Consider the following 57,428-nt stretch of genomic DNA (forward strand, 5'->3'; position numbering starts at 1 on the left):
AGCAACGCACTTTCTCACGAAAAAGCTGCCAAAGGTGGCCGCCGAGATGGCGCTCAACGTGCTCGCCTACAACATGAAGCGCGTGATGATGATCGTTGGCCTAGGCGGATTGCTGGAGGCGATGCAGGCGTGAGGGCGGCCTCTGCGCGACCAAATCAGCGCCTACACGAAGCTCCTGGTTGCCACTGAGATGACAAGAGGTCGATTCCACCGAATGAGAAGCGCGGCGGCCACGAAATGCGCCGGAGCGCCCCAAGTCGCCGGATTTTCACACGGCCTGGACCCAGAGCAGACCATGCGGACGCGGACGGGCCCGCCGAATGCCTTAATGGTGCAGTGCCGCGACGATCAATCTTGAGCTGCAGCTACCGATTGCAGTTAAATTCTGCCGATCTGTGATTTTCACCGATCAAGGAAACTGGGGATTGTCATGAAAGCAATAACGGGACTGCTTTTTGCACTTCTTTTGTCCGCGCCCGCCAACGGGCAGGATTCTCCGTTTCGCAAGGAGCTAAAGCGAGCGGATCTCTCAGGCACCAACATGGAGGTCATTACAAGCATCTCCGAGATTAAGCCGGGCGACACCTCGGCCCTTCACATCCATCATGGTGAGGAGTCGTTCTACGTCTTAGAGGGCGGCACAATCGAACTTCCCGATGGAAAACAAGTGCCGTTCCCGACCGGCATCGCTGCGATCAACGTCCGCGATGTGCCGCATGGCGCATTTAAGGTGGTCGGCGATAAAACAGTAAAGCTGCTCACGGTGCACATCGTGGACAAGGGCAAGCCGCTCTACGACAAGCCTGCTGCGAAATAGAATGGCTGCAAGAGAGAGATCATCTCCGTTTGGCGGTCTGTCAACTATCCGAGACGAAAGTGATCGGGAGCAATCTCCGGTTCTGGCCCATCTGCGAAGTTGCGCCGCGTCTGTCGGAGGTCCGCTCAACGCGGTGGAGCGGACCAGATTTGCTCAACCTGAGTTCTTCGCATTTTGACCCGGAGCGGCCCTGGCAAGTGCGTGCCTGTCACAGTAGCGGATTGCGACCGCGCCCGGTATAAAGCGGGCTCCCCAAAATTGGAGGAGCTTCTTGAATGACCGTTACGCACGGCTGGTTGACGGTTGCATGCTGCTTCATTGGCACAGCTGCATTGGCCGCAGAGCCCATGAGGACGTTTACGTTCGAGACACCGTCAAGGCACTGCAGGAGGTCGATCCCACTTACGTGGTTCCGCTGCATTGTACGGGCGAACCTTTTTACGAAGCCGCCCGGGCTGCGATGCCGACAAAGCTCTTGCGCTCATACACGGGAACGCGATTGGTTTTCGACGCGTGAGCATAGCCTAACAAGCGTGAACGTCCGTTCGCGGCACCTTTGAGACATGCCGACGAACGCTGAAATGGTCCGCTTATCGGGGTAGATCGGGAGTGATCGGCAGACGGTCAAAACGACCCTTTTGACCCACTTCAGACTAAAGCCTCGTCGCGATATGGTTCGAGAGAAAACGCCGAACGCCTCCGTTCGGCGGCCGCGGCATAGGAGGTTTGCGTGGAGACAAAGAGAGCCTACAAATCTTTTCGCTATAAGGCCAACACAGCCTGGAGTTCCGCGCGACGGGGTACGCTTTCTGCGTCGGGAAAGCCAAACATCGTGGTTGGCAGCCCACCTGAGTTTAAAGGCGAGCCGGATATCTGGGCGCCTGAAGAGCTACTCGTAGGCTCGGTCAATACATGCATGATGCTGACTTTTCTCACACTCGCCCAATCAAAAGGTCTGACGCCGATGCGATATGAAAGTGACGCCGAAGGCCTGCTCGAAAATACCGAAGGCAAGTACCGCATCACGGAAGTCATGGTTCGACCTCGCGTAACCCTCAAAGACAAAACCGAATTCGAGCGAGCCCGCGAAATCATGGAAAGTGTCGAAGCACAGTGCTTCATCTCGAATTCCATAAGATCTAGGGTCACCATCACTGCGGAATTTGCCGTTGCTCTCTCGCCAAAGTGAAAACGAATTGCCTCGGTTGCACGAGTCCGGAATTGGCCCGAATGCGAAGTCTAAGCGGGCCGCCAAAAGTCTCCTTATCGGGGGTAACCCGAAACGGCGATGCGCCCGCGAGCAATAGCCTCTGCGCTCGCGGCCGGTTGTTCAAGGACGTCCGACGAGCAATGGCAGCACGTCTGCACCGCCCGCCATGAGCGGATTCGACGGCTCGAAATGTTCCCGCAATTCTCGCTTTCGGACGAGTGAGCGCGCATCGAGAAACGCATCCTTCAGGCTGACGGCTTTCCGGAGCGCGACGTTGAAAAAAGCGTCGCCAAAATAGGTCCACTTGGCCTTGTCCTGGCAGCCGAACGACGGATGCCTCTCATCGGCCGCGGTGATGACCAGCACATCGGGAGTCGCCAACCGCGGGATAAAAACCCCGGAATAACAAGCCGAGATGACCACCACCTTGTGTCGCACACCCGTCTTTGCGAGCATGTCGCGGAGACGAGATGGTGTAAGCGTTTCTGTGAGCCGCCCCGCCTTGATTGCAAGGCCATCAGGAGAGCCATGCGAGGTGAGAATCAAAAAGAGAACATCTTTCTCGGCATCCAAGCGGTTGGCTGTCGTCTGCAACGACTTGGCCAGAGCTTCGATCGTTGCACTTCCCCCTTTCTTGGAATTGTACTCCACGCTGATCGGTCCAGTCTCGAAACGGCCGGCCACGACCTGAGCCGCGCCGGTCGCCTCGGATCTAAACACGCCTTGATCCCCGTACAGGCCAAAGGACACCACGCCAACCTTTCCAGCGTCCGCAACAGCATGTACCGGAGGCCAGATGGTCAGAAAAAAAGCGACGAGCGGCGCGCCGAGCCGCCTGATCGAGGACCTGGAGGTCATCGCGAACCTCGTTTCGAGATCGCCGCTACAGAACTGCGGCTCAACACAAAATAGCGGAAAGCCAGTGAATTTCCATCCATCCTTCGGAATGGCACGTGCAAGGGTCCCGATATAGCCCATCGGCGACCTTCAACGATGTTTGCTGGTTGTGCCGCTGTTGAAGGATGAGCGGACATCTAGAGCACCCAAGCTAAGCGTGTGATCTAGGGGTACACGCGCTGGTCCGTGTACCCAAGCTCGGCCGCGCGATGCCATGAAAGCTCAGTCCGCATTGCCCACATGGCGACCAAGTTGGTGCGGCAGTCGCGATGCGCCAAGAGCGGATGGGCGCATCAGAGCTGTTTGGTGAAATGATAACGCCGAATACCACCGCCCAGAGATTTGTTGCTGGCTGCCACGGCCACCTCTTCGCCAACCAATTGATATCCGGAAGCCCTGTAAAGTAATAGTGCGTCACGCTGCAGTTCGGATGTGCTGAGATCCATCCGAGGACGATTGCGTTTGCGGCACTCGTCTTCCGCAAAACTCAACATCTGTCGTGCGATGCCGCGGCGTCGAGCATCCGGATGGACGTACATGCGGCGCAATTCCATCGCCCCCGGCGATGAAGGTTCAAGTCCAAACATCCCAATGACTTTTTCGCCGTCGACCGCGACCCAAAAACCGCCTTGCCGACTTTGGTAGTACTGGCTGATCTGACCAATTTCCTCATTCAATGACGTTGCAATGTAGGCTTCAAACGCTTCCACCATGTGAGCAGGCGCGAGTAGTCGATTGACCCTGATGAATAGGACGCGGACCTGCTCTGCGTCCTCTTCAGTGAATGGGCGAATGATGATCGAAGGCTCCAGCTGATTACCCCTCGTCGTATCCGCGGGCAGGATCGGACCGCCGCTCGACACCATCAATTCAGCCAACCCGCCGGCAATTCTGCAGCGTCGTTCAAACAAGGACGAACGACTGGTGAAGGCGGCGAGCTCCTTGCCGAGCCTGACATCCGTATCATTGGACGTTGGCATAATACCCCTGTTTTGCCCGACGGGTCAAAGGCGATTTCGAAAAATAAGAAGTTACTTTGCGCCCAAGGAGTTAGCTACTGTGCATGGGGTTGTTTTTCAGTTTTTTAGTTGGTGCCTGTCATTGCACGGCGTTCACAAGCAAAAGGGCCGCCCCAAGGGCGGCCCTTTCGTCTTGATCGATGCGTGCCCGCTTACTCCGCGGCCTGCTTCTGCGGTGGATCGAGAGCGCCGGACTTGTGGATGTCGGCGACCTGGTGATCGCTGAAGCCGAGCACCGAGCGCAGGACCTCGTCGGTGTGCTCGCCGAGCAGCGGCGAGCGGGTCACTTCGGCCGGGCTATCCGACAGCTTGATCGGGTTGCCGACCGAGATGTACTTGCCGCGGGTGGGGTGGTCGACCTCGACCACGGTGCCGGTCGCGCGCAGCGACTGGTCTTCCGCGATCTCCTTCATCGACAGGATCGGGCCGCAGGGGATGTCGTCCTTGTTGAGGATCTCCATCGCCTCGAACTTGGTCTTGGTCATCGTCCACTGCTCGATGCGGGCGAAGATCTCGTTGAGGCGCGGCAGGCGGGCCCCCGGTTTGGCGTAGTTCGGATCGGTCTTCCACGAGGGCTCACCGATCACGTCGCAGATCTTCTCCCAGACCGGAGCCTGCGTGATGAAGTAGATGTAGGCGTTGGGATCGGTCTCCCAGCCCTTGCACTTCAGGATGCGGCCGGGCTGGCCGCCGCCGGAATCGTTGCCGGCACGCGGCACGGCATCGCCGAACGGCACGCCTTCGCCGAACTGGCTGTATTCCTTCAGCGGGCCGTGGGCGAGGCGCTGCTGGTCGCGCAGCTTGACGCGGCAGAGGTTGAGCACGCCGTCCTGCATCGCCGCCGTGACGCGCTGGCCCTTGCCGGTGTGGGTGCGCTGATAGAGCGCGGTGACGATGCCGAGCGCCAGGTGCAGGCCGGTGCCGCTATCGCCGATCTGCGCGCCGGTGACGAGCGGCAGCCCGTCGCGGAAGCCGGTGGTGGAGGCGGCACCGCCGGTGCACTGCGCGACGTTCTCATAGACCTTGCAGTCTTCGTACGGCCCGGGGCCGAAGCCCTTGATCGAGGCGACGATCATCTTCGGGTTGATCTGTTGGATCTTCTCCCAGGGGAAGCCCATGCGGTCGAGCACGCCGGGGCCGAAGTTCTCGACCAGCACGTCGCACTTCTTGATCAGCTCGGTGAGGACTTCCTTGCCCTTGGGGTTCTTGGTGTCGAGCGTGATCGAGCGCTTGTTGTGGTTGAGCATGGTGAAATACAGGCTGTCCACGTTCGGGATGTCCTGCAGCTGGCCGCGGGTGATGTCACCCACGCCCGGGCGTTCCACCTTGATCACGTCGGCGCCGAACCAGGCCAGCAGCTGCGTGCAGGTCGGCCCTGACTGGACGTGGGTGAAGTCGAGAATGCGAACGCCCGTGAGCGCTTTGGTCATCGTGTTGCTCCGTACTCTGCCTGCCCCTGCTAACCACAGGGAATAAGGGTTGAAGGGGTGGACTTACTTCTTCTTCTGCAGAACGCTCTGCGGATTGAGATTGCCGATGCGGCCGCTCTCCGAGCCCGCGGCCGGATCGATCACCGCGTTGATGAGCGTCGGCTTGCCGGACTTCATCGCCTCGTTGACGGCGCGCTTGAGCTCGTCGGGCGAAGTCGCGTTGACGCCGACGCCGCCGAAGGCTTCCATCATCTTGTCGTAACGCGCGCCCTTGACGAACACGGTGGTCGCCGGATCGGAGTTGGCGCCGTTGACGTCGGTGCCGCGATAGATGCCGTCATTGTTGAAGATGACGACGCAGATCGGCAGGTTGTAGCGGCAGATGGTCTCGACCTCCATGCCGGAGAAGCCGAACGCCGAGTCGCCTTCCACCGCGAGCACGGGATGGCCGGTCTCGAGCGCGGCTGCGATCGCCTGGCCCATGCCGATGCCCATCACGCCCCAGGTGCCGACGTCGAGACGCTTGCGCGGGCGGTACATGTCGATCACGCCGCGGGCGAGGTCGAGCGTGTTGGCGCCTTCGTTGACGAGGATCGCCTCGGGGTGCTCCTTGATCACGTTCTTCAAGACGCCGAGCGCGCCATGATAGTCCATCGGCGATTTGTTGTTCATGAGCTTCGGCGCCATCTTGGCGACGTTCTCTTCGCGCTTGGTCGACACGGCCTTGGTCCATTCGGCGGGCGGGGCGGTCCAGCCGGAGCCCATCGCCTGGTTGAAGGCCGAGACGACCGAGCCGATGTCACCGACGACGGGCGCGACGATCTCGACGTTGGAGTCCATCTCCTTGGGCTCGATGTCGACCTGGATGAACTTCTTCGGCGTTTCGCCCCAGCTCTTGCCCTTGCCGTGCGAGAGCAGCCAATTCAGCCGCGCGCCGATCAGCATGACGACGTCGGACTCCTTCAGCACGGTCGAGCGGGCCGCACCGGCGCACTGCGGGTGCGTGTCGGGGAGGAGACCCTTGGCCATGCTCATCGGCAGGAACGGCACGCCGCTCTTCTCGACGAAGCTCTTGATCTCTTCATCCGCCTGCGCGTAAGCCGCGCCCTTGCCGAGGATGATGAGCGGACGCTTCGCGCTCTTGAGCACGTCGAGCGCGCGCTTCACCGAAGCGGGCGAGGGGATCTGCGCCGGCGCCGCGTCGATCACCTTGACCAGCGACTTCTGGCCAGCCTCGGCGTTCATGACCTGGCCGAACAGCTTTGCCGGCAGATCGAGATAGACGCCGCCCGGACGGCCCGAGACCGCGGCGCGGATGGCGCGGGCAAAGCCGATGCCGATGTCCTGGGCGTGCAGCACGCGATAGGCCGCCTTGCACAGCGGCTTTGCGATCGCGAGCTGGTCCATTTCCTCGTAGTCGCCCTGCTGCAGGTCGACGATCTCGCGCTCGGAGGAGCCCGAGACCAGGATCATCGGGTAGCAGTTGGTTGTGGCGTGGGCGAGCGCGGTGAGACCGTTGAGGAAGCCGGGCGCCGACACCGTGAGGCAGACGCCGGGCTTCTTGGTGAGGTAGCCGGCGATGCCTGCGGCGTAACCGGCGTTCTGCTCGTGGCGGAAGGAGATCACGCGAATGCCGGCGGCCTGCGCCATGCGGCCCAAATCCGTGATCGGGATGCCCGGCACATTATAGATGGTGTTGATGCCGTTCAGCTTGAGCGCGTCGATGACGAGATGGAAGCCATCCGTCAGTTCCTGCTCGGTGCCCGGTGCTTCGGACTTGGTCGCGGTATTCAGCATGGGCCTTGTCTCCCTGGTCTCTCATAGTGGGGCGAGTGTTTCGCCCTTCTGGTGAACGTTGCTTAGGTAAAGAGTTCCTGGCCGTGCGCTTCGACGTAAGCGGCAAGGCCGAGGGTGTGATCGCGGGCGCGTTTCTCGGCGAGCTCGGTGTCGCGCGCTTCCAGCGCCTCGATGATGCCGAGATGCTCGGGCAGCGAGGTCGCGGTGCGGTCCTTGCGTCCGATGGTCAGCTGGCGATAACCGCGCACGTGCAGCAGCAGGTCGTTGGTGAGATCGACCAGCACCGGTGATTCCGACAGCGAGATCAGCGCCTGGTGGAAGGCGATGTTGGCCTTGGAGTATTCCTCCACATGATCCTCGGGCAGGCGGTCCTTGCCGAAATCCTTGAAGAAGTCGCGCAGCGCCGTGATGTCCTTCTTGCGCGCGGTGGTGGTGATGAGGCGGGCGGCCATGCTCTCCAGCGCCGCCCAGGCGCGGATCATGTCGACGATCTCGCTTTTGGTCCTGCGCACCACCATGATGCCGCGGCGCGGCACCGTCTTCACGAAACCGTCCTGCTCGAGCATCGCAATGGCTTCGCGGATCGGCGTGCGGCTGACACCCAAGCGTTCGGACAGCGCGCGCTCGTCGAGCATCACCGGCTCGGGCGTCGAGTAGATGTCCATCTTGAGGATGGCTTCCTTCAAGGCGTCATACGCCTTGTTCTTGAAGCTGCTCTCCGGGGCAATACGAACGATTGCGATGTCTGCCTCGGCCATGTTCGGCAACGCCTTGGTTGGTTTCCGTAGTGACACGACGAATCTCCTCCAGGTGGGAGTCGTCTTTTACAGGATTATTAACGGGAAAGTTTTTGGCATACCACATGCCAGAATGTCAAGCTGGCTATTTTTTGCGGCGTTCTAGGGTATGCACCAGCTTGACAAGTTGGCTTCTGGCATACCAAATGCCATCGCCAGCCATTTTTGATCCAAGCCGGCGGAGTAGTCTTAGGTCTTATGCCACTCCGTTCCGCCGCATGGAACAGAGCGCGGCGAATGGCAAGCATCACGGGCAGCCGCTAATCACGCGCGCGCTTTGCAAAGAACGAACTGAGGTCAAGGGAGAAGCCACATGTCCAATTCCAAAGATGCCGTCCGCAAGGTGCTTGACCAGGTCAAGGCGGACAACCGCACCAGCCTGACGGCCCCGGAAGGCAAGCTGGTCTGCGACGCCTACGGCATTCCGGTGCCGAAGGAGGGCGTGGCCAAATCGGCGGGCGAGGCCGGCAAGATGGCCTCGTCCATGGGCTTCCCGGTGGTGATGAAGATCGTCTCGCCGGACATTCTCCACAAGACCGAAGCCGGCGGTGTCATCGTCGGCCTCAAGACGGCCGAGGAAGCCGAGAAGGCCTACGAGACGATTCTCGGGAACGCGAAGAAATATAAGTCCGATGCCAAGATCGAGGGCGTGCAGGTGCAGCAGATGCTGGCCGGCGGCACCGAGGTCATCGTCGGCTCGATCACCGATGGCTCGTTCGGCAAGCTGGTCGCCTTCGGCCTTGGTGGCGTGCTGGTCGAAGTCTTGAAAGACATCACCTTCCGCCTCGCGCCTGCCACAAAGGAAGACGCGCTCTCGATGCTCGATGGCATCCAGGCGCATGAGATCCTGAAGGGCGTACGCGGCGGCGAGCCGGTGAACCGCAACGCTCTCGCCGACATCATCGTCAAGGTCTCCCAGCTCGTCACCGATTTCCCTGAGATCGTCGAGCTCGACCTCAACCCTGTGTTCGCGACCCCGAAGGGCGCGACCGCCGCCGACGTTCGCATCGTCGTCGATTTCGCCTACAAGCCGAAGCCGAAGCCGCGTCCGACCGAAGAGATCGTCGCGGCGATGAACCGCATCATGCAGCCGAAGGCGGTCGCCGTGATCGGCGCCTCCGCTGAGGACGGCAAGATCGGTAATTCCGTGATGAAGAACCTCATCAACGGCGGTTACAAGGGCGAGATCATTCCGATCCATCCCAAGGCCGCCGAGATTCTCGGCTACAAGGCCTATAAGAGCGTCAAGGACGTGCCCGGCGTGATCGACGTCGCGGTGTTCGCGATCCCGGCAAAATTCGTCGCCGGCGCGCTGACCGAATGCGGCGAGAAGAAGATCCCGGGCGCGGTGCTGATCCCGTCGGGCTTCGCTGAAGCCGGCGCGCCGGAGCTGCAGGCCGAGATCGTCGAGGTCGGCAAGAAGTACGACATTCGCCTGATGGGGCCGAACATCTATGGCTTCTACTACACGCCCGCCAACCTCTGCGCGACCTTCTGCACCGCCTATGACGTCAAGGGCCACGCCGCGCTGTCGTCGCAGTCGGGCGGCATCGGCATGGCCATCATCGGCTTCTCGCGCTCGGCGAAGATGGGCGTGTCCGCCATCGTCGGCCTCGGCAACAAGTCCGACATCGATGAGGACGATCTGCTCGCCTTCTTCGAGCAGGACCCGAACACCAATCTGATCGCGCAGCACTGCGAAGACCTCAAGGACGGCCGTGCCTTCGCTGAAGCGGCAAAACGCGTCTCCAAGAAGAAGCCGGTCGTCGTGCTCAAGGCCGGCCGCACTTCGGCCGGTGCGAAGGCCGCGTCCTCGCACACCGGCGCGCTCGCCGGCAACGACCGTATCTATGAAGACGTGTTCAAGCAGTCCGGTGTGATTCGTGCGCGCTCCCTGCGCCAGCTGCTCGAATTCGCCCGTGGCGTGCCGGTGCTGCCGACGCCGAAGGGCGAGAACGTCCTCGTCATCACCGGTGCCGGCGGCTCAGGCGTGCTGCTCTCGGACTCCTGCGTCGACAACGGCCTGTCGCTGATGTCGATGCCGCCGGATCTCGATGCGGCCTTCCGCAAGTTCATCCCGCCGTTCGGTGCAGCCGGAAATCCTGTGGATATCACCGGCGGCGAGCCGCCGATCACCTACGTCAACACCGTGAAGCTCGGCCTGTCGGATGAGCGCATCCACGCGCTGATCCTCGGCTACTGGCACACCATCGTCACCCCGCCGATGGTGTTCGCCCGCAACATGGTCGAGGTGAAGAAGGAGATGGAGGCAAAGGGCTTCGTCAAGCCGATGGTCGCCTCGCTCGCCGGCGACGTCGAGGTCGAGGAAGCCGCCGAATATCTCTACCAGAACGGCATCCCGGCCTACGCCTACTCGACCGAGCTGCCGGTCGAGGTCTTGGGCGCCAAGTACAAATGGGCGCGCGGGGCAGGGCTGCTCTGAGCTTGCGTTCGCCTCTCCCCGCTTGCGGGGAGAGGCCGGAATTTGCGCAGCAAATTCCGGGTGAGGGGGACTCTCCACGAGTCCGTCTCTCACCGTCTTTGCGGAGATAGCCCCTCACCCCAATCCTCTCCCCGTAAGAATGGGGAGAGGGAGAAGAGGCGGCGCGCGTCTTGTCTGATGGCAAATGCAGGTCGCGATGAGCAAGAACGTGATCCGGCGCAAATCGCTCGAACCCAGATCTCCGGCGGAGGCTGATCAAGAGGGCCGCGACGGCGGCGTGCAGTCCGTCGACCGCGCGCTGTCGATCATCGAGACGCTGGCCGAGGACGACGAGGGTTATCGCCTCAGCGATCTCGCGATCCGCACCGGCCTGTCTGCCTCCACCGTGCACCGACTGCTCGCAACGCTCGAAAGCCGCCGCTTCGTGCAGTTCGACCGTGGCGAATCCAAATGGCATGTCGGCGTGCGCAGCTTCACGGTCGGCGCCAGCTTTGCGCGGAGGCGCAATTTCTCCGCGCAGGCGATTCCATACTTGCGCAAGCTGCGCGATCTCACCCGCGAGACCGCCAATCTCGCTGTGGTCGACGATGAGTTCATCATCGTGCTGACCCGCATGGAAAGCCGCGAGATCATGCGCTCGCTGACCAAGGTCGGCGGCCGCGTCCCCATGGTGACCTCCGGCGTCGGCAAAGCGGTGCTCGCAACCTATTCGGACGAGGACGTCGGCGCCGTCATCCGCCATCACGGCATGCCCCGCCTGACCGAGAAGTCGATCGTGCGGCCGAGTGACCTGTTCAAGGAGCTCGAAAAAATCCGCAAGCAGGGCTTTGCCGTTGACGATGAGGAGGCACAGATCGGCCTGCGGTGCGTAGCCGCGGTGGTATACAACGCCTTGGCCGAACCGCTTGCCGCGATTTCCGTATCCGGCATGACCAGCCGCGTCACTGACGAACGGTTGCCGGAGATTGGCCAGATCGTTCGGGATGTCGCTGCCGAATTGACGGCCGCGCTTGACGGGGTGATCCCGGCGCCCCGCTGACCAAGCCCTGGGGGATGTCACTGGACAGCATCGGCCGTTTTGGTTGATATGCGACCAAACGACACAATGCGGCAAACGTCCGCATGAGCCTGGAGATGCCCCCATGTTTCGATTTCCCGTGCGCCTTGTCGGCGCAGCCGTCGCGCTGACCCTGGCGGCAGCCGATCCGGCCTTTGCCCAGCAGCTCGAGCTCAAGCTGATGGCGCCGGCGGCTCCGGGCGGGGGATGGGACCAGACGGCACGCTCGATGCAGCAGGCGCTGGTGGCTTCGGGCGTCGCGCGCAGCGTGCAGGTCACCAACGTTCCCGGCGCCGGCGGCAGCGTCGGCATCGCGCAGTTCGTCAACGGCGCCAAGGGCGACGGCAACCAGATGATGGTCAACGGCTTCGTCATGGTGGGTGCGCTGGCCATGAACAAGTCGCCGGTGACGCTGGAGCAGGTGACGCCGATCGCGCGCCTCACCGAGGAAATCCAGGTGATCGTGGTGCCCGCGAACTCGCCGATCAAGAGTGCGCAGGATCTCGCAGCCGCGGTGAAGGCCGATGTCGCCAAGGTGACCTTTGCCGGCGGCTCGGCCGGCGGCGTCGACCATGTGATGGCCGCGCTGTTCGCCGGCGCGGTCGGCGCCGACGCCAAGAAGATCAACTACATCCCGTTCTCCGGCGGCGGCGAGTCGCTCGCTGCGATCCTCGGCGGCAAGGTCACCGCGGGCATTTCGGGCCTCAGCGAATATGAAGGGCAGATCAAGTCCGGCAAGCTGCGCGCGATCGGCGTGACCTCGGAGAAGCGCATCGCCGGCAGCGACATCCCGACTTTCAAGGAGCAGGGCATCGACCTCGTGATCGCGAACTGGCGCTCGGTGGTCGCGCCTCCTGGCATCACGCCGGAGCAGCGCAAGACCTTGAGCGATGCGGTCGAGAAGATGGTGAAGTCGGACGCCTGGAAGGAAATCCTCAAGCAGAAGGGCTGGGAGGACGCCTATCTCGGCGGCGACGCTTTCGCCGACTTCCTGAAGAAGGAAACGGCCCGTGTCACCGACGTGCTGAAATCGGTCGGCCTGGTCAAGTCATGACCTCAGGCGATCCCATCCAGCCGCCGCGGCGCGTCGACCGCGCCGGCCTCGTCATCGCGGCACTGCTTGCGGTCCTCGCCGTCGTGCTGGTCTGGGACGCGCGCGGCCTGCAATCCGCCGCGATGTACGGGATGGGACCGGAGGCGATGCCGGTCGTGGTTGCCAGCGGCCTTGCGCTGCTGGCGATCGGCAATTTCATCGACGCGCTACGCGGCAACTTGCCGCCGCGTGAGAGCACCGATCCCGTGCCGGTCTTTCTGATCCTCGTCGGCCTCGCGCTGCTGATCGCCATCATCGGCCTTGGCGGCGGCTTCATCCTGGCGACGTCGGCGCTGTTCGTAACGACGTCGGCGGCCTTCGGACGCCGTGCCATCCTTATCGACGCCCTCATCGCCGTCGTGATGTCGACACTCATCTATCTCGCGTTCGACCGGTTGTTGACGCTGAGCCTGCCTGCCGGCCCGCTGGAGCGATTGCTGTGATGGATACCTTTGCAGCCTTGGCGCACGGCATGGCGGTCGCCGTCCAGCCGATGAACCTGCTTTACGCGCTGATCGGCGTGTTCCTCGGCACGGCCGTGGGCGTGCTGCCCGGCATCGGCCCGGCCCTGACGGTCGCGCTGCTGCTGCCGGTGACCTACAAGCTCGACCCCGGCGGCTCGCTGATCATGTTCGCCGGCATCTATTATGGCGGCATGTATGGTGGCTCGACCACCGCGATCCTGATCAACACGCCGGGCGAGAGCGCGTCGATGGCGACCGCGCTCGAAGGCAACAAGATGGCCAAGGCCGGCCGCGGCGGGCCGGCGCTCGCAACATCCGCGATCGGCTCTTTCGTGGCCGGCACCGTCGCCACGATTGGCTTGGCTTTCCTCGCGCCGTGGCTGGTCGACTTCGCGGTGCGCTTCGGCCCCGAGGATTACTTCGCGCTGATGTGCGTCGCCTTCGTCACGGTGTCGGCGACCTTCGGCGATTCCCCGGTCCGTGGTCTGACCAGCCTGTTCATCGGCCTGACGCTCGGCCTCGTCGGCATCGACAAGCTGACGGGACAGGCGCGGCTTGCGTTCGGCGTCCCTGAATTGCTTGACGGTGTCGAGGTGACGACGCTCGCGGTCGGCCTGTTCGCGGTGGGCGAGGCGCTCTACGTCGCATCGCGCCGCCACCACACCGAGGAGAAGCTGGAGCCGGTGCGCGGCTCGCTGTGGATGACCAGGGAAGACTGGAAGCGGTCGTGGAAGCCGTGGCTGCGCGGCACCATGTTCGGCTTCCCGATCGGCGCGCTGCCCGCCGGCGGCGCTGAGATCCCGACCTTCCTGTCTTATTCGACCGAGAAGCGGCTGACGAAGCATCCTGAAGAATTCGGCAAGGGCGCGATCGAAGGCGTCGCCGGCCCCGAAGCCGCCAACAATGCGTCGGCCGCCGGCACGCTGGTGCCGCTATTGACGCTGGGACTGCCGACCTCGGCAACCGCCGCGATGATGCTGGCTGGATTCCAGCAATACGGCCTCAACCCGGGGCCACTGCTGTTCGCCGAGCGGCCCGACCTCGTGTGGGGCCTGATCGCGAGCCTGTTCATCGCCAACATGATGCTGCTGGTGCTCAACCTGCCGCTGGTCGGCCTGTGGGTGCGGCTGCTCGCCATCCCGCAGCCCTGGCTCTATGCCGGCATCCTCGTGTTCGCGACCATGGGCACCATCGCGGCTAAGCCGTCGGTGGTGGAATTGTCGATGCTGGCCGGCTTCGGCGTGCTCGGCTTTTTGATGCGCCGGTTCGATTTTCCGATCGCGCCGGTCGTGGTCGGCCTGATCCTCGGCCCGATCGCCGAGAGCCAGCTCCGCCGCGCGCTCGCGATCAGCCTCGGCGATCCCATGGCGCTGCTGCAGAGCCCGATCTCGGCGACGCTGCTTGGCGTGGCGCTGATCGCCCTGCTGGCGCCCTTTGTGCTGAAGGGGCTCGGGCGGTTCAAGGCGAACGAGGATTAGGGCGTGTACTCATAAAGTCATGTCGGCTCCTGAGGACCGAGCGGAAATCTCTGATCGGCCAGAGCATTACTGCTGGTGACCCGTTGCAGACATGAAGGCCCGGCCCAATCAGCGGGCCGCCAACTCTTCGATCCTCCTCGCATCGCTCTGGTCGAGGGTAATCTCGATTTTCCGGATGACCTCCTGCATGTGCAAGTGGAAGCCCTCCTCGATCCCACCGTCTTGCGCCATAAGATCGAGTAGCGCATTTCCGACCGCCCATTTGAGCTGATCGTCGGATTCGATGGCTGTCCACTTTTTCGGCGCAAGTGGCCAATCTTTTCCACGCCCACGATCCCAGTAATGCGATACAACGACACGAGGGCGCCATCTATCGAGTTCGGACAACACGGGGGGACGAAGGAAGTTTTGCCACAGAATGGTCATTGCTTTTCTTGCTCGCACCCGCTCGGAGAACTTGAACGTCGGTCCGAAACCCAGATACGAGTGCCACTCTAGCATCGACTTCAATGCCACATGCTGGAAAAGCCGAGTTGTTACGTCCCTTCGCGGCACCTTTGAGACATGCCGACGAACGCTGAAATGGTCCGCTTATCGGGGTGGATCGGAAGTAATCGCCAGACGGACAAAACGACCCTTTTGACCCAAGGAAGACTCTCGGCGGCAACGCCTTCTCGCATCCTTCAGAGCGGCTTGTGCTCCACGGTAATCATTGGCGGTCGACATTCCGCGGATGGCGCATCGAGTGCGCCATCCGGACCTAGAATCGGTCTCTTGCGAAGAAAGGAGCCTTAAGCCTTCAGGTCCGTGATCCGCATGACTGCGACCACGTTCCCGTCATTGTACGCCTGCTCCTTTGTGTCCTTGTTGCAGGTCCAGACAAAATTCTTCTTGGCCGTAAACGTCTTTCCCTCCTGGTCAAGTCGGAGCTCCCCTTCGGTGATATGGCAGACCATGGCGTTCATCATTGGGGGCCCCATGGTCTTCGATCCCGGCTGCATAATGACATCGCGCATTGAGACGGTCTTAAAACTGGGGATGATGGATGGTGTCTCGCCTTCATATTCACGCACCACGACACCTGGCCACGGCGTCGTGTCCTTGTAGCCCGTGGTTTGAGCGGCGGCCGGCTTCAACATGGCGGCTGAAGCCGCAGCCAACCCGATTCCCAATGCTGACCTTCGATCGATCTTGTTCATCGCTTTTCTCCTGAGGTCGCGCAACGAGCCGCCGCAGAAGCGGCGCGCTCATTTCGTGGAATGTGATGGTGGTGCGAACCGAAAAAAGCGTCGGTCTGTTAAGAGAGCGTGCCTGCCGATGGCATCGATGGTGCTTGTTCGCCCCGGACGGCGATTTCGGCTATCCCGTTTCAGGGGCAAGAAGATTATACACGACCGGACGCGCCCTGAGAAACAACATCAAGAATGCACCTTGTCTCAAATTGGTTAGAACCTGAAGGCTGAAGACCGGCTCTGACGTCGGCAACTTCACTCCGGAAAACTGAGATAGTAAGCCAGCGTGGCTGACCGGCCCCGCGGCTCGGTCGGCGGTAAGTGCGCCGCCACGACCCGATTGGGCGTGTCGTCCGGTGTCCGGAGTTGGCCCTAAGGCGAAGATCGCGGTCGCGCTCGGCATGTGAGCAGTTGAGTCCAGACCGGACGTGCCGAGAACGCGCCCAAATCGGCGATTGAGCCAAGGCGGACATCAATGGAGTGAGGCAATCGCTACGAACGATTGCTGCGGAAATGTCAGCTTGCCACCTGCCAGCATTGAATGGTCAAGCCGAGAGGCAGCATCATCGGAAATCGACGTGATCAGTCGCTCCCGCTTAGGCGCCCCTTTGTCCTTCAAGAGCCCAGCCATCGGGGTTGCCGTGAGCTGAAAACGGACATAATCCAACATCGACGGGAATTCAATTTGTTTGGTGACAGCGGCCACATCGACAAAATCAAAACCCGCCTGCTTTGTCCAATTAGCAATCTCCTCAGCATCGCAAGAGAGATGTTCAGAACGTTTGGTGCGTGATGCCTCTTCTCCGAGACATTTATCGAGCGCCTGTACAAAAGCGTACGCCGCCGGGGTCCTCTCAATTGCGCTGTAAACGCTAAACCCAGCGCGGCCTGCCGGCTTGAGCACCCGCACCATTTCCTTCAGCGCCAGCAGTCGATCTGGGAAAAATTGTAGCCCGAGTTGACAGAGCACAACATTGAAACTGTCTGCTGCGAACGGAAGGTCAAGCGCGCTACCCTCGATCCATTCGACCTTTGCAGATTTTGTGCGTGCAATCGCGAGCATCGCGGTGTTGAGGTCAAGGCCAACCACACGTGCCGATTGGCCACGTTGCTCTATCAATCTCGCGACGATGCCCGTACCGCAAGCGATGTCGAGTACGCTCTCGCCTCGTTTTGGCGAAATGCGGTCGAGCAGGTCGTTGGCCCATAGCGAAGTGATGGCCGGGACCAGGTAGCGTTCGTAAAGTTCAGGCGCGCTGGCATCCATTTGCCAATGTTCATGGGCCGACATGACTTTCCCCTATGCCCGCTGGCGGAAAGTATCGAAGTGATTGCCGACGGAGCGGGCTCATTCTTTGACGGCGAAAAGCCGCCACCGGCCGGCAACCCCCTTGAGGACATGAGAACCTCGATCCAAGCATTCGACCCTCGAGCCGGCGATCAGGTCCTTTACCGTGCTGGAGAGAAGAATCTCCCCCGGATTGGCTCTGGCGGCTACGCGGGCACCAATGTGGACAGCGATTCCAGCCACGTCGTTGCCTTCAATTACGCACTCGCCGGTGTGAATACCGCAGCGGATCGCCACTCCCAACGTGCCAACCAAGTCCCTGACCGCGCGGGCACACTTGATCGCGCGTGCTGGACCGTCAAAGATTGCAAAGACGCCATCGCCCGCGGTGTTCACTACCCGGCCGCCGAGACGCGCGACTTCCTTGTCGACCTGCTGCTGATAGTTTTCGACCAAGTCGCGCCAGCGCGAGTCCCCGATCGCCGTGGCGCGCTGGGTCGACTGGACAATGTCGATGAACAGGACGGTTGCGAGGACACGGTCCGCCTCTAACACGGGACGTTCGCCCGTCAGGAACTCCTGGATCTCCGCCAGCAGCGGGTCGATGTTGCCGATCCAGGCTACATGATCATCGCCAGGAAGCTCGACGAACTTTGCGGCCGGGATTTGTTCGGCCATGTAGCGACCACCTTGGCAGGGCATCAATCGATCGCCACTCCGGTGGAGAATCAAGGTGGGCACCCTGATGGTCGGAAGGATGGCGCGGATGTCGACCTCGACATTCATCCGATAGAGCGTGACGCCGGCGCCAGGGCTGGCCGATACGCGCATGTGGTGCGCCCACCATTGACGCACCCGCGCGTCATTGGCGACACTAGGGGCCAGAGTCTTGAGGCCGATTGGCGTTCCCCAATGCTTTTCGTAAGCTTCGAAAGCCGCTTCGTGCTGCTCTCGTGTGAGGCCCCACGGATAGTCGTCGGCGCGACTCCCCTTGGCGTAAGCGCCATACATGATCAGCGCGGTGGTTCGCGCGGGATAGGTCGCGGCAAATAACGTAGACAGGGGCCCGCCCTCGGAGAGGCCGAACATAGCGGCGCGATTTGAACCCGCCGCGTCCATGACCGCGCGGATATCGTCCATCCGCTGTTCGAGGGTCGGCAACGCGCTCTCCGCAACGCGGTCCGACAGGCCGGTGCCACGCTTGTCGAAGACGATAAGGCGACTGAAAGAGGCCAGTCGGTTGAGAAACCGAGCTAATGCGGGATCCTCCCACTGATACTCGAGATGAGAGATCCAGCCATGAATAAGCACCAGGTCGACGGGCCCTTCACCAACGACCCCATACGCGATGTGAACGTCGCCGCTTTTAGCGTAGTGGATTGTAGGGACCATGGTCTGGTACCCTCAGCTGCGTCATTCTCGCCCATGGTAACCCTATCGCGCAAGTCCGTGGCGGATCAATGCGTCAACACGACTTTCCTGATGAGCCGACGCGCACAACGCACCAGGTTGAGGTTTGAGACTTTCGAATTTGCGCCGAGGACATCCGCCAAGCAGCGCCGACCGGAAGTCCTAGCAACGCGGGGCAACCGACGCGATTGACCCTGAGCCGAAGTCGGATTTGCGGCAGCCGCGCGTCCATTGCCAGCCGAGCTTGCCCACGCTGTTGGCGTCGTTCCTAGGCGGCGCGAACGTAGCCGTAGCGCAGGTTCGACGGTTGCTTCGAAGCTTGCGTGTACTCGTTCTTGAGCGCCGCGAGGCGGTCCTCGGAAAAGGCCGGCATCCTGGTATTCTCGGCCGCCTTCAGCTTGATCTTGTAGAATCTGGTTGCGTTGCCCGCGAAGATCAGCTGCTTGGTAGCGCTGTTGGCATCGCCAAGCGCCGCAAAGCCGTACTTCTTCTGCATATCCTCGGGGATTTCGAGCCGGCGCAGCGCCTCGATCTGCCACTGTGGTGAGCCGTACCAGACCGAGTCGGTGCCCCACATGACGTGGTCAACACCCATCCCCTTGATCAGCGTGCCGATCAGCGCGGCGCAGAACTTCGGATGCGCCACGGCCGAGTTGGCAAAGGACGTGCCGAGCTCGGCATAGACGTTGGCGACGCCGAACTTCTGCGGGATTTCCGCGAGATCGGTGGCCCACTGGATACGGCCGGTCTGCTCGAACTCCGCCCACGCATGATCGGGTAGCTCGAGGAACGGCCGCAGCGCCGAGTGATAGATCACGAAGTTCATCTGCGGCCAATCCTTCGCGGCCTTTCCGATGTCCCACGCCGTTGCATATTGCCAAACGCCGGCGAAGGACTTCTCGTAATCGGGCGGCAGCAGCCCCTTGTGGATGCACAGCGTGTTGATGCCGGCCTTCACTGCTTTCTCGTAGAACGGATACATCACCTGCTCGTCGTCGAGCCGCCATGGGAACTTCGAGGGCGCCAGCGGATCGCCAATCGTGTAGGACTTCCAGGAATCCGGTTTGTAGACCTCGATTGCCTTGTCCACCTCGTCCATCCAGCCGGGTTGCTTGGGGGTGATGACGCTATGCGCCAGCAGGCGGCGCGAACCGGCGAAGTCGTTGATCAGTTCTCGCGCCTTGACGATCTGCTCATTGGACAGCAGCCACCAACTCGGGTCGTCGAAGGGCGCGCCGCTCAGGAGCGCCATGTTGGTGTCGCTGTCGTAGTAGATCTCTTTCACATAGTTCTGGAACTTGTAGCGGGCGAGCGAAGAGACGCCTTCCTCCTTCATCTTCGGATTCCAGTGCTGGCTCGCAAAGTCCGCCAGCCCCAACAGCTCCTTGTGGTCGAAGTCGTCCCGCACGAAATGAGTCTGGACGTCGAAGATGAATTGGCCTGCAAGGCTCTGCGCGCGGGCCAGCATCAGCTCGGGCTCGCGGGCTTCAGCGGGCGCGACCTGGAAAACATTGCCGTAGATATCGTTCATGGCGAGGAACGCTGCCGCCATGCCGCAGCTCGTGTGCAAGAACTGCCTGCGGCTCAAGCCGAGGTGCCTGCCGTTGACATCAGCGAGCTCGTTGATCCGAGCCTCGACTTTCTTTTGCGTATCGCTCTGCGGGGGCGGGAGATACTCGCCATTGGAGACAATCTGGGTCGGGATAGGCGTTGCCGCCGATGCCGCCTCCGCGCCCGCGACGAGACGCTGTTCTCGCTCACTAAGCCAGGTGCTCATTGTTCTCCTCCCGTTTGTTGGCCGTCGACCGTGCTAGGCGCGCATGAGGCGCGTGTGGCTACTCCCAATCAGGAGCGACTAGGCGTACCTCTCCGGTTCAGCTACGCATGAAGCCATCACGCGCACAAAGCCTAGGCGAATCTCTGCATCGCTTGATCCTGCGAGAGCGGCAGGCATACCCGAGAAACCACTTGCAGTTGTGGGTACCCGCGCTGATTCAATGCTCAAACTTCTATTCGCGCAAGCGATGTGAATCGACAGTCACGCTGTCCCAACGCCGCATCATTCTTTCATCTGATCGATTTCAGCCGAAATGAAAGGCTCGTTGCTCAAAGCGACTGCATCGGCTCATGCCCCGAGCCGAACACTGCAGCAGCGGCTGCCATCTCGGCTCTCTGCCGGAGACCCTCATACGGTGGCTGCGTTAACTGCTGCTTTTGACCCAAATGCGACATCAAAGGTTGCGTCCTGATTGTTGTCCGGCACCTTCCTGCGTCAGCTTGGGCTTGGCTCATTCCTGAGCTTTGGCTGTTGTGCAAATCCGAATGGGGATATGTTTATCGGCGCCTCAACCGGGGATGCCCGTTCATATCAAACGCAGGGCAAGTCTGGGAAGCCCGGTTCAAAGACGGAGGGAGGAAACAGATGAAGTACATGATCAGCTGGTTCGAGCGTCCGCAAGGTTCGCCTGCAGAGTACGAGAACGCTCAGAAGCGAATACTTGAAGTTTTCGGTCAATGGAAGGCGCCCGACAATTTCAAAATCGAATTGTTCGTTGTGAGAGTGGGCGAGTGGGGTGGGCACATGTTAGTGGATTGCGATGACCCATTGACAGTTCACAAGGCGTGCTCGACCTTCCCTGCATTTGAATTTCAGGCGCGACCCGTGGTTCCTGTCGAGGACGCCGTCCGCGTCGAACTAGAGGCTATTGCCTGGCGCGACGGACTGAAAGGCAGCTGACAGCAACCATTGCCTACGGCCGGACCACCGTCTGACAGCGCTGCTTTAGAAAAGAGCACATCCACGTCGCTCCTTGATCGCCGGCAGCGCTGTTACAGTCTCGCCTTCAGCAAATGGCCGCTCCTGGCTCATCGGCGACCTTCAACGATGTCTGCTGTTTGTGTCATTGTTGAGGGACGAGCGGACGTCTGGAGCGCCCAAACTCAGCGCATGATTTATGAGTACATGCCTAGCGGAGATTAGAAGCGAAGCGCGTCTGCCCAATGCGTAAGCACGGGTGCCGTATTATTTGAGTTGCTCCCACCGCCATCGGCGGCAACCATCGCCGAGCTGCCCATTCCCACGCGAGAGCGCCCAATGACCAAACTCACCCGTTTCTCCGTCGCGCCGCTGCACAGCATGACGCGGCGCCTGGCTGATGTCGCCTCGGCGCGCGTTGCGCCTGATCTCGTCATAGCAGGCGCGCGGGTGCTCTCGACCTATTCGGAGCGCATCCATCCGGGACGGGAGGTCTGGATCACAGGCGGCCGCATCGCCGCAGTGAAGCCGGCCGGAACAGCCAGGAAGGCGTGGAGCAACGTCACGACTTACGATGCCACAGGCGGCATCATCGCGCCGGGCCTCGTCGATCCGCACATCCACATCGAATCCTCCATGGTGACGGCCTGCGCATATGCGGAGGCCGCGCTGCTCAACGGCACCACCACGATCTTCTGCGACAGCCACGAGATCGGCAATGTCATGGATGTCGCCGGCGTCGAGGCGATGCTGGAAGATGCGCGCGAGGCGCCGCTCTCGATCTTCTTGACCGTGCCGAGCACGGTCCCTGCGACTTCGGCGGAGCTGGAGACGGCGGGCGGCGACCTCACGCCGGATAAGATCGCCGGCCTGTTCGACCGTTGGCCCGAAGCGGTTGCGCTCGGCGAGAAGATGGATTTCGTGCCTGTCACGATGGGCGATGAGCGCAGCCACGCCATTCTCGCGGCCGCCCTGAAGCGGGCACGTCCGGTGTCCGGCCATGTCTACGGCCGCGAATTCGTCGCGGCCTATGCGGCGAGCGGCGTCACCGACACCCATGAGGCGATCGACCGCGACATCGCCGACGATCTGCTCGACGCCGGCGTCTGGGTTTTCCTGCGCGGGGGCCCACCCACAACGCCCTGGCATTCGCTGCCGCAGGCGATCCGGACGATCACCGAGCTCGGGGCCTCGCACAAGCGTACGGCGGTGTGCACGGACGACCGCGACGCTGACGATCTCTTGCTGTTCGGTCTCGATTGGGTGGTGAGGGAAGCCGTGAAGGCAGGCATGTCCCCGGAGCAGGCCTGGTCGATGGGGTCGCTGCATGGCGCGACGCGCTTCGGCATGGAGGGCGACATCGGCGGGCTCGGCGGCGGCCGCCGCGCCGATCTCGTGTTGATGGACGACCAGCTCAAGCCGCAATGCACCTGGTATGGCGGCGAGCTCGTGGTCGAGAACCGCAAGATCACGCCGCTTCTCGATCAGGCATTGTCGCAGCGCTATCGGTATCCGAAGGCCGCTTATGCGACCGTGAAGCTGCCGGAGAAGATGAAGTTGACACCGGAGCTGCCCGCGAAGGCCTGCACCGTCAACGCGATCAAGACCGCGCTGCCGGGCATCACCTTGATCCACGAAAAGGTCGCGATCGAACCGACAAAGGACTGGCCGTCGCTGTTCGCCCGCTACGGCCTCTGTTTCGTCACGGTGGTCGAGCGCCATGGCAAATCGGCGGGCAACGTCGCCTACGGCCTGCTGAAGGATTTCGGCCTGAAGCGTGGCGCGGTCGCCTCAAGCGTTGGACACGACAGCCACAACCTCATCGTCGCCGGCACCAACGAGGGCGACATGCAGGTCGCGATCGCGGCGATCAAAGAGCGGCAGGGCGGAGTCTGCGTCGTCGCCGACGGCAAGGTGAGGGCGCTTGTGCCGCTGCCGATCGCAGGGCTCCTGTCCGACAAGCGCGTCACCGAAGTTGCCGAGGAGGTCAAGGCGCTGAAGAAGGAATGGGCCGAGGCCGGCTGCACCATCCCTTACATGGGCTTCAATTTGATTCCCCTATCGGTCATTCCGGAAATTCGCATCACCGACAAGGGCCTCGTGCTGGTGCCGCAGATGGAGCTGGCGCCGCTGTTCGAGTGAAGCGGCTTTCACGCATATCTCGATCTAACTGATTGAGACCGCCACGATTTTTCCGCTGCTGCCGCATCGTGGAAAATAAAATCGACCTCGTTGAGATCGGCTTCCGCGCACCTGATGATCTCGCTCACTAACGCAACCAAGCGAGGTCCGATATGGCGAAGATGCGAGCTGTCGATGCGGCCGTGCGTATCCTGGAGAAGGAAGGCATCTCGACTGCCTTCGGCGTTCCCGGCGCTGCGATCAATCCGCTCTATTCGGCGCTGAAGAAGCGCGGCTCGATCCGCCACATATTGGCGCGCCATGTCGAGGGCGCCTCGCACATGGCGGAGGGCTATACGCGGGCGAAGGCCGGCAATATCGGCGTCTGCATCGGCACCTCGGGGCCGGCCGGCACCGACATGATCACCGGGCTCTATTCGGCGATCGCCGATTCCATTCCGATCCTCTGCATCACCGGGCAGGCGCCGCGCGCGCGACTCTACAAGGAGGATTTCCAGGCCGTCGATATCGAGTCGATTGCCAAGCCCGTGACCAAATGGGCCGTGACGGTGCGCGAGCCGGCGCTGGTGCCGCGCGTGTTCAGCCAGGCGTTTCATGTGATGCGCTCAGGAAGGCCGGGACCGGTGCTGATCGACATGCCGCTCGACGTGCAGCTCGCCGAGATCGAATTCGACGACGAGACCTATGAGCCGTTGCCGGTCTACAAGCCGGCCGCGACGCGCAAGCAGGTCGAGAAGGCGTTGGAGATGCTCAACGCCGCCGAGCGGCCGCTGATCGTCGCGGGTGGCGGGATCATCAACGCCGATGCCTCCGACCTTCTGGTCGAATTCGCCGAGATCGCCAACGTGCCTGTCGTGCCGACCCTGATGGGGTGGGGCGCGATCCCCGATGATCACGTGCTGATGGCCGGCATGGTCGGCCTTCAGACCAGCCACCGCTACGGCAATGCCACGCTGCTGGAATCCGACTTTGTGCTCGGCATCGGCAACCGCTGGGCCAACCGTCACACCGGTTCGGTCGAGACCTACACCAAGGGCCGCAAATTCGTTCATGTGGACATCGAGCCGACCCAGATCGGGCGCGTGTTCAACCCCGATCTCGGCATAGTCTCGGATGCGAAGGCGGCGCTCGAACTGTTCGTTGCCGTCGCCAGGGAGTGGCGGCGGTCAGGCAGGCTCCGCGAACGCCAGGCGTGGCCCGCGGCCTGTCGCGATCGCAAGAAGACGATGCTGCGCAAGAGCCATTTCGACAATGTCCCGATCAAGCCGCAGCGCGTCTATGAGGAGATGAACAGGGCGTTCGGCCGCGACACCACCTATGTCACCGTCATCGGCCTGTCGCAGATCGCCGGCGCGCAATTCCTCGGCGTCTACAAGCCGCGCAACTGGATCAATGCCGGGCAGGCGGGGCCGCTCGGCTGGACGCTGCCGGCAGCGCTCGGCGTGCGCGCGGCGTGTCCCGAGCGCGAGATCGTCGCGCTGTCGGGCGACTACGACTTCCAGTTCCTGATCGAGGAGCTCGCGGTCGGCGCGCAGTTCAATCTGCCCTACATCCACGTCGTCGTGAACAATTCCTATCTCGGCCTGATCCGCCAGGCCCAGCGCGGCTTCGACATGGACTACCACGTCCAGCTCTCCTTCGAGAACATCAATTCGCCGGAGATCGGCGTCTACGGCGTCGACCACGTCGTGGTGGCCGAAGGTCTCGGCTGCAAGGCGATCCGCGTGACGGACCCGAAGGACACGCAGGCGGCGTTCGCCACCGCGCGCGAATTGATGGCGAAGCACCGCGTGCCTGTGGTGGTCGAGTTCATCCTCGAACGCGTCACCAACATCGCGATGGGCACCGAGATCGACAACATCGTCGAGTTCGACGAGGTTCTGGATCTGCCGCTCGACGAAGTCGGCACCACGCGCGTGCTGCAGCCGGCGGAGTAGGGGAGAGCATCATGCCAAAGTTCGCCGCCAACCTCACCATGCTCTTCAACGAGATGCCGTTCCTCGACCGCTTCGCCGCGGCCAAGGCTGCAGGCTTTTCCGGGATCGAATATCTCTTCCCCTATGAGTTCGACAAGGCGCAGCTGCGTGAGCAACTCAAGGCCCACGGGCTGACGCAGGTGCTGCACAATCTGCCCGCCGGCAACTGGGCAGCGGGCGAGCGTGGCATTGCGATCCTGCCCGACCGCACCGCCGAATTCCGCGACGGCGTCTTCCGCGCCATCGACTATGCCAAGGCGCTCGATTGCGAGCAGCTCAATTGTCTCGTCGGCATTGCGCCTGCCGAGACCGACCCGCGCGAGCTTCAGGAGACGCTGGTCGGAAATCTGCGCTTCGCCGCCTCGACGCTGGCGCGGGAAAACATCAAGCTGCTGGTCGAGCCGATCAATACGCTCGACATTCCCGGCTTCTATCTCAATGGTACCGAGAAGGCAGTGCAGCTGATCTCCGAAGTACGGTCGAACAACCTCTTCATCCAGTACGACATCTACCACATGCAGATCATGGAAGGCGATCTCGCCCGCACCATGCAGGAATATCTGCCCCAGATCGCCCACATCCAGCTTGCCGACAATCCCGGCCGCCATGAGCCCGGCACCGGCGAGATCAACTATCCCTTCCTGTTCCGCCATCTTGACGCGATCGGCTATCGCGGTTGGATCGGCTGTGAATACAGACCGCGCACCACGACGCTGGAAGGCCTGTCGTGGCACGCGGCGCAGACGTTCGAGACATAGAGGATATCGAAGCCGCGATGACGGTGCGCTCCCTCTCCCGCTTGCGGGAGAGGGTTGGGGAGAGGGTGTCTCCGCGTTGGGACTGTTGAGGTGCACCGAGAAAATCCCCAAGGGGATAAAGCCCTCACCCGGCGCTGTGCGCCGACCTCTCCCGCAAGCGGGAGAGGTGCACCGAGCGCGCGGATGAGTTTCGCCTATGCAACTGAGAGAGAGTTACATCATGATCGACATCGGCTTCATCGGACTTGGCACCATGGGACGGCCGATGGCCGGCCATCTCCTGATTGCGGGTCATCGCGTTCTCCTGCATGATGTCGCGCCGATCGCGCCGGAGCTGATTGCGGCGGGCGGCATCGCCTGCAAATCGGCCAAGGAGATCGCGGAGGAGGCGGATGCCGTCATCATCATGGTGCCGGATACGCCGCATGTCGAAGCCGTGCTGTTCGGCAAGGACGGCGTCGCGAGCGGCATCTCCAAGGGTAAGATCGTGGTCGACATGAGCTCGATCTCGCCACTGGCGACGAAAGAGTTCGCAAAGAAGATCGAGGCGCTCGGTGCGGAATATCTCGATGCGCCTGTCTCGGGCGGGGAGGTCGGGGCGAAAGCTGCGAGCCTCACCATCATGGTCGGCGGGCCGGAGCGCGCCTTCGGCACCATGAAGCCGATCTTCGACAAGATGGGCAAGAACGTCACGCATGTCGGTGCCAATGGCGACGGGCAGACGACGAAGGTCGCCAACCAGATCATCGTCGCGCTGACGATCGAGGCGGTGAGCGAAGCGCTTCTGTTCGCATCCAAGGCTGGTGCCAACCCGGCGCTGGTGCGCAAGGCGCTGATGGGCGGCTTTGCCTCGTCACGGATTCTCGAAGTTCATGGCGAGCGCATGGTGAAGCGCAATTTCGATCCGGGATTTCGCATCGAGCTGCACCAGAAAGATCTCAACCTTGCGCTCGAAGGCGCGCGTACGCTCGGCATCGCACTGCCGAGCACGGCCGTGGCGCAGCAATTGTTCTCGTCCTGCACCGCCCATGGCGGCAAGGCCTGGGATCATTCGGCGATGGTACGCGCATTGGAACTGATGGCAGGGCACGAGATCGCTGCGGTCTGATCTGTTACTCGGTAACACTCTCCAGATGCGTGATGCATCTTTCGTCGCAGGGGAACCGGAACAATGCTCCGGTCCCGCGGGTTGAGGGTGCATAACAATCACTGGAGGCGTAAGGACATGAAAACCCGTGTTGCGATTACGTTGGCTGCCGCGTCGCTGCTGGCGTCGAGCGCAGCCTTTGCTCAATCGACCACCGCCCAAGGCGCTGCGGAAGGCGCGCGTGCGGGCGGCGACATCGGCGGCCCGGTCGGCGCGATGGTCGGCGGCACCGTCGGTGCGGCCGTTGGCGCAGGTTTGGAAATTCCGAATGCGATTCTGGGCGGAATCCCGCGTGACGATTCCGTGGTGATTCACGAGCGCGTCGTGGTTGGCGAGCCGCTGCCGCCCACCGTGGTGCTGCGCCCGGTGCCGAACTACACCCAGTATCGCTACGCGGTCGTGAACGACCGCCGTGTGATCGTCGAGCCGCGCACGCGCCGCGTGGTCAAGATCATCGACTGATCTGCACGAGCTAGGCGCTGATAAAATGGGCCCTGCGGAGTGTCACTCCGCGGGGCCTTCGCTCGTCAGAACCGATTCAGCGCGAAGCCGGGCGACGGCCCAATCTGCGGCGGCCGCGAGCACAAAGCCGAAGCAAGCGGTGAGCGCGTCGACCAGAAAATCCTCGAGCCGCGCATGGCGGCCGGGTGCCCAAAATTGCATCAGTTCGAGCACGCCGATCAGGACCACTGCAGCCGCTGCGGTCAGCAGGCGCCGCCGCCGGTAGGCAAGGCCGAAGGCCAGTCCCACCAGGATGAAGGCGAGCGCATGTTCACCGTCCTGACCGAGGTCGGAATGGGGCCGCAGGCCCGGTGGACCGAGGGTTGCGAATGTGACGGCGGCCGCGAGCAGCCAGGCAAAGGAACGAACCAAAAGGGACATCCGGCTCGCTTAGCACAGATTTGCAACGCGCCGAATAGTCCCGCCATCAGATCGACGTGTAGTTAATGACAAAATGTTAAAGCGGCTCGCGCACGCCGAGACCGTGCATGAAGCGCTCCCGGATCTGCACGGGGTCGCGGCGGGTGGTACCCACGCCCGGCTTATCGTCGATCCTGACGGCGATCAGGTTGGGCTCGGAGGCAGCCATCGCATCGTCGACCAGTCGCTCGAAATCCTCCTCGTCCGCGGCCCAGGCGCTGTTGGTGAGACCGGAGCCAATAGCGATCGCGACGATGTCAGCGACGTTCGCTGCCGGCGTCGGCTGCGCGCCGGTGATTTGGTAGATGCCATTGTCCATCACGATCATCGTGAGATTTTTCGGCTTCAGGGCTGCAATCGTCGAGAGTGCGCCGAGCTGCATCAGCAGTGAGCCGTCGCCTTCGAGCGCGAAGACGCGGCGGTCGGGCTGCGCCAGCGCCACGCCGAGCGCGATCGGGAAGGCGAGGCCCATGCTGCCGAGCATGTAGAAATTCTGCGGGCGGTGGCCGGCGGCCCAGAGATCGAAATTGGTGTTGCCGATGCCGCCGATCACGGCCTCTTCGTGCTGGAGCCTCGCGATCAGGCGCGAAGTCACATCGAAGCGGTTCATTATTTTGGTGTTGCGTGTGCTCATGGCTGGCCTCACTTGTCGAAAACCTTGCCGCCCGTGAGCAGCGGACTAAGGATCAGCGCCACCGGCGCCTGCGTGGTGACGGCCTGCTTGATCGAGCGGTCGGCGATGAATTCGAGCTCGTCGAGCCGGGTGATGGTGTGGTGCTCCAGCGCCAGCGAGTCCAGCACCGGGCGCATGGTGCGGCAGACCAGCGACTGGCCGTAATTGAACTCGCCGAGCGTGCCGCGCTCGGACACGAACATGATCAGCGGGATCTGGTAGGGCACTGCGAGGGAAGCGAGCACGTTGGCGAGCGTTGCAAAGCCGGAGGTCTGCATCAGCACCGCGCCGCGCCGTCCGCCCATCCAAGCGCCTGAGACGATGCCGACCGCTTCCTCCTCGCGGGCGGTGGCAAAGGTGGTGAAGAAGGGATCGGCGTGCAGGTTCTTGATCAGAGGCGTCAACACGCGGTCGGGCACGTAGGGGATGAGGCTGACCTCATTCCGCTTCAAGGTCTGCAGGACGATGCCGTGCCAGCTTCTGTCGCTCGCTGCCTGTGTCGGCTGGAGCGAGCCCTCTTGTTCCGCAATCGGCATTGCGTTCTCCCTTGAGCCGCGCATGCTTCTTGGTTCTGGCCGTCGCGGCGGTCTGCCGAACTTGACGCAGGCAGCGGGATTGTCAACATGTCCGGGCCGGCACCGTGATCTGCGCCGGACGGCCTGCCGTGGCCGGCACCGCCATGGCATAAGCGGCGATAACCAGAAAACGGGAGGGGCATGGACGGGCGCGCGTCGCGCTGACCTTGCGGATCTCCCTCGACAGAGCCGGAAGGGTCCTGATGTCCGTCAACAGCAAGCGCGTCGTCTACTCCAATTATTTGGCCAATCCGATCTACATCGACATCCTGAAGGCCCGGCCCGACGTCCGGCTCGATCGCATCGAGAATAGCAGCCCCGAAGACGTCTATGCGCCGCTCCTCGGCGCGACCCATGTCTACCAGGTCGGCGCCGCCCGCGACGAGCTCGCCCCGCATTTCCACGTCGATGCCGCCTTCCTGAAGCGCGCGCCGAATTTGCTGCTCGTCTCCAGCAACGGCGCCGGCTTCGACCCTGTTGACGTCGAGGCATGCACGGCTGCCGGCGTCGTGGTCGTGAACCAGTCCGGCGGCAACGCCCATTCCGTCGCCGAGCACGCGCTGGCGATGATGCTGACGCTGTCCAAGCGGATCATCCAGTCGGATCGCCGCCTGCGCCGCGAGCGCGACGTCAACCGCAACGAGCTCGTCGGCAACGAGGTCGAGCATAAGACCGTCGGTATCATCGGCCTCGGCAATGTCGGCCGCCGCATCGCCGCGCTGTGCAAGGGCCTGCTCGGCATGAAGGTGCTGGCCTATGATCCGTATCTCACCGCCGAGTTGATGGCCGAGCGGAGCGGTGAGAAGGTCGAGCTCGATGAGCTCCTGCGCCGCGCCGATTTTGTCTCGATCTCCTGCCCGCTGAATAAGAGCAGCCGTAACATGATCAGCGTGCGCGAATTCGCGCTGATGCAGCCGCATGCCTATTTCATAACGACCGCGCGCGGCTTCATCCACGACGAGGATGCGCTGCTCCAGGCGCTGCGCGACAAGCGCATTGCGGGTGCCGGCCTTGACGTCTGGTCCAAGGAGCCGCCGCCGCCGGAGCATCCGCTGCTCCAGTTCGATAATGTGCTGGCAAGCCCGCACACCGCCGGCGTCACCATCGAGGCGCGCCAGAACATGGGTCGCATCGCCGCCGAGCAGGTGCTGGATGTGCTCGACGGCAAGCGTCCGCCGCGCATCATCAATCCCGAGGTCTGGCCGCGTTATGCGGAGCGCTTCAAGCAGGCATTCGGGGTGGTGCCGGGGTAGGATGGCCCTACGCCAGCTTTGCGCCGAGCTGCTGAAACACGGCCTCGCAGGTCATGAGGTCGAGATGGCCGCCGCCAGCGTTCTTGAAGAACGTGATATCGGACGGTGACGTTCGCCCCTGCACCCGGCCGCCGGCGAGGTCGTAGAGGTCGCCGAGGACGTCCGCCTCGCTGATCGCGCCGCTCGCGATCGGCTGCAGGATGTCGCCGACGCCGTGGAAGGCGGATTCCCGCCGGTCCACGAAGACGCGGGAGCGCTTGGCCGCCTCGTCATCGGCCTCACGGGTTTGCGGCGTGTAGCCGCCGACGAGGTCCAGATGCGTGCCCGGCCGCAAATTGCGGCCCTTGATCAGCGGCTGATGCGCGCGGGTGCAGGCGGTGATGACATCGGCCTCGCGCGTCGCGGCGTCGAGATCCGCGATTGCTTCCGCCTTGATGCCGGCCTTCGCCAAGCGCTGAGCGAGATCCACGGCCCGGTCCGGGCTGCGATTCCAGATCAGCACGCGCTCCAGTGATGGGCGCACGGTGCGATGACCCCGGATCAGCCATTCGGACATCTCGCCGGCCCCGACGCAGAGCAGCGTCTCGGGATTGGGCGGGGCGAGCAGTTTCGTGGCCAGCGCGGAGTCGGCTGCGGTGCGCCAATGCGTGATTTCGGTGCCGTCCATCGCCGCCAGCGGCCGCCCATTGGTGCCGTCGAACAGCACGCACACGGCCTGCACCGCCGGCATCTTGCCTTCGGCCAGATTGGCCGGAAAGCTGGTGAACATCTTGCTGGCCATGTATCGGCCGGGATCGACGGCGCTGCGGATGACGTATTGCCCCCTCTCGTCTCCAAGGAAGGCGTCCAGCACCTCCATCTTCGGCCGGCGATGCGCTTCTTCGAGGGCCGCAATCAGGATCGGGAAGGTCAGAACTTTCGTGACTTCGGTATCGGAGACAAAGTGCAAGGCAAATTCCTTATTGGCGACCGGCATTTGCCCATAAACCCGCGCGGCAGGTTCCGCAACGAATCTTCCGCCCGGGACTCGATAAGCCTTGATCCGCGTCAAAATCTCCTTCCCCTGTGCGGCGTAAATGGGATTAGAGTACTGCCGGGGCAGTTGGGAGGTCCCATGTCAACCTATGTCGTCAAGTTCATGAAGGACGTGCTCGGCGAGTACGGCCGGCAGATTGAGGTCTGCCAGGGTACGCTCGAGATCGACGCCGCCGACGAGGATGAGGCCAAGGAGCGGGCGAAAGCAAGATTCTGCAAGGACCAGGCATTGCATCACTGGTCGCTGCATGCCGACCGTATCCATGTGAGACCGGCCGATTTTCCGTCCTGATGATTACCGGCCCGGCATCGTGATGGGCGGAGGTGCTGTCGTGCCTGCGCCGAGCGATCGCTGCACCATGACGGTGTCGGACCAGCGGCCGTGGCGATAGGCGACGCCGCAGAGCAGGCCGGCGCGCGCGAAGCCGAATTTTTCGTGCAGCGCCAGCGAGGGCGCGTTGTCGGCATCGATATAGCCGATCATCTGGCGGAAGCCGGCCGCCGCGCAGGCGTCGATCAATTCCTGGAGCAACAGCCGCCCGACTCCGCGGCCGAGATGCGCGTGGTGGACGTAGATCGAGTGCTTGGCCGTGTAGCGATAGGCCGGGCGCTTGCGGAACAGCACGGCATAGGCATAGCCGACGACCTCGCCGCGGAAGGTTGCGACCAGATGCGGCAGGCGGGTCTGCTTCAGGTTCTTGCGCCGGTCGCGCAGATCGTCCGGCTCCGGCGCACCGGTTCCCTCGACGTCGCGCGGCACGCCATTGCGGACGTGATGGCGGTAGATCGCCAGCATCGCCTCGACATCGCTTTCGCGTGACGGCCTGACCAGGACGCGTTCGTCACTCGCGCGCGCAGCTGTTTCGTTCATCGGCACCTACTCGGCAACCACGTAAGTATAGAGTCCGATGCGGCCGTTCGCATCGACCTCCTTGTAGACGCCCTGGATTTCCACATCGAAGCCCGGAAACGTGTTGAAGCACGTCTCGAACATCTTGAGATAGTCGATCATGGGCCTCGCCCGTTCCGTCAGCCGCTCGCCGGGCACGATGGTGGCGATGCCGGGCGGGTACACCACGAAGGGCGTGGTGGCGATGCGGCCGGCGATCGCCTCGATCGGGAGGTAATCGACGTCGTTCCTGAACAGATAGCGCGCGGCATCGCGGGGCGACATCGCGATCTCGGGCATGTGCTCGGGCATGAACTGCCGCGCCTGGAGCGCGCTGACATCGGCCGCGCGGAAGAAGCGGTGCATGTCGCCGCAGAGATCGCGCAGGCGCACGCCTGCGTAGCGCGCCTGCCGCCGCTGATGGAATTCCGGTATCGCGTCGGCCAGCAGCGCATTGTCGTCATGCAGCCTCTTGAACGCGACAAGGCCGGAGATCAGCGTGCCAGCCTTGCTCGCCTCGACGCCAGGGGTGAGCAGGAAGAGCAAGGAGTTGAGGTCGTTCTTCTCGGGGACGATGCGGTTCTCGCGCAAATATTGCGCGACCACCGGGGCAGGGATGCCGTGCTCGGCATAGGCGCCGGTGGTGCGGTCAAAGCCGGGCGTGAGCAGCGTCAGCTTGTTCGGATCGGTCATGGCAAAGCCTTCCGCGAGATCGGGAAAGCCATGCCAGTTGCTATCAGGAGAGAGCTGCCACAGCGCGGGATTGGTGGCGAGCTCGTCGGTGGAGAGCGTCTCCCAAGCGACGTTATGCGCGGCGCCGGGGCGGCTGACATCGGGAATGGCGACGCGATCGGGAACGAAGGGCTCGAAAAACCAGCGGCGATCCGGGTTCTGCTCCTTCTCCTCGAACTCCCGGCGCATCGCGCGGATCTTCTTGCGCAGCTCGATGCCAAGCCGGATCGTGTCGTCCCACAGCACTTCGCCGGAGCGGCCCTTCATCATCTGCGCGCCGACGTCGAGCGAGGCGAACAGCGGATAGAAGGGTGACGTTGATGCATGCTGCATGAAGCTCTCGTTGAAGCGGCGGTGCTCGACGCGCCGCTTCTGGCCGCGGATGTGACGGTCCTTGATGTGGATTTGGGACGCCTGCGAGAAGCTCGCGAGTTGCTTGTGGGTCGACTGCGTCGCGATGATGCCCGGCGCTTCAGGAGCAAGGTTCGCAAGACCCATGGCGAAGCGGCCGGCATAGAGCGGGTGGAATTTCATGAAGCCGGCCCAGGCTTCGTCGAACAGGATGTAATCGCAGAGATGGCCGATGCGCTTGATGATCATCTCCGCGCTGTGGATCGAGCCGTCATAGGTGCACTGCTCGACGACGGCGACACGGAACGGCCGCTCCTTGCGCCAAGCGTCGCGATCCCTCACGAGGGGATGGTTGCGGATCGCCTCGCGCAGGGCCTTCTCATCGAGCATGTCCCAGCGCATCGGGCCGATCAGGCCCCAGGCGTTGCGGACGGTGGGGACGTAGATGGGGACGCCGCCGTTGATCATCAGCGCGCCGTGATGAGCGGCCTTGTGGTTGTTGCGGTCGAACAGCACGAGATCGCCGTCGGTGACGAGGGCGCCGAGCGCGACCTTGTTGGAGGTCGAGGTGCCGTTGAGCACGAAATAGGTCTTTTCCGCGCCGAAAATCGCCGCGGCTTCCTTCTGCGCCTTCAGCGCCGGCCCCTCATGGGTGAGGAGGTCGCCGAGGTCGAGCACGGAATTGTCGAGGTCGTCGCGGAACACGGATTCGCCGAGATGCTCGACGAACACGCGCCCGATCGGGCTGCGGTTGTAAAACACGCCGCCATTGTGGCCCGGACAGGTCCAGAGCTGGTTACCTTCCTCGGCATAGTCGACCAGCGCGCCGAAGAACGGCGTCTTCAGCGTCTCGGCATATTGCTTGAGACGGCTGATCAGGTTCTTGGCGATGAAGGGAGGCGTCTCCTCGGACAGGAAGACATAGCCGTCGATGAAATCGAGCACTTCGACCGGCAGGTCCTCGAATCGCTTGCGCCGGATCAGCAGGATGATCGGGAAGTCGAGGCCCCGGCGGCGCATCAGGTTGACGAGGTCTTGCCTTCCAGCCCCTTCTTGCCCCAGTCCACCACCATGCAGCCGATCGCGGCATCGGTCTGCACCGCCATCTCGGCGTCCTCCAGCTTGCGGGCCCGGACCACCTCGAAGCCGGAGCGCTGGATCTCCTCGATGATCTGGTTGAAGCGGACGCCCTCGAGGTCGTCGGCGTCGAACATTGGTGCTGCGAACAGGAAGTTGAAGCGCTTGAAATAGTCCATGGCGGGTCCCGAATGTGCAGGAGATACAGCTCTCTGCACATTCGATGACACCTGGATGACAGGCCCGAGCGCCGCGGGAAGGTTCGCGGGCCCGCCGCTTCACTCCAGCAGCTTGTCCAGCGTGATCGGGAAGCGCCGGATGCGCTTGCCGGTGGCATGATAGACGGCGTTCGCAATCGCCGCAGGCACGCCGACAATGCCGATTTCGCCGAGACCCTTGATGCCCAGCCTGTTGATGCGGTCGTCGGGCTCATCGACGAAAATGACGTCGACGTCGTGAATGTCGGCGTTCACGGGAATGTGGTACTCGGCGATGTTAGCGTTCATGATGCGGCCGAAGCGGTGATCCATCAACGTCTCCTCGTGCAGCGCCATCCCAATTCCCCAGACCACGCCGCCCATGATCTGGCTGCGGCCCGTCTTGGTGTTCAGGATGCGCCCGGCCGCGACCGCACTCACGACCCGCGTGACGCGGATGACGCCCAGCTGCTCGTCGACCTTCACCTCGGCGAAGACGGCCGAATGCGTGTTGCGGGCGTGCGATTTGTCTTCCGCGAACTGGTTGAGCTTCTCCTTTTCGATCCGCTCGAGCTTGCTGTGGTGCATGACGTCCGCAATTGAGACGGCAGCCCCATTCGTGTCGTTGCTGGCGATCATGCCGTCAACCAGGGTGACCTTGGCGGCGTCGAGGTCAGCGAGCGGCGAGTCCGGCATTGCCTTTGCGAGACGTGCCAGCTCCTGGCGAATGTCTTCGGCCGCTCCCAACACGGCATGCGCGCTGGACGCCGCCATCCAGGAGCCGCCCTCGACGGGGGCTTGCGGCAAGGTCGAGTCAGCGAGCCTGACGCTGATGTTCTCGATCGGCAGCCCGAGAGCATCGGCCGCTACCTGCGCCACGATGGTGTACGTACCGGTGCCGATATCGGACGCGGCGCAGGAGACCTCGGCATGGCCGTTGGCCGTCAGCACGATGCGGACGGCGACCGGCATCTGCAGCGCCTCCCACACTCCTGTCGCCATGCCCCAGCCGACCAGCTCCTTGCCGTCGCGCATGGAGCGCGGCGCGGGGTTGCGCCGGGCCCAGCCGAAGGCTTCCGCGCCGCGGGCGTAGCATTGGCGCAACTGCTTGCTGGTGTAGGGCAGGTCTTCGCTCTGGTCGCGATCCGAATAGCACTTCAGGCGCAGCTCGATCGGATCGAGCTTGAGTGCGACGGCCAATTCGTCCATGGCGCATTCGAGCGCGCAGACGCCCGATGCCGCGCCCGGCGCGCGCATGTCGCAGGGGGTGGCGACGTCGAGATGGACGAGCTTGTGAGAAAGGCGGCTGTTAGGGCTTTTGTAGAGCTGCTCCCCCCAGCCGGTATCGTTGCGCGAGAAATCCTCAAAGCACGAGGTGACGGCAATGGCTTCGTGGGTGACGGCATCAAGTGTGCCGTCGGGGCTTGCCCCGAGCGCGACATGCTCGATGGTCATCGGCCGATAGCCAAGCCCATACATCTGCCGCCGTGTCAGCACGACGCGGACGGACCGCTTGAGCGCGAGCGCGGCCATCGTCGCCAGCACCACCTGGTATTGCGGCCGCAGACCGGAACCGAACGCGCCGCCGACATAGGGCGAGATCACGCGCAGGTCGTCCGGCTTCTTTCCGAAAACGCTGCAGAGAAACTTCTGGACATTCTGGACGCCCTGCGTTTTGTCGTAGATCGCGAGCCTGCCACTGCCGTCCCAGACGGCCGTTGTCGCGTAGAGCTCCATTGGATTGTGATGCTCGCTCGGAATGACGTAGTCCGCCTCGTGACGGACGGCCGCTCGCGCCAGCGCTGCTACGGCGTCACCGCGCGGCTTGTGCGGCTGATCCACTTTGGCAGCCTTGCCGCGTTCGGATTCGAGATCGGTCGCAAACGCCTCCTCCTCGTAATCAATCCGAATGCGGCTTGCGGCGAACTTGGCGGTTTCCCAGTCCTCGGCCACGACCAGCGCGATCGGCTGGCCGCTGAACTTGATCCGGTCGTCATAGAGCGGGCGGAACGGCGAGCCCTTCTCCGGCGCCACCTCGTCCTTCCAGGCGTCGTCCTTGTCGGCGAGGGGTGGACGATGCGCGTGGGTGAGCACGTCGACCACGCCCTTCACCTTCAGCGCCTCGCTGGTGTCGAGGCGGCTGATGCGCCCGCGAGGAATAGTGGCTTCGACGACGAAGCCACGGAGGAGACGGTCTGCTGCGAATTCGCCGGCATATTTGGCCGCGCCGGTGACCTTGGCCCGACCGTCGACGCGCGACGTTGGTGTTCCGACATAGGCGTTCATCGGGCCCTCACGCGATCTTCTTGTGGGATTGTGATTGTGGCGTGGCGCTTGTGGCCTGCATCAGCGTACGCACGATGGCGCGGCGCGCCAGCTCGATCTTGAATCCATTATGGGAATGAGCAGTTGCTCCCTGCAGCAGGAGGTCGGCGGCGTGCCCAAAATGATCCGGTGTTGCCGCCTGGCCGCGCAATGCTGCTTCGACCTCGAGGCTTCGCCAGGGCTTGTGAGCCACGCCGCCGAGCGCAAGGCGCGCTTCGCTGATTGCGTTGCCCTCCAGTTCCAGCGCGGCTGCGACCGAGACCAAGGCAAAGGCGTAGGACAGCCGGTCGCGGATCTTCAGATAGCTGTAGTTCCGCGCGAAGCCGCGCGGCGGCAGCTCGATTGCGGTGATGACCTCGCCGCTGCCGAGAATCGTGTCGAGATGAGGCTTGTCGTCCGGAAGCCGGTGGAAATCCGTCAGCGCGACGGTGCGTGCACCGGTAGGGCCCGCGATATGCACGAGCGCGCCGAGCGCGGCCAGCGCCACGCTCATGTCGGACGGATTGGTCGCGATGCAGAACCTGCTGGTGCCGAGGATTGCGTGGTTGCGGTTGAGGCCATCGAGTGCCGAGCAGCCGGTGCCGGGGCTCCGCTTGTTGCAAGGCGTCGCCGTGTCATAGAAGTAGGCGCAGCGCGTTCGCTGCATCAGATTGCCGCCGACCGAGGCCATGTTGCGCAGTTGCGCGGAGGCGCCGGCCAGGATGGCGCTGGCGAGCAAGGGATAGCGCTGCTCGATCATCGGATGGTAGGCGAGGTCGGAATTCGGCACCAGGGCGCCGATGCGCAGGCCGCCGTCCGCCGTCTCCTCGATGTCGCGGAGCGGCAGGTGGGAAATGTCGATCAGCCGGGAGGGCCGTTCGACATTCTCCTTCATCAGATCGATCAGGTTGGTGCCGCCGGCAATCAGCTTCGCGCTCGGATCTACAGCGAGCAAACGAATGGCGTCGGCGATGTCGCTTGCGCGGGAATACTGGAAGTTGTTCATGACCGGCTCATTGCCTGCTCGATCGCAGCCACGATGTTGGGGTAGGCGCCGCAGCGGCAGAGATTTCCGCTCATCAGCTCCCGGATCTCATCGGCGTCCCTGGCGCGGCCTTCGGCCAACAGGCCCGCGGCAGAGCAAATCTGTCCCGGCGTGCAATAGCCGCACTGAAAGGCATCATGGTCGACGAAGGCCTGTTGCAGGGGATGCAGAGTGCCGTCCTTGGCCAAGCCTTCGATCGTCGTGATCTCAGCGCCATCCTTCATCACGGCGAGGGTCAGGCAGGAATTGACCCGTCTTCCGTCGACCAGCACGGTACAGGCGCCACATTGGCCGTGATCGCAGCCTTTCTTGGTGCCGGTCAACTGCAGGCGGTCACGCAGGGCATCCAGAAGCGTGGTCCATGGCACGACCTCGAGTGTGCGCCTGACGCCATTGACGACGAGGCTGATCGCAATGCGTTCGGGGATCTGATCCGTGAGATCGGCCATGTTCTGTTCCCTGCGGAGAGGCCGAGCTGGGCAAGTTTGGATACCGACGCGAGGGTTGCGTTGCCACCGCTGGCCAATAGCGCCCAACGGATGACGGGAGGCTTGGTTCCCGGCCGGTTCTCGGTCGCCCGGACGAGGTCAGCGCTTCGTCTCGCCGAACACCACGGTCGGCACCGCGCGGTTGACGATCTCGCGCAGAGCGAAGCTCGATTGCACCCGCGCGACGCGGGGCAGGCGGGATAGCTCGGTGCGGTGGATGCGCTCGAAATCCTGGATGTCGCGGGCGAGAACGATCAGGATGTAGTCGTCGGTCCCCGACATCAGGAAGCAGCGCACGACGGAGGGACACTTCACCACCTCCGCCTCGAACGCCTTCAGTGCCTCGTCGCTCTGGCTCTCCAGCGCGATGCGAACCAGCACCGTGGTGGTGAGGCCGAACTGGGCGAGGTCGAGCGCGGCCTGGTAGGCCTGGATGTAGCCGTCGTCCTCCAGCGCCTTCTGCCGCCGCGCTAGCGCCGTGCTCGAGAGGCCGACCTTGTTGGCAAGCTCGGTGTGGCTGGCTCGCGCATTGGTCGTGAGTTCCGCGAGAATCGCGAGGTCTTTCCGATCGAGGGCCAAGGTTTCGTTTCCAGCGTCAAAGGACTTTTCCGCGCCGGAAACCGGCGCGGGCGCAGCCAAACTAGCGGATATTTGCACGAAACCAAACCGACCCTCTCGCTACGATCAACAATGGAATCAAGGCATTGGCGAGGGAGATCAAGATGCGCGTCGGTGTGCCCAAGGAGATCAAGGTGCAGGAATATCGCGTCGGGCTCACCCCGGGCGCGGTCCGCGAATATGTCGCCGCCGGGCATCAGGTGACGGTCGAGACCGGTGCCGGCAGTGGCATCGGCGCCTCCGACGAGGTGTATCGGCGGGCAGGGGCGTCCATTGCCGAGACCGCTCGCGAGATCTTCGCCAAATCCGACATGGTCGTAAAGGTGAAGGAGCCGCAGCGAAGCGAATGGGCCCAGCTGCGCGAAAACCAGATCCTGTTCACCTATCTTCATCTTGCGCCGGATCCGGACCAAGCCAAGGGCCTGATTTCCTCCGGCTGCACCGCGATCGCCTATGAAACCGTCACGGATGCGAGCGGTCACCTCCCGCTGCTCGCCCCGATGAGCGAAGTCGCCGGCCGTCTCGCCATCGAGGCCGCCGGCGCTGCGCTCAGGCGTTCGGCCGGGGGCCGTGGTGTGCTGCTTGGAGCCGTGCCGGGCGTGCAGCCGGCACGCGTCGTCGTGCTCGGCGGGGGTGTGGTCGGAACGCAGGCTGCGCGCATGGCAGCCGGCCTTGGTGCCGAAGTCACCGTGATCGACCGCTCGCTGCCCCGGCTGCGACAGCTGGATGATCTCTTTGCCGGACGCGTGCGGACGCGCTTTTCGACGATCGAATCGGTCGAGGACGAGGTGTTCGCTGCCGACGTCGTGATCGGCGCGGTGCTGGTGCCGGGCGCCAGTGCGCCGAAACTGGTCACGCGCGCGATGCTCAAATCGATGCGGCCCGGGGCCGTTCTGGTCGACGTCGCGATCGACCAGGGCGGCTGCTTCGAGACCTCTCATCCGACCACGCACGCTGAGCCGACCTACGAGGTCGACGGCGTCGTGCATTATTGCGTCGCCAACATGCCGGGCGCGGTGCCAGTGACCTCGAGCCAGGCGCTGAACAACGCGACGCTGCCGTTCGGCCTGATGCTTGCCAACAAGGGGTTTGCGGCGGTGCTGGAAAATCCGCACTTGCGCAACGGGCTCAACGTGCACCGCGGGCGCATCACCAACAAGGCGGTGGCGGAGAGTCTGGGGCTTGAGTTCGCGCCGGTGGGGAGTGGGTTGGCGGCGTAGTTTCTTCCCTTCTCCCTTTGTGGGAAAAGGCGGCGCGAAGCGCCGGATGAGGGGTTCTATCGGCTCGCAACACCGTTCGTGGGGTAGAACCCCTCACCCGGCTTCGCTTTGCGAAGCCACCCTCTCCCGCAAGGGGAGAGGGTGCACCGTCAGCGTGGCGCGATTAACCGATCACGACCTAAGCCTTCGTCAGCCTGTACTGCCGCAGATCCGGATCATGCGTCATGCGCCAGTAGTCCACGAACCGCCATGGCATCGCCGAGAACACGCGGCCGCCTGAATTGCGGTAGTAGGTCGTCATGCCCGGGTGGGTCCAGATCATCGCCTCGTGCTCGGCATCGACCTTGCGGACATGGTCGTCGAGCACGTCCGGGTGGAGGTCGATCGCGGCGACGTTCTGCTCGATCATATCGACAAGACATGCCGAGATGTAGCGGCTCTGGCATTCCGACTGGAAGATGACGCTGCCGCCGTGGGCGGGGCCGGAGTTCGGCCCGAGCATGCAGAAGAAGTTTGGAAAGCCCGGCACGGTGAGGCCGAGAAATGCGGTGGGATTGTCGTTACTCCAGGCGTCGCGCAGATCCTTGCCGCCGCGACCGGTGATGTTGAGCCGCGCCGCCATTTCCGTGACCTTGAAGCCGGTGGCGACCACGATGATGTCGGCGGGACGGTGCTTGCCATCGGCGGTGACGATGCCGCTTTCGTCGAAACGGTCGATCGCGTCGGTGAGGAGCTCGACATTGTCCCGCGTCAATGTCTTGAACCAGTTGTTGTCGAGCAGGATGCGCTTGCCGTAGGGCGGATAGGTCGGCACGCATTTTGCGATCAGGTCGGGCCGGTCCTTCAACTCAGTGAGGATGAAGTCGGTCAGCTCCTGCCGATGCCGGTCGTTGCCCTTGTTGACAGCGCGCTCAGGGTGCGGCCAGTCCGGGTCCTTGCGCAGGAACGGCAGCAGGCCGTCGCCGTAGCGCCAGAACATGTTGAAGCGGTACCACTGCACATAGAACGGCAGATGCGCGAGCAGCCAGCGCGCGCCCTCGCTGATCGGATCGGAATAGCCTTTCACCGGGCGCGCCCATTGCGCGCTGCGCTGATAGACCGTGACGGAGGCGACGCGGCCGGCGATCGACGGCACCAGCTGCATCGCGGTCGCGCCGGTGCCGATCACGGCGACATGCTTGCCGTCGACGTTGATGTCGCTCGACCACAGCGCCGAATGCAGGATCGTGCCCTTGAAGTTGTCCTCACCTTTGAAACTCGCGCGGGAGGGATCGTTGAGCTGGCCGATGGCCGAGACCAGTGCGGTGGACTCGAAGGTCTCTTCGCCGTCCTTGGTCTGCAGCGTCGAGATCCAGCGTCGCCTGCCCTCGTCCCAGCGCGACGAGGTGAGTTCGGTGTTGACGCGCAGATGCTGGCGGATGCCGTATTCGTCCGCGACCTTCTGGAGATAGCCGAGCAACTCCTCACGCTGGCAGAAGTAGCGCGTCCACGCATTCCGCGAGCCGAACGAATACGAATAGGAGTGGTTCGGCGTATCGACGCCGCAGCCGGGATAGCGGTTGATCCACCAGGTGCCGCCGAGCTCGGCGTTCTTCTCGACGATGGTGTAGGGGATGCCGAGATGGCCGAGCGCCACGCCGAGCGCAATGGCGCAGACGCCGGCGCCGACGATCAGCACGTGCTGGTCCGCAAGCTTCTGGTCGGAAGGGCGCGTCGTCCAGCGCGCCTCACGCGGCACAAAACCCATCTCCTCGCGCATCAGGGGCGCGTATTCCGGCGCGACGTTCTCGCCGAGGCAGGCGCGCATCATCCTCAGCAGCAATTCCTCGCCGGGGTCGGTGATGACAGGCTGTGGCGTGCCGTCGGCAAACAGCTTGACCACGGCGGCCCGGATCTCGTCCTGGACCTCTCGGGGCACGCCGGCCTCGGGATCGGGAATGAGGCGGATATCGCGCTTGGGCAAGTAGGGCAGTTCTAGCCACTTCTCATCACCCGTCATGTGCACCAGCACCATCAGCAGGCAACGGATATCGCCCTCGGCGATAGCAGAGGCAAGGTCGAGCGGCTTGTGCGGAGATTCGATGTTCATGGCGTGTCCTGATCTCCGGAGGCAGTAAAGAGGCCTCGCGTCATCAACTTGCGATAAGCGGAGATGACGTGGTCGGGGACGGCGGTGACGCCGCCTTGCGAATAGGAATAGCGGCGGCTGAGATAACCGCGCGCGCCCATCAGCATGTGGACGATCGCCTCGAATTCTTCATCGCTGTAATCCTCGATCGCGCCGGCAAGACGAGCCCGGCGCAGGATGCGGACATAGGCAACCGAGATGTTATCGAGATGCTTCTGGTAACCGATCGGCGCAAAGAACTCGGCCTCGTTGAGGATGCGCAGGAATTCCGGGACCTCGCGGATGAAGTCGAAGAAGGCGGAGAAGCGCTCGATCTCCTGCCGCGCCGCGTGCACATTGCCGGTGCGGGCGCGGATGAACGCGACCATGTCGAGGCCGATCTTGGGCAGCAGCTGGTCGAGCAGCTCCTGGCGGTTCTCGAAATGATTGTAGAAGGTGCCTTGCGCGACACCGGCCTGCTCGGTGATGCGGGCCACAGAGGCTTCGGCATAGCCATATTTGCCGACGACTTTCGTCGCGGCGTCGAAGATCTTCTGCTTGGTCCAGGCGTTGCGCTCGACGCGGTTGAGCTTTGTCACCTTGGCGTTCACTTGCGTCATTCAGACGTCTCCAGCTCGGCGCGCAGCACGCGCTTGAGGATCTTTCCGCTTGGGTTGCGCGGCAGGCTGTCGCGGATGATCAGCTGTTTCGGCACCTTGAAGCTCGCCAGCCGCGCGCGGCAGTGCTCGGTGAGGGCAGGGAGCTCGAGGCTGGCGCCTTCAGTCAGCACGACAATGGCGACCGGACGCTCGCCCCAGCGCGCATCGCGGAGGCCAATGACCGCAACCTCGCGCACCTCAGGCAGATCGTAGATGACGCGTTCGACCTCGGAGGAGGCGATGTTCTCGCCGCCCGAGATGATCATGTCCTTCTTGCGGTCGGTCAGGTACAGAAAACCCTCGTCGTCGAGATAGCCGAGGTCGCCGCTGCGAAACCAGTCGCCGAAGAACGCGGAAGCCGTCTTTTCCGGATCCTTCCAATAGCCGCGCGTGATCTTCGGTCCGCGCAGACAGATCTCGCCATTGACGTTCGGCGGCAGCACCTTGCCGTCCTCGTCGCGGATCTCGATCTCGACATGGGCGATGGCGCGACCCGTGGAGCCGATCTTCTCGATCTCGCGCCCCGCCTCCATGAAAGTGTCGCCACCGACGGTTTCGGTGAGACCATAGGCATCGATGTAGCGCGCGTTGCGGAAGAGCTCTGAGAAAGCGCGGATGCGCAGCTCCGGCGTCTTCTCGCCGCCGCCGATGGCCCATTTCAAGCTGGAGACGTCGTAGCGGTCGCGTGTGGGGCAGGTGAGCATCGCCGTGGTCATGACCGGCGCGAACCAGGCGGCCTTGAGCTTGTCCTCCGCGATTGCCGCGAGCGCCGTCTCAGCCTCGAAATTGCGTTCGATGCGGATGAAGCCGCCATGCCAGAGCACGGCGATGCCGGGCAGGTCGAGCGCGCCGACATGATAGAGCGGGCCGACGACGAGAAGCCGCGTCTCGGCACCAAGGCCGAGCGCGATGGTCTGGTCGGCCGACTTCCAGTAGAAATTGTCGTAAGAGAGCATCACGCCCTTGGGGCGGTCGGTCGTGCCCGACGTGTACATCAGCCGCATCAGGTCCGATGGCCGACGGACATGCATGGAGGCGGGCGGCGTGTCGCCCGCGAGATGCGTGAGGCTCTGCTGCGCGGCTTCGTCGAGCACGACAATCCTCGCGCCCGCGGCATTCGCCGCCAATTCCTCATCGACGATCAGAAGGCGCGCGCCGGCGTTGCCGGCGATGTAGCCGACCTCGTCGCGCGACAGCCGAAAATTGATCGGCAGGAAAACCGCGCCGAGGTGGCTGGTGGCGAAGACGAGCTCAAGAAACGCCGCGCTGTTCTTCATCAGCACGGCCACGACATCGCCGGCGCCGATGCCCTGCGCGGCGAGCCAGCCGGCCGCTTTCCGGATGCGCGCGTCGAAGGCGGCGTAGGTAATCTCCTCGCCGCGATATTTCAGCGCGGGCCGCCCCGGCGTGCGCCGGGCATGAAAGCCGATGAAGCTCGACAGATTGATCATTTTCGCTGGCTTCGGGCCGATCGCCGGCCTCGTTTCCTCTACTGTGAATTCTGACTCATAATTCATCTTTGGCTTGACGTCACCCCCTGGCTCTGAAATCCTTGGGAATACGGAGACGAGACGATCTCCGGCAAGGGACTAGGAAACGCCGACCCGAAAGAGGGAGGGGAAAATGACGAGAACCCGCACGCCGGGCATCAGCCGCCGTTCAACGCTGGCGCTGATGGGCGCCGGTGCGATGACATTTGCCGCGCCCTGGGTGGCGCGCGCCCAGGCCAAGACCATCAAGATCGGCATGCCGACGATTTTGTCGGGGCGCGTCGCGCAGCTCGGCACGTCCTCGCGCAATGCGGTGATGCTCGAGGTCGAGAAGGTCAACGCCGCCGGCGGTCTTGCAGGCCGGCAGATCGAGATGGTGATCCGCGACTCAAAGGGCCAGCCGCAGGAGGCGGCCCGCGTCGCGCGCGAGCTCGTCAACACAGACGGCTGCGAACTGCTGATCGACGCCGAAGCCTCCTCCGGCGCTTTCGCGGTGCACGAGGTCGCGCGCGACCTCGGCGTGTTCTGCATCCACACCAACTCGGAGACCTCGGCGCTGACCGCGGATCCGAAGCAGCACATCCCCAACGCGTTCCGTACCGCGCGGCAGGGTGTGCACGACTCCATCGTCGGCGGCAGCTATGCCGCAGCGATCGCCAAGGCGAAGGGCCTAAAGAAATGGGCGACCTGCTCGCCTGACTATGCCTATGGCCGCGATACCACGGCGGAATTCACGCTCTACCTCAAACGCTTTGCGCCCGAGGTCGAGATCATCAGCGAGTCCTGGCCGAAGCTGTTCCAGCCCGACTATACCGAGGTGGTCACCAAGATCCTGCAGGCCAAACCGCAGGCGCTCTATTCGTGCCTGTGGGGCGGCGATCTCACCTCCTACATCGACCAAGCCAACATCTACGCGATGTTCGGCCAGATGGAGGTGTTCGCGGTCAACATGGCCGACTACACCGCGCTCACCGTGGTGAAGAATCTGCCCAAGGGCATCCACTCCGGTAACCGCTACATCAAGACCTTCCCGGCTACGCCGGAAAACGCCGCCTGGGGCGACGCCTACAAGGCCAAGTACAATGAATATCCGACCAACTGGTCGTGGGAGAACGCCACTGCCATCATGTTGATGGCGGAAGCCGCGAAGAAGGCGAACTCCGCCGACGGCAAGAAGATTGCGGAGGCGCTGAAGGGCCTCACCATCAAATGCCCGTTCGGCGCCGACGGCACCGTGACGATGCGCGGCGACGACCACACGCTGGTCGGCTACGCCATCGGCTGGGGCACCACGATCCCGCAGGAGCCCTATGTGCCCGAGGTCAAGGCCGGCGACTGGAAGACCATCTTCGAGCTCGAGGCCGAGTGGAAGAAGAGCAAGGGCTACACCTGACCTGATGTGCGGCGGACGCGGGTGACCGCCTCCGCCGTTTTCGTTTAGCTCTCCGCGCCACATCAGGCGCGCTGCAATGAAAGTGCTCCCGTGGATCTCGACGCGCTCGCCGGCTGTCTTGCCAGTTCCGCCTGCCTTGTGACGCAGACCACCAGCGGCCTCATCATCGGCATGCTGCTGTTTCTGGTCGCGGTCGGCCTGACGCTGATCTTCGGCGTGCTCAAGGTGGTCAATTTCAGCCACGGCGCCTTCTACATGTTCGGCGCCTATTTTGCGATGACGGCCTACCAGCTCACGGGAAGCTTCGCGCTGGCGATGCTGGCCGGGGCCGCCGGCACGGCAATCCTCGGCCTGATCTTCGAGCGCGTGTTTATGAGCCGCGTCTATGGCGCGGATGTCTTGATGCAGCTTCTCGTCTGCTACGCCTTCGTGCTGATCTTCGATGATGTCGTGCGCATCATCTGGGGGCCGGAGTTCAAGGCGATGGGCATGCCGTCGGCGTTCCAGGTGATGCCGCTGTTCATCGCCGGCGGCGTGGTGCCGCCTTATTACCTGCTGCTGATCGGCGTCGCGCTGGTCGCGGCGATTGTGCTCGGTATCGGCCTCTCGCGCAGCCGCATCGGCAAGGTGATCCGCGCCGCCGCGAATAATCCCGGCATGGTGTCGGCGCTCGGCATCAACACCGGCCTCATCTATGGCGGCGTGTTCGCGCTCGGCGGCATGCTGGCAGGGCTTGCCGGCGCGCTTGCAGCGCCCGTGCGGTCGCTGACGCCGGGTATGGGATTCTCGGTCCTGATCGAATCCTTCATCGTCACCGTGATCGGCGGTATGGGCTCGATCCTCGGCGCGTTGATCGGCGCGCTGCTGCTCGGCCTGATCCGCTCGTTCGGTTCGCTCGGCTTTCCCCTGTTCACGGAAGGGCTGATGTATCTGTTCATGGTGATCGTGCTGGTCTCCAAACCCACCGGCCTGTTCGGCAAGGAGGCGGCATGACCGAGCTCGAGGCCGGGCGCGCGCAAACGCTGGTGCCGGCGCGTGGCGGCACGGCGCTGCGACGCTATCGCGACGTCCTGATCGCGCTGATCGCCTTTGCCGTGCTGGCGAGCCTGCCGCTGTTCACGGGCAGCAAGGCGCTGCTCGATTTCGTCATCCGCTGCTCGGCCTACGGCCTGTTCGCGACCTCGCTCAATCTGCTGGTCGGCTATACCGGCCTGACCTCGTTCGGCCACGGCATGTTCTTTGGCCTTGGTGCCTACAGTTTCGGCCTGATCATGCAGAAGCTCGGCGTGCCGATTCCGATCGCCTTCGTCGCGACGCTGGCGATCACGGCGATGGTCGCGGCCGTCATCGGCGCGATCTGCGTGCGGCTCAAGGAGATCTATTTCGCCTTTGTCACGCTCGCCTTCCAGATGCTGATTCACTCGACCATTTTGTCCTGGGCGTCCTTCACCGGCGGCGACCAGGGCCTGCGCGGCGGCATTCCGCGGCCGGCGTTCCTCGGGATCGATCTGTCCAATCACGTCCATCTCTATGTCACGAGCTGCGCGCTTCTGATCCTTGGCCTGCTTGCGATGCGCCAGATTGCGCAATCGCCGTTCGGCTACACCTTGCGCATGATCCGCGACAATGCCGCGCGCGCGAGCTTCCTCGGTATCGACGTCTGGCGGGCGAAGCTGACGGTCTTTGTGCTGGCGGCGCTGTTCGCGTCGATGGGCGGCATGGTGATGGCGCTGTTCGTCTCCGGCGCCTATCCCGAGTTCGCCTATTGGACCATCTCGGGCGAAGCCATTTTCATCAACATGCTCGGCGGTGTCTCGACCTTCCTCGGCCCGATGGTCGGCACTGTGCTGCTGCTGCTGCTCAACGATACCGTGACGCGGTTCACCGAGTATCACGGCATCGTGCTCGGTGTGGTCATCCTGTTCTTCGCGCTGGGCCTGCGCAAGGGCCTCTTGGATTTCGTCGCCGAATGGTACGCGTACCGGCGCGACGCAGGCGAGGGGCGCTAGCCATGCCTGGAGTGCTTGAGATTGAGTCATTCCGGGGCGCACGAAGTGCGAACCCGGAATCTCGAGATTCCGGGTCTGGTCCTGGCGGACCATCCCGGAATGACGGTGTCAGACAACGGCGCGAGGCGCACCATGCTTGAGATCCGCAACCTCGCAAAATCCTTCGGCGGCGTGAAGGCGACCAATGACGTGTCGCTCGACTTCCCCGACGGCTCCCTCACCGCCGTGATCGGTCCGAACGGCGCAGGCAAGAGCACCTTCTTCAACCTGATCACAGGCGCCTTGAGGCCGGATTCCGGACAGGTGCTGCTCGACGGCGTCGATCTCGCCGGCCGCTCGCCGCCGGAGATCGTGCGTCACGGCATCGGCCGGGCCTTCCAGGTCGCCAGCATCTTCAAATCGCTGACGGTGCAGGAGACGATGCTCGCCGCCGTCAGCGCCGACCAGCGCACCTCCGCGGTGCTGCACAAGCGCTTTCCGCTGCCCGAGACGCGCGGCCGCGCCGAGCATGTGATGGAACTGCTAGGTCTGGCAAGCAAGCGCCATCGCACCGCGGCCACGCTGTCGCATGGCGACCAGAAACTGCTCGATATCGCCCTGGCGCTCGTGCTCGAACCAAAAGTGCTGCTGCTGGACGAGCCCACCGCCGGCATGGGCCCGGAGGAGCGTTGGCGCATGATCGACAAGGTGCGCGAGCTCTGGGAGAGCCAGAAGATCACCGTCGTTTTCATTGAGCACGACATGGACATCGTGTTCAAGATCGCTCCGAAGATCGTCGTGCTTTGCTATGGCCGCATCCTCGCGACCGGCACGCCGGACGAGATCCGCAACAACAGCGCCGTGATCGACGCCTATCTCGGCACCGAACATGCGGGGGCTGCCGCATGAGCGCGCCCGTCATAGAAGTCGCCGACCTCGACGTCTATTACGGCACCAGCCAGATCCTGTTCGGCGTCGGTCTCTCGGTGCGGCAGGGCGAGACCATGGCGCTGCTCGGCCGCAACGGTGCCGGCAAGTCGACGACCATGAAGGCGATCATGGGCCTCGCGCCGCCGCGGCGGGGCAGGGTGAGCCTGCGCGGCGCGGTGATCTCCGGCATGAAGCCGCACACCATCGCGCGCGCCGGGCTCGGCTTCGTGCCTGAGGACCGCCAGATCTTTCCGGAGCACACGGTAGAGGACAATCTCGTCATCGGTCGCAAGAAGGGACCGGAGGGCCAGGACGAGTGGCCGATCAAACGCATCTACGAGGTCTTCCCGCTGCTGGAGCCGCTGCGCCATCGCATTGCGGGGCGCTTGTCGGGTGGCGAGCAGCAGATGCTTGCCATCGCGCGCACGCTAATGGGCAATCCAGCGCTGCTGCTGCTGGACGAGCCGAGCGAAGGCCTCGCGCCGATCATCGTGCAGCGGATCGGCGAGCTGCTGCGGCAGCTGCGCCAGCTCGGGTCGACCGTGCTGATCGCCGAGCAGAACATGCATTTCTGCCTGGGGCTGGCGAGCCACGCCACGGTCATCGACAAGGGCCAGATTGTCTATGCCGCCGGGATCGACGAGCTGAAGGCCAATGATGCGATCCGCCGGCGGTACCTGGCTCTCTAAGCCGGGCGCCGGTGTCCAAATAGGCGTGAAGAAGAAAACTATTGCCGTGGCGCTGTCGGGAGGAAGGAGTTTCCCTCCCGGAACGCAAAAACGCCAATTGCTTCCATTGCCGTTTGGGCCCGAAACGACGACATTTCTGCCAGAGATTGATGGATCGGCAGCTATGGAACGCACCGCATTTGAGCCCTTCGGCGAGCAACTGGCGTCCGGAACGGACGCCCAGCCGAAATCGCGCGCCTCAAAGCTCCTGCTGCGGGCCGGCACAACGCTGTTCTGGTCGCTGGTCGCGGGCATCGTGCTAGCGCGTGCGGCGTTCTTCGAGCCGGGCATCTATGACGGTTTCAGCCGGGTCGCCTCGCTTGCCAAGAATCTGATCTTCTAAGGCCCGCCCGACCTTCTGAGCCTGACTATTCCAAAGCGAGCACAGAACTTCCCTCGGCCCTGATATGTCGAAAACATATTTCCCAATCGGGGCGCGCTGCGTATAAATCATTCTCCTTCGGGAGAAATTTGTGTCGCAGAATCAAGCATCCAGCCCGGCCGATGCCAAGCCGGCCACCGCCGTCAGCCGCGTTGCGGCGCTGATTCCGGGCATCCTCCTCTGCATTCTCGTAGCCGGTGTGTCGGCCCTGCTGGAGCGGGCGGAACTGGGCGCGTTCGAGCATCCCTATGTCGAGGCGCTGGTGATGGCGATCCTGCTCGGGATGGCGCTCCGCAGCTTCTGGAAGCCCGCGCCGCGCTGGCAGGCGGGCATCGCCTTCAGCGCAAAACAGCTCCTCGAAGTTGCCGTCATGCTGCTGGGCGCCTCCATCAGCTTCGCGGCCATCGCCGCCTCGGGCATCGCGCTGCTGGCATCGATCGCGGCGGTCGTCGTGGTCGCGCTCTGCGTCTCCTTCAGCGTCAGTAGGCTGCTGGGCCTGTCGACGCGGCTGTCGATCCTGATCGCCTGTGGCAACTCGATCTGCGGCAACTCCGCGATTGCGGCCGTGGCGCCGATCATCGGCGCCAACAACGACGAGATCGCATCGTCGATTTCCTTCACCGCGATCCTCGGCGTGATGATGGTGCTGGGGCTGCCGCTGCTGATCCCGCTGCTGCAGCTGTCCGCGACGCAATACGGCATCCTCGCGGGCCTCACCGTCTACGCGGTGCCGCAGGTGCTGGCGGCGACGGTGCCGGCCGGCCTCGTCTCGACGCAGATCGGCACGCTGGTGAAGCTCATGCGCGTCCTGATGCTTGGCCCGGTCGTCGTCGGCCTGTCGCTCGCCGCCTCGCGCTGGCAGAGCGATGCCAAGAAGACCAGTGTCGGCTTCTTCCGCCTGGTCCCGTGGTTCATCCTCGGCTTCCTCGCGCTCGCGACTCTGCGCTCCCTGGAGATCGTGCCGGCCACTGTGGTCGGCCCGGTGACGAAGATCACCAGCTTTCTGACCGTGGTGTCCATGGCCGCGCTGGGTCTCGGCGTCGACGTGCGCGTTCTCGCCAATGTCGGGGGCAGGGTGACGGCTGCAGTGACGCTGTCGCTGATGCTTCTGCTCGGCATCAGCATCGCGCTGGTGCATTGGTTCAAGTGAGGCCGGCCGTCGCTCGCATGGAGACGCATTTCACGGGCTCAATCCCGACCGGCATCGGTGCTCTCTCCTTCGCCGTCAGAGGTGACGTACGCCGATCCTGCATACTGACAGATCCCTGTCGATGAAGAGGCATCGCTGTCGCGAGGCGTTCCCGGCTTCTGTAAGCTCCGGCTAGCGCGCGAAATACCGCATTAACAGTCCCTTTTTATGCTCGACGTATCCGTCCTGCCAGTGGGCATCCGTTTCCAGGAAGCCCGACCACCCCTTCTTGCCCTTGCGCTTGCGCTCGGTCTCGATGGCCCGGAAGCGGTAGTGGTCGTATACGTCGAGGATATGAACTGCATAGGCTTCGGCCAATGCGCGATTGCCGCTGACGATCAGCATATTTTCATCGTTCGAGTATGAAGCCTTGAAGCCCAGGTTATGGCTGCCAAGGATGACGTGACATTCATCGAGCCGGGGGTCAATGACGACAAGCTTGTCATGTATGATTGCGCCAATCGAGCCCTTCGCAGTCAATTGTTCCGCCCCGAAGTCGCCTAGCAGATTGTGGTCGTCGATGCGCGAAGCGCGGACTATCGAGACATTCTTGTCGTCAAATGTAGCTGGCGATTCGCCTTCTTCTACGACTTCACCATCTTCGTCTTTCTTCTTGCCGACATAGTTCGGCATCGCCATTGCGCTTGAGACTGCACCGCTAACCAGCAGTGAACGATCGTGCAGTCCGATATTGATGACCTCACCGATGATGCAGTCCTTACCTTTCTGCCCTGGGTAGAAGGCAAGGAACAGGATGGCCTCCTTGGCGCTGCGCATCAATCTATAGGCATCCGTAAGGTCGGGCGGCGTCGGTGCCGGCTTGGTCTTGGAGGTTGGTTTTTTACGCTGTAGCATGTTGGGAGAGAACCAGACGCGGAGCGCCGTACCGTTTTCAACATCCATCTCTTCGGGCGCGGCATTGTCCTCCCGGAATTTATCGCCCTGTTGATTGTCCTTCATCGCTTTGCCGAAGGGTTTCGGTACCTTCAGTGCATCCTTCTTCATGCGCTTCCAGTAATTCAGATAGCTCTCAGCGATGCTGTCATCTTCGATCAGCAGTGCATTATTGGTCTGGCCAGCGACTCCCGTGGAGGTCCAGTTGGTGCTGCCGGTCAATACTGAACGGCTTCCGCCCTCCGGCGGGACATGCACGACGAATTTGTTGTGGCCGATGTGGATGGAGTTGTTGAACATGCGGTGCTGGATATCGACCCCCGCGTCGATGAGACGCTTGCGTGCGGGTCTGTTGCGCTCGTCCCACTTCTTATCTTTGCCTGCGGAGGTATTCGAGAGGATTACGTGGATACGCGACTTGTTGGCGATGAGGATATCTTCGAGCTCGCGGTCCTCAAGTTCGTATAGACTGAGATAGAACGTTCCTTTACGCGCGAAAAGATCGTGGATCAGCGGAACGACATCGCCAGCGAGATACTTGCGATGCACGTCGTGAGGATTTTCGAGCTTCTCGATTAGCTCGTTTGGTTTGATGACACCGTCCTCGAGCAGAACGTTGCGCAGCCACTGTGCGGCCAGAATTCCATTGGTGAAGGTTGACCGGAAGGGGCCGCGCCGCGTCGTCACGAAAATATCGTTCGATACTTCGGCGGGCGCGAGATAGCCGAGTGGGCGCTTTGGTCCTTCATATGCTTTGACGCGGATCTTCAGGGGCTTGCCGTCCGGACCTTTGACAGGCCGGCCCTTCCTGTCCCGCTTGACGATATCGGCAAAGTCAATCCCGTTTGGAGGAACCGGTTCGAGGCCGGGCCGCATATCGCCCACAGGCCTGATCTCGTAACGCACTCGAACCTCGTCGGGCCTACGCGTCGCGCCGTCGCGCTTCTTGCGAAGGGTGAGGTCTCGCCAGGCCAGCTTCTGTACCGGCCAGACACCGGTATCCTGCGGAATCCAATTCGGATTGCTCTGCCCCTTGAAAGCGACCCAGGCGGCGCACTTCACCCGATCCTCTTTGCCGTCAGCGCGGCGCTTCACGACACCGTGTTCGTCGACATAGACACGGGTGACCTCGAAGCCGAGGCAGTCTTTTATTTTGCCGTCAATATCCCACGCGACGTAAGCGACTTCATTGTTCGCGTACCCGCGAACGGAAATGATCTTGCCCATGAAATAAATCCCCCGGGGCTACGACAGGCGAGTAAATGCAGATCACATTAACCGGTGGTTGTGGGGCTTCGTGAAAAATGCAATCGAGTTTAGTGCGGCAAATTGCCACTTGGCTTTTCATATGAGTGTCGCCGACCGCTCAATGTCTTTCGACGAGGAAATCGGTGATCGTGCGGAGCAGGACAAAGCGGAGATGAGCCGGCGCGAGCCCGAGCATCATCGGGGGCTGCGCAGTTCGAGAAGGAGGGAGCGCAAGCGTCGAGCGCGATTCCTAAATCACATCCGCCAGCGAATGCCCGTGCAGCTCGATGCTCAGCCCCTGCATGCCCATGTCGTTGATCTCGCCGCCCATCGCCTTGAGGCTTTCCTCGCGGATCAGCGACATCAGCCCGCGGCGCAGCGCCAAAAACTCCGACGACATCATCATCGATTGCTGCCGCGGCCGCTCCAGCGGGATCGGGATCTCTGCCTTGATCGAGCCGGGGCGCGCGGTCATGCAGTAGACGCGGTCCGACAGGAAGATGGCCTCGTCGATGTCGTGAGTGACGAACAGCACCGAGATCTTCAGCCGCTGCCACATGTTGGTGAGGATCTGCTGCATGATGACGCGCGTCTGCGCGTCGAGCGCGCCGAACGGTTCGTCCAGCAGCAGCACCTTTGGTCCGGTCGCGAGCGCTCTTACGATGCCGACGCGCTGCTTCATGCCGCCTGAGAGCTTTTCCGGATAGTGCTTCTCGAACGCCTCCAGCCCGGCAAGCCCGAGCAGGGTGCGCGCGGCGCGCTCGCGCTGCGAGCGAGGCATGCCGCGCATCTTCAGGCCGAACTCGACATTCTCCCGTACCGTTTTCCAGGGAAACAGCGAATATTGCTGGAACACCATGCCGCGCTCGGCGCTGGGGCCATTCACACGCTCGCCATCGACGGTGACGATGCCCGTGGTCGGCTTGAGGAAGCCGGCCACGGCGTTAAGCAGCGTCGACTTTCCGCAGCCGGAAGGGCCGACAATCGAGACGAACTCGCCGGGCTTCACATGGATCTGCGTGTCGGTGACGGCCTGAACCGGTCCCTCGATGGTCTCGTAGGCGAGGGAGAAGTTCCTAACCTCGATATGGCCCTTCGACGTGTTCGCAATCACCTCGCTCATGTCGACCTCCACGGCATCACCAATTGCCCGGCGCCGCGGATCAACAGGCTCGATCCAAGCCCGAGCACGCCGATCGCGATCATGCCGAGCGCGATGTCGGCATACTGGACCAGCGAATACGCTTCCCAGGTGAAATAGCCGATGCCGTACTGGCCCGAGATCATCTCGGCGGCGATCAGCGACACCCAGGCCACGCCCATGCCGACGGTGAGGCCGGTGAAGATGTGCGGCAGCGAGGCCGGGAAATACACTTCGCGGAAGATCGAGCGCTCGCGCGCGCCGAGACATTGCGCTGCACGCACCAGCACGGGATCGACCAGCGACATGCCATGCAGCGTGTTGACGAGGATCGGGAAGAACGAGCCGAGGAAAGTGATGAAGACGATGCTCTGCTCGTTGGTTGGCCACAGCATGATCGCCATCGGCACCCAGGCGATCGCCGGAATCGGCCGCAGCACCTCGGCGACCGGGAAGATCACCTCGTGCACCAGCTTGAAGCGGCCCATGATCAAGCCGAGCGGCACCCCGATGATCGCCGCCAGCGAGAAACCGATGAAGATGCGCCGGCAGCTGAGCAGGATATGCATCAGGAATTTGGGGTCGTGAATCGCCTTGGTGAAGCTCGCATAGACCGCGAGCGGCGAGGGCACGTTGGTGAAGCGCACGAAGAACACGACGCGATAGGTCGTGAGCAGATGCCAGACCAGGAGGAACGCGAGCAGCGAAATGACGCCGATCGCGGTGGCGCGCAGACCCGCCCGATTGAGCCGATACCAGCGCAGCGCGAGCGTGCCGAAGGAGGCGGGGGGCGCGGGGGGCGTAACGGCAGGGAGGGGGCCCGCCTCTGCAATTGCTGGCATGCTGTCCTCGGGATGTCTGACAAGAGCGGGACTGCTCACGTCTTGCCTCCCCCAACCGCCGCTTTCACAGCGTCCTCGAAGCCAAGCACCTTGCCGCTGATCTTGGCCGCGTAGGCTTCGGCGTCCTTCTTCAGCAGGAACGGCGCGACATCGCCATTGCCGACCGCGAAGAAGGCCTGGTCGGCGAACAGCTTGATACCGCGGGTGGTGTCGAAGACGTAGGCGACGTTGATTTTCTTGCCCTTGGTCTTGAAGTCGGCGTACGCGCCGAGCGTGCAGGCGGCGGACGAGAAGGGCATGATGCCGGCATCATCCACCCAGACCTCGCCGGCCTTGCGCGGATCGGCGATCGGCTTCTTGCAGAAGGCATCTTCGCCGGAGATCTCGTAATTCTTCGTGCTTGCAAGCTGCGCGTCGTAGTCGAGCCTCATCTCGGCATAGGCCTTGCGGATGTAACTGTCGTCGACCCATTTCTTCGGATCGAACTCCTTCATACGGCCGAGATTTTGCAGCACCTTGACGTCGGCGGCGGCGGCATCGATCAGAGCGGGCTTGATCGTGGGATCGGTGGTCATGTTGCCGCTGGGGCCGAGGAAGATGTAGACGACCTCCTTGTTGATGCCCGTCCATTCCTGGATCTTCTCGGCGGCAAGCTTGGGATCGTCGCGCAGCCACTGATTGGCAGCGATGACCGCCTTGAAGTAGGCGACGACGACCTCCGGATATTTTTCGGCGAAATCGGTACGGACCACAATGCCGTGGAAGGTCGGCAAGTTCGTCTCGACGCCGTCGAAGATCTTTCGCGCAAAACCGCGGAACGGCAGCAGCTCGGCGAAGGGGACGAAGTCGGCGTGGGCATCGATCTTCTTCTCCTGGAGATTGGTCGAGCCGACCTCCGGGCTCTGGCTCACGAGCTGGAAAAAATCGGATGCATAGCCGCGGTCCTGCATCGCCTTCAGCACCATGCCGTGCGCGGCAGAGCCGAAGGGCACGCTGACGAGCTTGCCCTTGAGATCGGCGAGATCGTAATAGGGCGAGTCCTTGTGGACGACGAGGCCGTTGCCCGAGCCGGACAGGCTGTAGGCGGCGACGCCGATCAGACGGCTCTTGCTCTCCGGGTTGCTCTCGAAGGTGAAGCCGTTCACGATCAGCGGATAGTCGCCCATCATGCCGATCTGCAGCTTGTTCGCCATCATCGCGTTGGTGACGGGCGGACCGGAGGTGAAATTCTGCCACTCCAGCTCGAACTTGATGTTGGCGTATTTGCCGTCCTTCGGCAGGTACTTTTCGAGCAGATGCAACTGGCGGATGACGACGCCCGCGGTCACTGTGTTGGTCGTGGTGTCCTGCGTTCCGATGCCGAGCGTGACGGTCTCCGCCGAAGCCGGCTGCGTGACGAGTAGCGCCAGCGACGTCACCGACATCGCGATCGAGTGCGTGGGAAGATGGCGGACCATTCTCATCCTCATTCGGTTGGATGTGCTGTGGTTGCCATGATTGAGTGAGGGCGCAGGCAGGGCAAATCCGGAGTGGCCGCCGCAGTCGATTAGTTGCCGGGAAAAGCTGATTGCATACTCCTTGAGCAGTCCTGCACTATAAAGCCGCTTGCCTGAGCACCGGCCTTGGTCCCAAATTTGTCTAGTCCGATGCGTGACCGCGCATCTCCTCCAGCACGTCGGCCCGGCACACCACGATCTGCGACCGCTTGGTCAGGACGATTCCTTTCTCCTGCATCCGCTTCAGGCTGATCGTGACCCATTGCCTGGTGGCGCCAACCATGTGGGCGATATCGGCGTGAGTGAAAGCGGCGGCGATCACGGTGCCATCGGCGTCATCGACGCCGTAGAGC

The 57,428-nt window shown here is 62.9% G+C and carries 50 protein-coding genes and 1 pseudogene (1 of these 51 running past the window's edge); 23 read left to right on the forward strand and 28 right to left on the reverse strand.

The window, feature by feature from the left end:
- Positions 1-430 precede the first annotated feature (430 nt).
- Together YU9_RS0105065 and YU9_RS41010 are read left to right on the forward strand one after the other, a co-directional pair.
- Positions 431-817, forward strand: coding sequence for a cupin domain-containing protein (locus YU9_RS0105065; RefSeq protein WP_027571792.1), 387 nt, complete (start codon positions 431-433; stop codon positions 815-817).
- 730 nt (positions 818-1,547) lie between these two features.
- Positions 1,548-2,006: an OsmC family protein gene (locus YU9_RS41010; protein WP_036017062.1), complete on the forward strand. Its 459-nt coding sequence runs from the start codon at positions 1,548-1,550 to the stop codon at positions 2,004-2,006.
- Positions 2,007-2,147: 141 nt separating this feature from the next.
- Here YU9_RS41010 and YU9_RS0105075 read toward each other — a convergent pair whose 3' ends face one another.
- From YU9_RS0105075 to YU9_RS0105095, 5 genes are all read right to left on the reverse strand, one after another.
- Positions 2,148-3,005 (reverse strand): C13 family peptidase, encoded by an 858-nt coding sequence (locus YU9_RS0105075; RefSeq protein WP_245266304.1) that lies wholly within the window; start codon positions 3,003-3,005, stop codon positions 2,148-2,150.
- A 212-nt stretch (positions 3,006-3,217) separates the two neighbouring features.
- Positions 3,218-3,904 (reverse strand): GNAT family N-acetyltransferase, encoded by a 687-nt coding sequence (locus tag YU9_RS0105080; protein WP_245266305.1) that lies wholly within the window; start codon positions 3,902-3,904, stop codon positions 3,218-3,220.
- A 191-nt stretch (positions 3,905-4,095) separates the two neighbouring features.
- Entirely contained in the window at positions 4,096-5,373 is a 1,278-nt protein-coding gene (frc, locus tag YU9_RS0105085; protein ID WP_027571795.1) for a formyl-CoA transferase, read from the reverse strand.
- Between the two features lie 63 nt (positions 5,374-5,436).
- Positions 5,437-7,170, reverse strand: a complete 1,734-nt coding sequence (gene oxc / locus YU9_RS0105090; RefSeq protein WP_027571796.1) for an oxalyl-CoA decarboxylase — start codon at positions 7,168-7,170, stop codon at positions 5,437-5,439.
- 62 nt (positions 7,171-7,232) lie between these two features.
- Positions 7,233-7,928: a GntR family transcriptional regulator gene (locus tag YU9_RS0105095; protein ID WP_167406570.1), complete on the reverse strand. Its 696-nt coding sequence runs from the start codon at positions 7,926-7,928 to the stop codon at positions 7,233-7,235.
- 352 nt (positions 7,929-8,280) lie between these two features.
- On the opposite strand from YU9_RS0105095, the gene YU9_RS0105100 reads away from it, so the two are divergent.
- The 5 genes from YU9_RS0105100 (at position 8,281) to YU9_RS0105120 (ending at position 14,502) form a co-directional block, all read left to right on the forward strand.
- Entirely contained in the window at positions 8,281-10,410 is a 2,130-nt protein-coding gene (locus tag YU9_RS0105100) for an acetate--CoA ligase family protein (protein ID WP_027571798.1), read from the forward strand.
- A gap of 196 nt (positions 10,411-10,606) precedes the next feature.
- Entirely contained in the window at positions 10,607-11,449 is an 843-nt protein-coding gene (locus YU9_RS0105105) for an IclR family transcriptional regulator (RefSeq protein WP_027571799.1), read from the forward strand.
- 103 nt (positions 11,450-11,552) lie between these two features.
- Complete coding sequence (locus YU9_RS0105110; RefSeq protein ID WP_027571800.1) at positions 11,553-12,521, forward strand: tripartite tricarboxylate transporter substrate binding protein; 969 nt, start codon at positions 11,553-11,555, stop codon at positions 12,519-12,521.
- Positions 12,518-13,003, forward strand: a complete 486-nt coding sequence (locus YU9_RS0105115) for a tripartite tricarboxylate transporter TctB family protein (RefSeq protein ID WP_027571801.1) — start codon at positions 12,518-12,520, stop codon at positions 13,001-13,003. Before YU9_RS0105110 ends, YU9_RS0105115 begins: the two co-directional genes overlap by 4 nt.
- Positions 13,003-14,502 carry a tripartite tricarboxylate transporter permease gene (locus tag YU9_RS0105120; protein WP_027571802.1) on the forward strand — a complete coding sequence of 500 codons (1,500 nt, stop codon included), beginning with the start codon at positions 13,003-13,005 and terminating at the stop codon, positions 14,500-14,502. Before YU9_RS0105115 ends, YU9_RS0105120 begins: the two co-directional genes overlap by 1 nt.
- Positions 14,503-14,610: 108 nt before the next feature.
- Here the strand turns inward: YU9_RS0105120 and YU9_RS0105125 are convergent, their stop codons facing one another.
- The 5 genes from YU9_RS0105125 to YU9_RS0105145 form a co-directional block, all read right to left on the reverse strand.
- Positions 14,611-14,928: a hypothetical protein gene (locus YU9_RS0105125; protein WP_156951694.1), complete on the reverse strand. Its 318-nt coding sequence runs from the start codon at positions 14,926-14,928 to the stop codon at positions 14,611-14,613.
- A 365-nt stretch (positions 14,929-15,293) separates the two neighbouring features.
- Positions 15,294-15,701 carry a hypothetical protein gene (locus YU9_RS0105130; RefSeq protein ID WP_027571804.1) on the reverse strand — a complete coding sequence of 136 codons (408 nt, stop codon included), beginning with the start codon at positions 15,699-15,701 and terminating at the stop codon, positions 15,294-15,296.
- A 505-nt stretch (positions 15,702-16,206) separates the two neighbouring features.
- The gene (locus tag YU9_RS0105135) at positions 16,207-17,025 is read right to left on the reverse strand and encodes a class I SAM-dependent methyltransferase (RefSeq protein ID WP_027571805.1); all 819 of its coding nucleotides are present in this window, start codon (positions 17,023-17,025) and stop codon (positions 16,207-16,209) included.
- A gap of 57 nt (positions 17,026-17,082) precedes the next feature.
- On the reverse strand, positions 17,083-18,414 hold the full coding sequence (locus tag YU9_RS0105140) for an adenylate/guanylate cyclase domain-containing protein (protein WP_027571806.1): 1,332 nt from the start codon (positions 18,412-18,414) through the stop codon (positions 17,083-17,085).
- A 286-nt stretch (positions 18,415-18,700) separates the two neighbouring features.
- Entirely contained in the window at positions 18,701-20,209 is a 1,509-nt protein-coding gene (locus YU9_RS0105145; RefSeq protein WP_027571807.1) for an amidohydrolase family protein, read from the reverse strand.
- Positions 20,210-20,854: 645 nt separating this feature from the next.
- Between YU9_RS0105145 and YU9_RS0105150 the strand changes: the two genes are divergently transcribed.
- The 6 genes from YU9_RS0105150 to YU9_RS0105175 all read left to right on the forward strand — a co-directional run bounded on the left by YU9_RS0105150 (position 20,855) and on the right by YU9_RS0105175 (position 27,672).
- Positions 20,855-21,169: a DUF3303 domain-containing protein gene (locus tag YU9_RS0105150; protein ID WP_027571808.1), complete on the forward strand. Its 315-nt coding sequence runs from the start codon at positions 20,855-20,857 to the stop codon at positions 21,167-21,169.
- A gap of 357 nt (positions 21,170-21,526) precedes the next feature.
- Positions 21,527-23,329 carry an adenine deaminase C-terminal domain-containing protein gene (locus tag YU9_RS0105155; protein WP_027571809.1) on the forward strand — a complete coding sequence of 601 codons (1,803 nt, stop codon included), beginning with the start codon at positions 21,527-21,529 and terminating at the stop codon, positions 23,327-23,329.
- Positions 23,330-23,481: 152 nt separating this feature from the next.
- Complete coding sequence (gene gcl / locus YU9_RS0105160; RefSeq protein ID WP_027571810.1) at positions 23,482-25,266, forward strand: glyoxylate carboligase; 1,785 nt, start codon at positions 23,482-23,484, stop codon at positions 25,264-25,266.
- A gap of 11 nt (positions 25,267-25,277) precedes the next feature.
- The gene (gene hyi, locus YU9_RS0105165; RefSeq protein ID WP_027571811.1) at positions 25,278-26,063 is read left to right on the forward strand and encodes a hydroxypyruvate isomerase; all 786 of its coding nucleotides are present in this window, start codon (positions 25,278-25,280) and stop codon (positions 26,061-26,063) included.
- Positions 26,064-26,283: 220 nt separating this feature from the next.
- The gene (locus tag YU9_RS0105170) at positions 26,284-27,171 is read left to right on the forward strand and encodes a 2-hydroxy-3-oxopropionate reductase (RefSeq protein ID WP_027571812.1); all 888 of its coding nucleotides are present in this window, start codon (positions 26,284-26,286) and stop codon (positions 27,169-27,171) included.
- A gap of 117 nt (positions 27,172-27,288) precedes the next feature.
- Positions 27,289-27,672, forward strand: a complete 384-nt coding sequence (locus YU9_RS0105175) for a DUF1236 domain-containing protein (protein WP_027571813.1) — start codon at positions 27,289-27,291, stop codon at positions 27,670-27,672.
- 42 nt (positions 27,673-27,714) lie between these two features.
- Here YU9_RS0105175 and YU9_RS0105180 read toward each other — a convergent pair whose 3' ends face one another.
- From YU9_RS0105180 to YU9_RS0105190, 3 genes are all read right to left on the reverse strand, one after another.
- Positions 27,715-28,092: a VanZ family protein gene (locus YU9_RS0105180; protein ID WP_027571814.1), complete on the reverse strand. Its 378-nt coding sequence runs from the start codon at positions 28,090-28,092 to the stop codon at positions 27,715-27,717.
- A 76-nt stretch (positions 28,093-28,168) separates the two neighbouring features.
- Positions 28,169-28,765: a thiamine pyrophosphate-dependent enzyme gene (locus YU9_RS0105185; protein WP_027571815.1), complete on the reverse strand. Its 597-nt coding sequence runs from the start codon at positions 28,763-28,765 to the stop codon at positions 28,169-28,171.
- A gap of 8 nt (positions 28,766-28,773) precedes the next feature.
- Entirely contained in the window at positions 28,774-29,340 is a 567-nt protein-coding gene (locus YU9_RS0105190) for a thiamine pyrophosphate-binding protein (protein WP_027571816.1), read from the reverse strand.
- A gap of 242 nt (positions 29,341-29,582) precedes the next feature.
- Here YU9_RS0105190 and YU9_RS0105195 point away from each other — a divergent pair, with 242 nt between their 5' ends.
- On the forward strand, positions 29,583-30,632 hold the full coding sequence (locus YU9_RS0105195) for a hydroxyacid dehydrogenase (RefSeq protein WP_027571817.1): 1,050 nt from the start codon (positions 29,583-29,585) through the stop codon (positions 30,630-30,632).
- Positions 30,633-30,639: 7 nt separating this feature from the next.
- Here YU9_RS0105195 and YU9_RS0105200 read toward each other — a convergent pair whose 3' ends face one another.
- On the reverse strand, positions 30,640-31,581 hold the full coding sequence (locus YU9_RS0105200) for an ornithine cyclodeaminase family protein (protein ID WP_027571818.1): 942 nt from the start codon (positions 31,579-31,581) through the stop codon (positions 30,640-30,642).
- A gap of 165 nt (positions 31,582-31,746) precedes the next feature.
- On the opposite strand from YU9_RS0105200, the gene YU9_RS0105205 reads away from it, so the two are divergent.
- Positions 31,747-31,959 (forward strand): hypothetical protein, encoded by a 213-nt coding sequence (locus YU9_RS0105205; RefSeq protein ID WP_027571819.1) that lies wholly within the window; start codon positions 31,747-31,749, stop codon positions 31,957-31,959.
- 3 nt (positions 31,960-31,962) lie between these two features.
- Here the strand turns inward: YU9_RS0105205 and YU9_RS0105210 are convergent, their stop codons facing one another.
- The 6 genes and pseudogenes from YU9_RS0105210 to YU9_RS0105235 all read right to left on the reverse strand — a co-directional run bounded on the left by YU9_RS0105210 (position 31,963) and on the right by YU9_RS0105235 (position 39,329).
- Positions 31,963-32,538 (reverse strand): GNAT family N-acetyltransferase, encoded by a 576-nt coding sequence (locus tag YU9_RS0105210; protein ID WP_027571820.1) that lies wholly within the window; start codon positions 32,536-32,538, stop codon positions 31,963-31,965.
- Positions 32,539-32,544: 6 nt separating this feature from the next.
- A pseudogene (locus YU9_RS41015) lies at positions 32,545-34,895 on the reverse strand (Orn/Lys/Arg decarboxylase N-terminal domain-containing protein).
- Positions 34,896-34,994: 99 nt separating this feature from the next.
- Positions 34,995-37,199 (reverse strand): xanthine dehydrogenase family protein molybdopterin-binding subunit, encoded by a 2,205-nt coding sequence (locus YU9_RS0105220; RefSeq protein ID WP_027571821.1) that lies wholly within the window; start codon positions 37,197-37,199, stop codon positions 34,995-34,997.
- Positions 37,200-37,206: 7 nt separating this feature from the next.
- A complete protein-coding gene (locus YU9_RS0105225; RefSeq protein ID WP_027571822.1) occupies positions 37,207-38,223 on the reverse strand; it encodes a xanthine dehydrogenase family protein subunit M in 1,017 nt (338 codons plus the stop codon).
- Positions 38,220-38,711 carry a (2Fe-2S)-binding protein gene (locus YU9_RS0105230; protein WP_027571823.1) on the reverse strand — a complete coding sequence of 164 codons (492 nt, stop codon included), beginning with the start codon at positions 38,709-38,711 and terminating at the stop codon, positions 38,220-38,222. Before YU9_RS0105230 ends, YU9_RS0105225 begins: the two co-directional genes overlap by 4 nt.
- A gap of 138 nt (positions 38,712-38,849) precedes the next feature.
- Positions 38,850-39,329, reverse strand: a complete 480-nt coding sequence (locus YU9_RS0105235; protein WP_027571824.1) for an Lrp/AsnC family transcriptional regulator — start codon at positions 39,327-39,329, stop codon at positions 38,850-38,852.
- Between the two features lie 143 nt (positions 39,330-39,472).
- Between YU9_RS0105235 and ald the strand changes: the two genes are divergently transcribed.
- Entirely contained in the window at positions 39,473-40,588 is a 1,116-nt protein-coding gene (gene ald, locus YU9_RS0105240; RefSeq protein ID WP_027571825.1) for an alanine dehydrogenase, read from the forward strand.
- Positions 40,589-40,766: 178 nt separating this feature from the next.
- On the opposite strand, the gene YU9_RS0105245 is transcribed toward ald, so the two are convergent.
- From YU9_RS0105245 to YU9_RS0105255, 3 genes are read right to left on the reverse strand one after another with little or no spacing between them, the layout of a single operon-like run.
- Complete coding sequence (locus YU9_RS0105245) at positions 40,767-42,677, reverse strand: NAD(P)/FAD-dependent oxidoreductase (protein WP_027571826.1); 1,911 nt, start codon at positions 42,675-42,677, stop codon at positions 40,767-40,769.
- A complete protein-coding gene (locus YU9_RS0105250; RefSeq protein ID WP_027571827.1) occupies positions 42,674-43,315 on the reverse strand; it encodes a TetR/AcrR family transcriptional regulator in 642 nt (213 codons plus the stop codon). Before YU9_RS0105250 ends, YU9_RS0105245 begins: the two co-directional genes overlap by 4 nt.
- Entirely contained in the window at positions 43,312-44,805 is a 1,494-nt protein-coding gene (locus tag YU9_RS0105255; protein ID WP_027571828.1) for an AMP-binding protein, read from the reverse strand. The genes YU9_RS0105250 and YU9_RS0105255 overlap by 4 nt, the downstream gene beginning before the upstream one ends.
- Positions 44,806-44,977: 172 nt before the next feature.
- Between YU9_RS0105255 and YU9_RS0105260 the strand changes: the two genes are divergently transcribed.
- From YU9_RS0105260 to YU9_RS0105290, 7 genes are all read left to right on the forward strand, one after another.
- Entirely contained in the window at positions 44,978-46,237 is a 1,260-nt protein-coding gene (locus YU9_RS0105260; protein WP_027571829.1) for an ABC transporter substrate-binding protein, read from the forward strand.
- A gap of 90 nt (positions 46,238-46,327) precedes the next feature.
- Positions 46,328-47,230: a branched-chain amino acid ABC transporter permease gene (locus YU9_RS0105265; protein ID WP_027571830.1), complete on the forward strand. Its 903-nt coding sequence runs from the start codon at positions 46,328-46,330 to the stop codon at positions 47,228-47,230.
- Positions 47,227-48,246: a branched-chain amino acid ABC transporter permease gene (locus YU9_RS0105270; RefSeq protein WP_027571831.1), complete on the forward strand. Its 1,020-nt coding sequence runs from the start codon at positions 47,227-47,229 to the stop codon at positions 48,244-48,246. The genes YU9_RS0105265 and YU9_RS0105270 overlap by 4 nt, the downstream gene beginning before the upstream one ends.
- Before the next feature lie 132 nt (positions 48,247-48,378).
- Positions 48,379-49,134 (forward strand): ABC transporter ATP-binding protein, encoded by a 756-nt coding sequence (locus YU9_RS0105275; RefSeq protein ID WP_027571832.1) that lies wholly within the window; start codon positions 48,379-48,381, stop codon positions 49,132-49,134.
- Positions 49,131-49,844, forward strand: coding sequence for an ABC transporter ATP-binding protein (locus YU9_RS0105280; protein WP_027571833.1), 714 nt, complete (start codon positions 49,131-49,133; stop codon positions 49,842-49,844). Before YU9_RS0105275 ends, YU9_RS0105280 begins: the two co-directional genes overlap by 4 nt.
- A 25-nt stretch (positions 49,845-49,869) precedes the next feature.
- The gene (locus tag YU9_RS49760) at positions 49,870-50,226 is read left to right on the forward strand and encodes a hypothetical protein (RefSeq protein WP_245266307.1); all 357 of its coding nucleotides are present in this window, start codon (positions 49,870-49,872) and stop codon (positions 50,224-50,226) included.
- Positions 50,227-50,356: 130 nt separating this feature from the next.
- The gene (locus YU9_RS0105290) at positions 50,357-51,415 is read left to right on the forward strand and encodes a YeiH family protein (RefSeq protein WP_027571835.1); all 1,059 of its coding nucleotides are present in this window, start codon (positions 50,357-50,359) and stop codon (positions 51,413-51,415) included.
- A gap of 171 nt (positions 51,416-51,586) precedes the next feature.
- Here YU9_RS0105290 and YU9_RS0105295 read toward each other — a convergent pair whose 3' ends face one another.
- From YU9_RS0105295 to YU9_RS0105320, 5 genes are all read right to left on the reverse strand, one after another.
- Positions 51,587-53,575, reverse strand: coding sequence for a phospholipase D-like domain-containing protein (locus tag YU9_RS0105295; RefSeq protein ID WP_027571836.1), 1,989 nt, complete (start codon positions 53,573-53,575; stop codon positions 51,587-51,589).
- 271 nt (positions 53,576-53,846) lie between these two features.
- A complete protein-coding gene (locus tag YU9_RS0105305) occupies positions 53,847-54,719 on the reverse strand; it encodes an ABC transporter ATP-binding protein (protein WP_027571837.1) in 873 nt (290 codons plus the stop codon).
- Positions 54,716-55,618, reverse strand: coding sequence for an ABC transporter permease (locus YU9_RS0105310; protein ID WP_027571838.1), 903 nt, complete (start codon positions 55,616-55,618; stop codon positions 54,716-54,718). Before YU9_RS0105310 ends, YU9_RS0105305 begins: the two co-directional genes overlap by 4 nt.
- On the reverse strand, positions 55,615-57,036 hold the full coding sequence (locus tag YU9_RS0105315; RefSeq protein WP_027571839.1) for an ABC transporter substrate-binding protein: 1,422 nt from the start codon (positions 57,034-57,036) through the stop codon (positions 55,615-55,617). Before YU9_RS0105315 ends, YU9_RS0105310 begins: the two co-directional genes overlap by 4 nt.
- 181 nt (positions 57,037-57,217) lie before the next feature.
- On the reverse strand, positions 57,218-57,428 hold the 3' portion of the coding sequence (locus YU9_RS0105320) for a Crp/Fnr family transcriptional regulator (protein ID WP_027571840.1). 563 nt of this gene lie beyond the right edge of the window; only the last 211 of its 774 coding nucleotides appear in the window; its start codon lies off the right edge, out of view; it ends in the stop codon at positions 57,218-57,220.

The organism is Bradyrhizobium sp. WSM1743 (assembly GCF_000473065.1).
Taxonomy (GTDB): domain Bacteria; phylum Pseudomonadota; class Alphaproteobacteria; order Rhizobiales; family Xanthobacteraceae; genus Bradyrhizobium.

Excerpts from the sequence above, each read along its gene's own strand:
- YU9_RS0105065 (WP_027571792.1), top strand. The coding sequence starts at position 431 with ATGAAAGCAATAACGGGACTGCTTTTTGCACTTCTTTTGTCCGCGCCC.
- YU9_RS0105075 (WP_245266304.1), bottom strand. The coding sequence starts at position 3,005 with ATGGGCTATATCGGGACCCTTGCACGTGCCATTCCGAAGGATGGATGG.
- YU9_RS0105080 (WP_245266305.1), bottom strand. The coding sequence starts at position 3,904 with ATGCCAACGTCCAATGATACGGATGTCAGGCTCGGCAAGGAGCTCGCC.
- frc (WP_027571795.1), bottom strand. The coding sequence starts at position 5,373 with ATGACCAAAGCGCTCACGGGCGTTCGCATTCTCGACTTCACCCACGTC.
- oxc (WP_027571796.1), bottom strand. The coding sequence starts at position 7,170 with ATGCTGAATACCGCGACCAAGTCCGAAGCACCGGGCACCGAGCAGGAA.
- YU9_RS0105095 (WP_167406570.1), bottom strand. The coding sequence starts at position 7,928 with ATGGCCGAGGCAGACATCGCAATCGTTCGTATTGCCCCGGAGAGCAGC.
- YU9_RS0105100 (WP_027571798.1), top strand. The coding sequence starts at position 8,281 with ATGTCCAATTCCAAAGATGCCGTCCGCAAGGTGCTTGACCAGGTCAAG.
- YU9_RS0105105 (WP_027571799.1), top strand. The coding sequence starts at position 10,607 with ATGAGCAAGAACGTGATCCGGCGCAAATCGCTCGAACCCAGATCTCCG.
- YU9_RS0105110 (WP_027571800.1), top strand. The coding sequence starts at position 11,553 with ATGTTTCGATTTCCCGTGCGCCTTGTCGGCGCAGCCGTCGCGCTGACC.
- YU9_RS0105115 (WP_027571801.1), top strand. The coding sequence starts at position 12,518 with ATGACCTCAGGCGATCCCATCCAGCCGCCGCGGCGCGTCGACCGCGCC.
- YU9_RS0105120 (WP_027571802.1), top strand. The coding sequence starts at position 13,003 with ATGGATACCTTTGCAGCCTTGGCGCACGGCATGGCGGTCGCCGTCCAG.
- YU9_RS0105125 (WP_156951694.1), bottom strand. The coding sequence starts at position 14,928 with ATGACCATTCTGTGGCAAAACTTCCTTCGTCCCCCCGTGTTGTCCGAA.
- YU9_RS0105130 (WP_027571804.1), bottom strand. The coding sequence starts at position 15,701 with ATGAACAAGATCGATCGAAGGTCAGCATTGGGAATCGGGTTGGCTGCG.
- YU9_RS0105135 (WP_027571805.1), bottom strand. The coding sequence starts at position 17,025 with ATGTCGGCCCATGAACATTGGCAAATGGATGCCAGCGCGCCTGAACTT.
- YU9_RS0105140 (WP_027571806.1), bottom strand. The coding sequence starts at position 18,414 with ATGGTCCCTACAATCCACTACGCTAAAAGCGGCGACGTTCACATCGCG.
- YU9_RS0105145 (WP_027571807.1), bottom strand. The coding sequence starts at position 20,209 with ATGAGCACCTGGCTTAGTGAGCGAGAACAGCGTCTCGTCGCGGGCGCG.
- YU9_RS0105150 (WP_027571808.1), top strand. The coding sequence starts at position 20,855 with ATGAAGTACATGATCAGCTGGTTCGAGCGTCCGCAAGGTTCGCCTGCA.
- YU9_RS0105155 (WP_027571809.1), top strand. The coding sequence starts at position 21,527 with ATGACCAAACTCACCCGTTTCTCCGTCGCGCCGCTGCACAGCATGACG.
- gcl (WP_027571810.1), top strand. The coding sequence starts at position 23,482 with ATGGCGAAGATGCGAGCTGTCGATGCGGCCGTGCGTATCCTGGAGAAG.
- hyi (WP_027571811.1), top strand. The coding sequence starts at position 25,278 with ATGCCAAAGTTCGCCGCCAACCTCACCATGCTCTTCAACGAGATGCCG.
- YU9_RS0105170 (WP_027571812.1), top strand. The coding sequence starts at position 26,284 with ATGATCGACATCGGCTTCATCGGACTTGGCACCATGGGACGGCCGATG.
- YU9_RS0105175 (WP_027571813.1), top strand. The coding sequence starts at position 27,289 with ATGAAAACCCGTGTTGCGATTACGTTGGCTGCCGCGTCGCTGCTGGCG.
- YU9_RS0105180 (WP_027571814.1), bottom strand. The coding sequence starts at position 28,092 with ATGTCCCTTTTGGTTCGTTCCTTTGCCTGGCTGCTCGCGGCCGCCGTC.
- YU9_RS0105185 (WP_027571815.1), bottom strand. The coding sequence starts at position 28,765 with ATGAGCACACGCAACACCAAAATAATGAACCGCTTCGATGTGACTTCG.
- YU9_RS0105190 (WP_027571816.1), bottom strand. The coding sequence starts at position 29,340 with ATGCCGATTGCGGAACAAGAGGGCTCGCTCCAGCCGACACAGGCAGCG.
- YU9_RS0105195 (WP_027571817.1), top strand. The coding sequence starts at position 29,583 with ATGTCCGTCAACAGCAAGCGCGTCGTCTACTCCAATTATTTGGCCAAT.
- YU9_RS0105205 (WP_027571819.1), top strand. The coding sequence starts at position 31,747 with ATGTCAACCTATGTCGTCAAGTTCATGAAGGACGTGCTCGGCGAGTAC.
- YU9_RS0105210 (WP_027571820.1), bottom strand. The coding sequence starts at position 32,538 with ATGAACGAAACAGCTGCGCGCGCGAGTGACGAACGCGTCCTGGTCAGG.
- YU9_RS0105220 (WP_027571821.1), bottom strand. The coding sequence starts at position 37,199 with ATGAACGCCTATGTCGGAACACCAACGTCGCGCGTCGACGGTCGGGCC.
- YU9_RS0105225 (WP_027571822.1), bottom strand. The coding sequence starts at position 38,223 with ATGAACAACTTCCAGTATTCCCGCGCAAGCGACATCGCCGACGCCATT.
- YU9_RS0105230 (WP_027571823.1), bottom strand. The coding sequence starts at position 38,711 with ATGGCCGATCTCACGGATCAGATCCCCGAACGCATTGCGATCAGCCTC.
- ald (WP_027571825.1), top strand. The coding sequence starts at position 39,473 with ATGCGCGTCGGTGTGCCCAAGGAGATCAAGGTGCAGGAATATCGCGTC.
- YU9_RS0105245 (WP_027571826.1), bottom strand. The coding sequence starts at position 42,677 with ATGAACATCGAATCTCCGCACAAGCCGCTCGACCTTGCCTCTGCTATC.
- YU9_RS0105250 (WP_027571827.1), bottom strand. The coding sequence starts at position 43,315 with ATGACGCAAGTGAACGCCAAGGTGACAAAGCTCAACCGCGTCGAGCGC.
- YU9_RS0105255 (WP_027571828.1), bottom strand. The coding sequence starts at position 44,805 with ATGATCAATCTGTCGAGCTTCATCGGCTTTCATGCCCGGCGCACGCCG.
- YU9_RS0105260 (WP_027571829.1), top strand. The coding sequence starts at position 44,978 with ATGACGAGAACCCGCACGCCGGGCATCAGCCGCCGTTCAACGCTGGCG.
- YU9_RS0105270 (WP_027571831.1), top strand. The coding sequence starts at position 47,227 with ATGACCGAGCTCGAGGCCGGGCGCGCGCAAACGCTGGTGCCGGCGCGT.
- YU9_RS0105275 (WP_027571832.1), top strand. The coding sequence starts at position 48,379 with ATGCTTGAGATCCGCAACCTCGCAAAATCCTTCGGCGGCGTGAAGGCG.
- YU9_RS0105280 (WP_027571833.1), top strand. The coding sequence starts at position 49,131 with ATGAGCGCGCCCGTCATAGAAGTCGCCGACCTCGACGTCTATTACGGC.
- YU9_RS0105295 (WP_027571836.1), bottom strand. The coding sequence starts at position 53,575 with ATGGGCAAGATCATTTCCGTTCGCGGGTACGCGAACAATGAAGTCGCT.
- YU9_RS0105305 (WP_027571837.1), bottom strand. The coding sequence starts at position 54,719 with ATGAGCGAGGTGATTGCGAACACGTCGAAGGGCCATATCGAGGTTAGG.
- YU9_RS0105315 (WP_027571839.1), bottom strand. The coding sequence starts at position 57,036 with ATGGTCCGCCATCTTCCCACGCACTCGATCGCGATGTCGGTGACGTCG.